Here is a 56,060-nt window from a genome sequence, read left to right on the forward strand (position 1 = left end):
GTACCGCCACGCCCGGTACGCAGGACCCGGGTGCACAGGGTTCCGGTGCCGCCTCCCCGGACGCGACCGCGACACCCGACGCCTCCGCCACCACCGACCCCTCGGCCACCGGCCAGGGCAAGCACCGCGGCGGGCCGGCGCCCGAGAACTCCGCGCCCGTATCGGACAATTCGTCCGGTAGTGGTGAGGGGGAGGAGCGGGAGACGGGTCGTCATGCCTCCCGTGGCGGCGACAAGGGCGGCGAGGCGCCCGCGCCCGGCGACTACACCGTCCGGCCCGGCGACAACCTCTGGCACATCGCCGACGAGGCCGAGGTGCCCGGTGGCTGGCCGGCGCTCTACGAGGCCAACCGCAAGGCCGTGGGCGACGATCCCGACCTCATCAAGCCTGGCCAGAGCCTCGATCTGAGTGAGAAGCAGGCCGTAAACCCGGGTAGTTAGAGGCCTTATGTCCGGTTCTGCGCAAGTGAGACATGAGTCTCTCTGCCCCAACTGGCGTGTCCCTGCCCGATGGTCCCGTTGTGTCCCCTCTGACCTGCGTAAACAACAGTGCAGTGGGGGCAAGTAGGGGTCGAATGTCCCCGATGTGCCTCTTTGAACATCGGGGACACCTGTGATTACGGTCGTCCTCGCTCGCCACCGGTGAGCACCGGAGCCCGTCACGCCGAATCCTGCCGGCGGGTCCCGGGAGCAGTCGTCGCGTAAGCGCCGTAGGCAGGAGCGGGGGACCCAAGGTAAGTGCCGGGCCCGGACGTTGAGAGACGTGTGGGAACGGCTTGGGGTGAAGCCGACGAAACGGAACGACGCAGCGATGCGGCGGTCCGGACCGGAGGCCGGGCGAACTCACAGCCCGAACCCGACAGCTCACCTCGAAGGCGTCGGTGAGGGGATTTCCATGTCGCTTTTCAGCAAGGGCAAGCACCGCCGTTCGTCCAAGGCCACCCGGGTCGTCACTCTCGCGGGTGTCGCCGGCGTCGCGGTCGCCGCTCCGCTGATGGGGGCCTCGTCGGCCTCCGCCGCCTCCGTCGACACCTGGGACGCTGTCGCCCAGTGCGAGTCCGGCGGCAACTGGTCCATCAACACGGGCAACGGCTACTACGGTGGCCTGCAGTTTACCAACTCCTCCTGGGCCGCCGCCGGTGGTACCCAGTACGCGCCGCGCGCCGACCAGGCCACCAAGAGCCAGCAGATCGCGGCGGCCGAGAAGCTGCTCGACATCCAGGGCCCGGGTGCCTGGGCCTGCGCGGGCGCCGGCAACCTCAGCAACGACGGTGTCGACCCGGGCGTCAGCACCGGCTCCGACGACGCCCCGAAGCAGGAGTCCGCTCCCAAGCAGGAGTCGGCTCCCCAGCAGGAGCAGCGCTCCGAGGCGCCCGCCGCCTCCCGCAGCGAGCACCGCTCGGTGCCCAAGGTCGAGTCCAAGGCCGGCGGCCCGATCAAGAAGGGTGACGGCGAGTACAAGGTCAAGTCCGGCGACACCCTCTCGAAGATCGCCGAGGCCAAGCACGTCAAGGGTGGCTGGCAGCACATCGCGGACCTGAATGAGGACGTCGTCTCCGACGCCGACCTCATCTTCCCGGGTCAGCAGCTCCACCTGAGCTGACCCCGCGGGGATCCCGGCGGCCCACCCCCGCCCGGTTCCCGCCCCGTGGGGCGGACGGCCCACCCCCGTCCGCCCCGCACACCGGACCCCGGCCGGGCGCGACTTCCCCCCAGTACGCGCCGGGCCGGGGCCCTTTTGTGTCCACGTCCCCTCATATGTGCAGAGTCCCGTGCGACGCATGGTGACGAGGTCCGTGACACATGGCGACGGCCGTTGGGCTGTTCGTCCTGTATTACAGGCATTCGGGCATCTTTTCGTCCCAGCGGGCGGTCGATCGGCCGGTTGATGCCTCCGGGCCGGTTAGGCTCATGTCGCAAGGCCGAAAGCGACCCTGCACGTGCGCCCGTCCATCGGGCGCGCCCCTCAGCGTCACATCCCATAAGGAGATGCTCGTGCCGTCCATCGACGTCGTCGTAGCCCGGGAAATCCTGGACTCCCGAGGCAACCCCACGGTCGAGGTCGAGGTCGGCCTCGACGACGGCAGCACCGGTCGTGCTGCTGTTCCGTCCGGCGCCTCGACCGGTGCCTTCGAAGCCATCGAGCTTCGTGACGGGGACCCGAACCGTTACATGGGCAAGGGTGTCGAGAAGGCCGTCCTCGCCGTCATCGAGCAGATCGGCCCGGAGCTCGTCGGCTACGACGCGACCGAGCAGCGCCTGATCGACCAGGCGATGTTCGACCTCGACGCCACCGAGAACAAGGGCTCCCTCGGCGCCAACGCCATCCTGGGTGTCTCCCTCGCCGTCGCGCACGCCGCGTCCGAGGCCTCGGACCTGCCGCTGTTCCGCTACCTCGGCGGCCCGAACGCGCACCTGCTGCCCGTCCCGATGATGAACATCCTCAACGGTGGGTCGCACGCCGACTCCAACGTCGACATCCAGGAGTTCATGATCGCTCCGATCGGCGCGGAGTCCTTCTCCGAGGCCCTTCGCTGGGGCGCCGAGGTCTACCACACCCTCAAGAAGGTGCTGAAGACCAAGGGCCTGTCCACCGGCCTGGGCGACGAGGGCGGCTTCGCCCCGAACCTGGAGTCCAACCGCGCCGCGCTCGACCTCATCGTCGAGGCCATCACGCAGGCCGGTTACATCCCCGGCGAGCAGATCGCGCTCGCCCTCGACGTCGCCGCCTCCGAGTTCTACAAGGACGGCAAGTACGAGTTCGAGGGCGCGTCCCGCTCGGCAGCCGAGATGACCGAGTACTACGAGGAGCTCGTCTCGGCGTACCCGATGGTCTCCATCGAGGACCCGCTGTACGAGGACGACTGGGCCGGCTGGCAGGTCCTCACCGAGAAGCTGGGCGCCAAGGTCCAGATCGTCGGCGACGACCTCTTCGTCACCAACCCGGAGCGCCTGGCCCGCGGCATCGAGGAGAACTCCGCGAACGCCCTGCTCGTCAAGGTCAACCAGATCGGCTCGCTCACTGAGACGCTGGACGCCGTCGAGCTGGCCCAGCGCAACGGCTTCAAGTGCATGATGAGCCACCGCAGCGGTGAGACCGAGGACGTCACCATCGCCGACCTCGCGGTCGCGGTGAACTGCGGACAGATCAAGACCGGCGCCCCGGCCCGCTCGGACCGCGTCGCCAAGTACAACCAGCTGCTGCGCATCGAGGAGATCCTCGACGACGCCGCGGTGTACGCCGGCCGCTCGGCGTTCCCCCGCTTCAAGGGCTGATCACCCCCGGGGTCCGCCCAGGACCCTCCCAGGTGCCAGCTTCCGTTCGTCCCCGTACCCGGCCTTGTACCGTGTGCGGGGACGTCGGTGCGTAACGGGGAGGCGGGAGACAGATGGCCGGGAAGGGTGCGGGCAACCGCGACCGGTTCTCCACCACGACCAGGCTGCGGTTGCTCGGCGAGCAGACCGCCGCCCGGGTCTACCGCTCCCAGACCCGCCGCCAGGCCCGCCGCTCCCGGCTCACCGGCCGGGCCGCGCTGCTGGTCCTGGTGGTCTGCACGCTGGTGGTAGCCCTCGCGTACCCGATACGGAGTTACTTCTCGCAGGCCACCGAGATCTCCGACCAGGAGCAGGCCAGGGACCAGGCCGAGCAGCGCGTGGAGCAGCTCCGCGACGCGAAGGCCAGGCTCCAGGACGACGCGTACATCGTGCGGCTGTCCCGCGAGCACCTGCACTACGTGCGGCCGGGCGAGACCGGCTTCACGATGTACGACCCGGACGCGTCCGGCACGGGCCCGCGCGGCGACGGGGACGAGGCGGCCGACCGGCCCTGGTACTCCCAGGTCTGGGGCGGCGTCGACGAGGCCGACCGGCGCGATCCGTAGCAGACGCAGAACACAGCGACACACGACAGAAGGCACGCATGGACACCCCGCCCCCGACCACGCCGCGCACCGAGCCCACCGACAGGGACATCGAGGCGTTCAAGCTCCAGCTCGGCCGACCGCCGCGCGGGCTGCGCGCGATCGCGCACCGCTGCCCGTGCGGCAACCCCGACGTGGTTGAGACGGCCCCGCGGCTGGAGGACGGCACGCCGTTCCCCACGCTCTACTACATGACCTGCCCGCGGGCCACGGGCGCGATCGGCACCCTTGAGGGCTCCGGCCTGATGAAGGAGATGCAGGCACGGCTGGCGGACGACCAGGGACTGGCGGACACCTACCGGGCGGCGCACGAGGACTATCTGAGGCGGCGCGACGAGATCGAGGAGCTGGTGGGCTTCCCGAGCGCGGGCGGGATGCCGGACCGGGTGAAGTGCCTGCACGTGCTGGTGGGGCACTCGCTGGTGGCGGGCCCCGGGGTGAACCCGTTCGGGGACGAGGCACTGGCCCTGCTCCCCGAGTGGTGGGCCAAGGGCCCCTGCGTCACCCCCTGCGCGGACGCGGAGGCGGCCAAGTGACCCGGGTGGCCGCCGTCGACTGCGGTACGAACTCCATCCGTCTGCTGGTCGCGGACGCCGACCCGGCCACCGGCGAGCTGGTGGACCTGGACCGCCGGATGACCGTCGTGCGGTTGGGCCAGGGCGTCGACCGCACCGGCCGGCTGGCCCCCGAGGCGCTGGAGCGCACCTTCGCGGCCTGCCGCGAGTACGCGTCGGTCATCGAGGCGCACGGCGCGCAGAAGATCCGCTTCGTGGCGACCTCGGCCTCCAGGGACGCGGAGAACCGGGACGAGTTCGTCGCCGGGGTGCTGGACATCCTGGGCGTGGAGCCCGAGGTGATCTCCGGCGAGCAGGAGGCGGAGTTCTCCTTCACCGGCGCCACCAAGGAGCTCGCGGGCCGCGGCGAGGACTACCTGGTCGCGGACATCGGCGGCGGCTCCACGGAGCTCGTCGCGGGCCGCGAGGGCGTCCGGGCGGCCCGTTCCGTCGACATCGGCTGCGTACGGCTCACCGAGCGCCACCAGCCGTCGGCCCCGGCGACCCCGGACCAGGTCGCCGCGATCCGCGCGGACATCGAGGCGGCCCTGGACCTGGCCGGGCGGACCGTGCCGCTCGGCGAGGGCACCCTGGTCGGCCTCGCCGGTTCCGTCACCACCGTCGCGGCGATCGCGCTCGGTCTGGACGCGTACGACCCGGCGGCGATCCACCACGCCCGGATCCCGTACGAGAAGGTGCGGGAGGTCACCGCGATGCTGGTGGCGGCCACCCACGACGAGAAGGCCGCGATCCCCGCCATGCACCCGGGCCGGGTGGATGTCATCGTCGCCGGTTCGCTCATCCTGCTCGCTCTCATGGAGCGTGCCGGGGCGGCCGAGGTGGTCGTCTCGGAACACGACATTCTGGACGGGATCGGCTGGAGCATCGCCTGACGGAACACCGTCCGGAACGAACTTCGTGAAGTTCTTCACAAGGAAAAGGGGCCCGATGGGCCCCTTTTTTTCGCCCCGGGGCCGATCGGGCGGTGCGGCGCCGCCGAGTGCGTGCATAACGGACGGTTCCGGGCGCGTTACGGCTGTATGAAACGCGTAAGTGGTCCAGTGGTCGGCAGGGGTCATCGGGCCTGTTGGGAAGGGGTTTTCAACGACCCCCGGCGCCCGGTGGTTCCCCTCTCGCGCCATGACCTCGATCACGCGGGCCGCGGAGTGTAGCAGAGGGTCCCGCAGACCTTGTGAAGGGGCTCACGAGGTACCCCCCTGCCCGGGGTGGATACTCGATTGCATGAGCACCACGGAGCGTCCCAGGATCCTCGTAGTAGGCGGTGGGTACGTAGGCCTGTACGCGGCACGACGCATTCTCAAGAAGATGCGTTATGCGGAAGCGACCGTCACGGTCGTCGACCCGCGCTCGTACATGACCTACCAGCCCTTCCTGCCCGAAGCCGCCGCCGGCAACATCTCGCCGAGGCACGTCGTCGTACCACTGCGACGCGTCCTTCCCAAGGCCGAGGTGCTCACCGGTCGGGTCACCACCATCGATCAGGACCGCAAGGTCGCCACGATCTCGCCGCTCGTCGGCGAGGCCTACGAGCTGCCCTTCGACTACCTGGTCGTCGCGCTCGGCGCGGTCTCCCGCACCTTCCCGATCCCCGGCCTCGCCGAGCAGGGCATCGGCATGAAGGGTGTCGAGGAGGCCATCGGCCTGCGCAACCACGTCATCGAGCAGCTCGACAAGGCCGACTCCACGACCGACGAAGAGGTCCGCCGCAAGGCGCTCACCTTCGTCTTCGTCGGCGGTGGCTTCGCAGGTGCGGAGACCGTCGGTGAGGTCGAGGACATGGCCCGCGACGCGGCCAAGCAGTACAGCAACGTCTCGCGCGACGACATGCGCTTCCTGCTCGTCGACGTCGCCGACAAGATCCTCCCCGAGGTGGGTCCCAAGCTCGGCGAGTACGGCAAGCAGCACCTGGAGAGCCGTGGCGTCGAGGTCTACCTCAAGACCGGCATGGACTCCTGCATCGACGGCCACGTCAAGCTGAACAACGGCCTGGAAGTCGACTCCAACACCATCGTGTGGACCGCCGGCGTCAAGCCGAACCCGGTGCTGGCCCGTTACGGCCTGCCGCTGGGTCCGCGCGGTCACGTCGACGCCGCCGCCACCCTCCAGGTGCAGGGCACCGACTACATCTGGGCCGCGGGCGACAACGCCCAGGTTCCGGACCTGGTCGGCCGCAAGGCCGGCAACCCGAACGCCTGGTGCCCGCCGAACGCCCAGCACGCGCTGCGCCAGGCCAAGGTCCTCGGCGACAACGTGGTCTCCGGCATGCGGGGCTTCCCGCAGAAGGAGTACAGCCACGCGAACAAGGGCGCCGTCGCGGGTCTCGGCCTGCACAAGGGCGTCGCGATGATCGTCATGGGCAAGATGAAGATCAAGCTCAAGGGCCGTCTCGCCTGGTACGCGCACCGCGGTTACCACGGCATGGCGATGCCGACGTTCAACCGGAAGATCCGTGTGCTGGCCGACTGGACGCTGGGGATGTTCCTCAAGCGCGAGGTCGTCTCGCTCGGCGCCATGGAGACTCCCCGCGAGGAGTTCTACGAGGCCGCCAAGCCCGCACCGGCCCCGGTCGACGCGGTGAAGGTGCCCGCCGCTGCCGAGCCGAAGAAGACCGAGGCAAAGGCTTCCTGACGCCTCACCAGCAGGTCGCACGTCCGTGTCCCGAAGGGGCCGCCCGCCATCCGTGGTGCGGGCGGCCCCTTCGTCGTATCCGTACAAACGTAGATGTACTAGCCATTCATTTTGCCTTCTCGTAACGGGAATCCGGGATGCGGCGACCTCGGGGCGGTGTTAATCCCAGTAGTACGTCGAAGAGAGACGACGACACGGAGGTGTGCACCATGGCCGATGCCGCGCTGCGGCTGACCAGACTTGCCGAGGAACTCCTCTCCGCCCCGCTCCCGGTCCGCATCCGCGCCTGGGACGGGAGCGAGGCGGGCCCGCCCGGCGCTCCTGTGCTGGTGATACGCGACCGCCGGGCGCTGCGCAGACTGCTGTGGAAGCCCGGGGAGCTGGGTCTCGCCCGAGCCTGGGTGGCCGGTGAGATCGACGTGGACGGGGACCTGTACGAGGCCCTGGGCGTGCTCGCCGGGCTGATCTGGGAACGGGAGGGCGACGTCAAGGACGCCGTGCACCCGGCCCGCGACCCCAGGCTGCGGGCCGCGGCCCGTGGCCTGCTCAAGCTCGGCGGCCCGTTCCCGCCGCCGCCCCCGCCGCCCGAGGAGCTGCGCCGGCACACCGGACGGCTGCACACCAGGCGCCGGGACAAGGAGTCGATCAGCCACCACTACGACGTGGGCAACGACTTCTACTCGCTGGTGCTCGGCCCCTCCATGGTCTATTCCTGTGCCTATTTCTCCGACCCCGACGCCACCCTGGAAGACGCGCAGCACGACAAGCTCGACCTGATCGCCCGCAAGCTCGACCTGCGGCCGGGACAGCGGCTGCTCGACGTCGGCTGCGGCTGGGGCTCCATGGCCATCCACGCCGCCCGTGCGTACGGCGTCCAGGTGACCGGGGTGACGCTCTCCGTCGAGCAGGCCGCGTTCGCCCGCAAGCGCATCGCCGAGGAGGGCCTCACCGACCGTATCGAGATCCGGGTGCAGGACTACCGCGACGTGCGCGACGGCCCCTACGACGCGATCTCTTCGATCGGCATGGCCGAGCACGTCGGCGATGTCCAGTACGGGGAGTACGCGGCCGACCTGTACGCCCTCCTCAAGCCGGGCGGCAGGCTGCTCAACCATCAGATCGCCCGGCGGCCGGTGCCAGACGAAGGCGCCTACCACGTCGACGAGTTCATCGACTCCTACGTGTTCCCGGACGGCGAACTGGCGCCGGTGGGGCGCACCGTGAGCCTGCTGGAGGAGGCCGGCTTCGAGGTCCGCGACCTGGAGTCGATCCGCGAGCACTACGCCCTGACGCTGCGGCACTGGGTGGCCAACCTGGAGAAGAACCGGGACGCCGCGCTGCGGATGGTCACCCCCGGCCGCGCCCGCGTCTGGCGGCTCTACATGGCGGCCTCCGCGCTCTCCTTCGAACGTAACAAGATCGGCGTCAACCAGGTCCTCGCCGTGCGGCCCGAGGAGCCCGGGGGGTCCGGGCTGCCGCTGCGTGCCCGTGTGTGGGGTGGGGGGAGTGAGTGACTACCTGAGGGAGAAAGTTTGAACGCTCCCCGCGTGACGATACGTTGAGATTTTGCGGAACTCCGTGCCCCGGCCCTTCCTGCCGGGGCACGGAGTTCCGTCACGTACGGACACGTCTAGGAAGAGGGGTAGCGACGTGCAGCACCGCAAGAGCACGCGTACGAGGCGGATGCGGCTGTGGGGGGCGGGGGCGGCGGTCGCCGCACTGACGGTCCCGACCGTGGCCCAGGCGGGCGCCGCGCCGCAGGCGCAGGCGCAGGCGGCGGTGGCGACGACGGCGACGTTCAACGACCCGGCGGGCGACACCGCGGCCCAGAGCCGGATCAGGGACCATGTGAAGGGACTGATCGAGGGGGCGGCTGCGGGCAGCACCATCACCGCGGGCCTCTACTCCTTCACCGACACCCAGGTCTCCGGCGCCCTCGCGGACGCCAAGGCGCGCGGCGTCAACGTCAAGATCGTCATCGACAACGCGTCGACCGGCACCGGCGGCCAGTACGACGCACTGAAGGCCGCCCTCGGCACCGACCAGTCCAAGGGCTCCTTCGTGACCAACTGCGGGGTCAACCGCGGCTGCATCGGCTCGCGCGAGCTGGTGGCGGGCTCGGGCGACGGGTCGATCAACCACAACAAGTTCTGGCTGTTCTCCGAGACCGGCGGCACCAAGAACGTCGTCGTGCAGGCCTCGGCGAACATGACGAGCCTGCAGCGCACCGACCTGTTCAACAACGCGGTCACCATCGTCGACGCCGGTCTCTACGGCGTCTACCAGAACTACTTCGCCGACCTCGCCACCCGCAAGGTCAACAACGACTACTACCAGACGCCTTCGGCGGGCGCGTACAAGACGTACTTCTTCCCGCGCAAGGAGGCCGCGGGCAAGAGCTGGAACAGCGACGCGTCCACCGACACCGTCTCGCTGATCCTCGGCAACGTCGACTGTGCGGCCGGTACCGAGGTGCGGGTGGCCGCGAACCTCTTTTCGCGCCGTGAGGTGGCGAGCAAGCTGGTCTCGATGAAGTCGGCGGGCTGCAAGGTCCTGCTGGCCCAGGACGGCGGCACCTCGATGAGCGCCGACGTCGCGTCGATCCTCTCCGGCAAGCTCACCGAGCGCGTCGAGTGCGAGGAGGCGCGCGCGGGCAAGAACCCGGTCGGGCTGCACTCCAAGTACGTCCTGGTGAACGGCAGTTACGAGGGCAAGACCGGCCGCAAGCTGGTCTTCACCGGCAGCCACAACTACAGCTACGCGGCGCTGCGCGCCAACGACGAGACGCTGCTGAAGATCGACAATGCGGCGCTCTACGACCAGTTCAAGGAGAACCACGCCAAGATCATGAGCTACTGCAAGGGCTCGTGACGCCTCGCGCGGACGCATGACGGCGGCCCCCACGACGCGTGTGCCGCGTCATGGGGGCCGCTGTCGTACGGGCCGCTGTCGTACGGGCGGTGCCGCACGGACCGCTGTCGTACGGGCCGCTCTACTCGGCCTTGATGGCGGAGAGCATGTTCAGCCGGGCCGCGCTGCGGGCCGGCCACATGGCTGCCAGCACACCGACCAGGCCCGCCAGTACCAGGAAGATCCCGATCCGGTCCCACGGGATCACCAGGGCGTAACCGGCGATCTGGTCCTTGACGGTCTGGCCGATGGCCCAGGCCAGGAAGGTGCCGAGGACGACGCCGACCACCGCGCCGAACACCGAGATCACCACGGCCTCCAGCCTGATCATGGTCTTGACCTTGCCGCGCGCCAGGCCGATCGCCCGCAGCATGCCGATCTCCTGCTGGCGCTCGAAGACGGACATCGCCAGGGTGTTGACGACCCCGAGCACCGCGATGACCAGGGCCATGGCCAGCAGGCCGTACATGATGTTGAGCATCTGGTTGACGATGCCGCCGAACTGGTTGCGGATGGCGTCACCGTCCATCACCACGATCGCCGGGTTCTTGCCGAGCGAGTCGATCAGGGACTGCTCGTTGGCCGCGCTCGCGCCGCCGTCCATGGCGACGTACGCCGCGTAGTACAGCGGTTCCTCGGCGTGCGAGCTGAGGATCTTGGTGTCGATCAGGGCGCCCGAGGTGAACTCGTTGTGCCCGTAGATCCCGCCGATGGTGAACGTCTGCTTCTTGCCGTCGTCGAAGGTCAGCGGGACGCGCTGGCCGACCTTGTAGTTGCCGCTCGCCGCGGTCTTCTCGTCCAGCGCGATCTCACCGCGGGCCAGACCGCTCAGCGAGCCCTGGACCACCGGGAGGTTGAGAACCTTCTCGACGTCGCCGGGGGTGACGCCGTTCGCGTTGAAGGAGTCGTTGTCCGAGATCTGGAGGTTGCCGGCCTCGTTCGGCGAGGACGCCGTGACGCCCTTCGCCTTGGCCAGCGCCTCGATGACGGTCCTGTCCATGGCGGAACTGTTCGCCATGGTGACCATGTAGTCGGCCTTGATCACGTCCGTGGTCTGCTTGTCGATGGCCTGGCCCATGGTGACCCCGAGCACGGTCAGACCGGTGACCAGGGTCAGGCCGATCGCCAGCGCGGAGGCGGTGGCACCGGTACGGCGGGGATTGCGGACCGAGTTCAGCCCGGCGAGCTTGCCGGAGACCTTGAACACCCGGTTCAGCAACGGGCGCACCAGTGCGATCACCGGCCGCGACAGCAGCGGGATCAGGATGATGATGCCGATCAGGGCCAGGAAGGCGCCGGCCCCGATGAGCATCCGGCCGGACTCCTTGCCCATGGCCGCGCCGCCGACGACGGTGGCCGCGCCGAGGCCGGTGACGATCGCGCCGATGACGTTCCGTACCACCAGGGACTTCACCGACGGGGTGGCGTGCACGCTGCTCATCGCGGCGACCGGCGGGATCTTCGCGGCCCTGCGGGCGGGCAGCCAGGCGGCGAACATCGTGATCAGCACGCCGACGGCGAGCGAGGCGATCACCGGGCTCGCGCCGACGACCAGCGGCCCCGCCGGAAGCTGGGCGTCCATGGCGTCCATCAGCGGCCCGAGGCCCGAGGCCATGGCGAGGCCGACGGCGAAGCCGATCACCGAGGCGATCAGGCCGACGATGCCGGCCTCGGCCAGGATCGAGCGGGTGATCTGCTTGCGGGAGGCGCCCACCGCGCGCATCAGCGCGAGTTCCTTGGTGCGCTGGGCGACCAGCATGGTGAAGGTGTTGGAGATCAGGAAGACCCCGACGAACAGCGCGATCCCGGCGAACCCGAGCAGGACCTGGGTGAGGCTGCTGGTGGCCTGCGAGACCGTCCGCTCCTCCTCGGCGGCGAGCTGCGCGGCGGTCTCCACCTGCGCGTCCTTGGCGACCAGCGGCACGATGGCCTCACGCATGGCTTCGTGGTCGGCGCCGGGCCCGCCGGTCACGGTGGCCGTGGAGAAGAAGCCGGGCTTCAGGAAGAGTTCCTGGGCGGTCCTGGTGTCGAAGAGCACCAGGCTGCCGCCCGACGCGACCTCGCCCTGCTCGGAGGTGTAGACACCGCTGAGGGTGTACTCCTTCACCGGGCGGTTGGTGGCGATCCGGACCTTGTCGCCGACCTGGTAGCCGCCCTTGTCCGCGGTGTTCCTGTCGAGGGCGACCTCGCCGGGGTTCACCGGGCCGTGGCCGGAGGTGAAGTCGTAGCGCCGGTCCTGCCCGTCCTTGCCCGGGTAGAAGTTGCTGCCGTTGTTGGACCAGCCCTGGGCGATGAGCTTGCCGTTGCGGTCGGCGGCGCCCGCGAAGCCGTCGACCCGGCCGCTCACGCTGTCCGCGCCGGGCACGGCCGCGATCTTGGCCAGCTCGGCCTGGCTGACGCCGGGCCGCTCGGCGCCCTCGTGGCTGCCGTGGTCGGTGATGCCCACGGCCACCTTGTCGAGCCCCTTGCTCGACTGCTGGCGGAAGGCGTTGTGGAGGGTGTCGCTGAAGATCAGGGTGCCGGAGACGAAGGCGACGCCGAGCATCACGGCGAGCACGGTCATCAGCAGCCTGGCCTTGTGCGCGAGCACATTGCGCAGGGCGGTGCGGAACATGAGGGTTACGTCCTGTGGGGTGAGTTCCGGGTTACGGAGACGGAGCGGGCACGAGGCGACGCGGTCGTGCGCGTCGGTGGGCGCGGGCCGGGGGGCCGTGCGGTCATGCACGTCGGCAGCGGCCGAGGCCTTGCGGTCGTGCGCGTCGGCGGCGGCCGGCGCCTTGCGGTCGTGCGCGTCGGTGGCGGCCGGGGCCTTGCGGTCGTGCGCGTCGGCGGGCGGCCGGGGCCGCGCGGTCGTGCGCGCGGGGTGGCGCGTCAGCTCGTGCGGCCCTTGGAGTCGAAGTCCTTCATCCGGTCCAGCACGCCGTCCGCGGTCGGCCGCAGCATCTCGTCGACGATCCGCCCGTCGGCCAGGAAGACCACCCGGTCCGCGTACGAGGCGGCCACCGGGTCGTGCGTCACCATGACGACGGTCTGCCCCAGTTCCCGTACGGAGTTGCGCAGGAAGCCCAGCACCTCGGCGCCGGACCGGGAGTCGAGGTTTCCGGTCGGCTCGTCGCCGAACATGATCTCGGGGCGGCTGGCCAGCGCGCGGGCCACCGCCACGCGCTGCTGCTGGCCGCCGGACAGCTCGGACGGGCGGTGCTTCAGCCGCGCCGAGAGACCCACCATGGAGATGACCTGCTCCAGCCACGCCTGGTCCGGCTTGCGGCCCGCGATGTCCATCGGCAGCGTGATGTTCTCCAGCGCGTTCAGGGTGGGCAGCAGGTTGAACGCCTGGAAGATGAAGCCGATCTTGTCCCGGCGCAACTGGGTGAGCTGCTTGTCCTTCAGCGTCCCGAGCTCGGTCTCGCCGATCCGTACCGATCCGGAGGAGAACGAGTCCAGGCCGGCCACGCAGTGCATCAGCGTCGACTTGCCGGAACCCGAGGGACCCATGATCGCGGTGAACTCGCCCTGCCGGAAGTCGACCGTCACCCGGTCCAGCGCGACGACCTGGGTCTCACCGTGCCCGTAGACCTTGGACAGTTCGGTGGCGCGGGCGGCCACCGCGGTGGCGCGGTGCGTGGACTGCTGCGGGTACGTGGTCACGGTGGAGCTCCTGTCGGGACGCTTGGGGGGACGCTTCTTATCCTCACGTCGCTTTTACGTCCGCGAGTCCCTCCGCGTGGCGGTTCCCGTGACAGCCTCCGGTCTGACCCACGGAGGCTTGCGTCCTCCTTGAGTATGACGGCGACCCTGAGGCGGGAGGGACGGCGTGCCACCCGGGCGCAAGAGGTCGACTTTCCGTCAATCCCGTGCACGCTCCGAAACCGGACGACACGTCTCTGTGCGCGCTACCGCCCGTGCGTACGAGCGGATCGTGGCGCTGACGCCCCATCAAGCGCCCATAAAATAAGACAGCGTTGCTCTGATGTGCCGCTGCCCGGGGGGCCGCTGAGGATAGGCTCTGAGCCATTGTCGCGGCCCCGCGCCTGCCCGGATGGTGGAATGCAGACACGGCGAGCTTAAACCTCGCTGCCCCTCGGGGGCGTACCGGTTCGAGTCCGGTTCCGGGCACATCTCTGTCTCCCGCTGCCGGCCCCCGCAGGGCCCCTGTTTCCCGGGCCCCCGGCCCCTCCGGTGTCGGCCGGTCAGCGGTGGGGAGCGCCCTGGTCGGGGTCGTCGTCGATCGTCTGCCACGTCTTGCCGCGCTGGTGGCCGCCGTCGCCGAACTCGACGTGGTCGGTGTCGATGCGGGAGATCTGCTGTTTGCGGGCGCTGCGGCGGCTTCCGTACGCGAAGGCGCCCACCAGCAGGACGACCAGCACGACGCCGACCGTGATGAGCACGAGCGGGGGACCGCCCTCGACCGCCAGATTCGCTGAAAGGTTCATGGTTTCTGCCTACCCCCGATCTTCGTCATCAGCATTCCCGCGCCCCGCGGAAGCGAAAGCGCGCCCGGCCCGAGCCTGGAGAGGCTCGGGCCGGCGCGCTGTGCGGGAGCGTCGGCGGCGCGGTGCGCCGCGCGGTCGCGGGCCGCGTCAGAAGTAGTGCTTGCGTCCGCCGATCTTGCGTCCGGTCGCGCCGAGGATCCACAGGATGGCGCCGACCACGACGAGCACGCCGCCGATGGTCGTCAGCAGGGACACATGGGCCAGCAGACCGATGAGGAGGAGGATGACACCCAGGACGATCATTTCAAGATCCGATCTTCAAGTCTTTGCGGTGGGTACGGCCGGCGTGTCCGGCCGTGCGACAGCACCTTCGTCTCGTCCGCTGCGCAGCAGGTTTGTCGCTTGTCGTCGTGCGACATCCAGGTGCCCAGCCCCGGGAGCCTGATGCATGCGCATGTCATTTTCTTGATCGGGCCCGGGAAAACCTGGTCGGGCCCGGGAAATCCTGGTCGGCCCCCCCGGGAATACCGCCGCCGCCGCTTCGGCTGACCCCGACGGGGAAAGATCCTCCTCTGGTACAGGGGAAGTTTCTTTGCGACCCCATTACTCTTGACAGCAAGGTCGCACACGGTGGCCATGGAGGAGTGAGATGAGGAGCAGCAACCCGGTCTTCTCGCGACGGGGGTTCAGCCGCGACAACGGCTACGCGGGCTTCAACGCGCAGCAGCCGCAGGCCGGGGGCCCCGCCGTCGGGACCCAGGGCAACCCCTACGCCCAGGGCAATCCGCACGCCCAGGACGCGACGAACCCGTACGCGACCAACCCGTACGCCCAGCAGGACCAGTACGGCGCCCCGGTGGCACCGCCCCGCGGCAGCGTCATGACCATGGACGACGTCGTCTCCCGCACGGCCGTCACGCTCGGCCTGGTGGTCGTGGGCGCGACCGTCGCCTGGGTCACCGACATGGGGCTCGGCCTGGCCATCGGCGCGGCGCTCGTCGCGATGGTGCTCGGCCTGGTCCAGTCCTTCAAGCGGAAGCCCGTTCCCGCGCTGATCCTGGCGTACGCGGGCTTCGAAGGCCTCTTCCTGGGCGCGCTCAGCAACTACGTGAACCAGTGGGTTCCGGGCGCCCCGATGCAGGCGGTGCTGGGCACGATGGCGGTCTTCGCCACCATGCTCGTGCTGTACAAGACCCGCATCGTGCGGGTCACGGCGCGCTTCACGCGCTTCGTGATGATCGCCGCGATCAGTTTCCTGGTGCTCTCCGCCGTGAACCTGCTGTTCATGGTCTTCGGCGGCGGTGACGGCCTCGGCTTCCGCAGCGGCGGCATGGGCATCCTGTTCGGCGTCGTCGGCGTGCTGCTCGGCTCGTTCTTCCTCGCCATGGACTTCAAGCAGGTCGAGGACGGCGTGGCGTACGGCGCCCCGCGCGAGGAGTCGTGGATGGCGGCCTTCGGCCTCACCATGACCCTGGTGTGGATCTACCTGGAGATGCTGCGTCTGGTCGCCATCCTGCAGGGCGACGACTAGCACCGGGGCAGTTACCCGCTCCACGCGACACGAGAACATGAGAAAGGGCCCGCAGACCGTGCGAACGGTCTGCGGGCCCCTTCGCGTGCGGTAGGGGGCGCCGGGGGTCAGAGGAGGTTGCGGGCGGCCCGCCGCAGGTCGTACTCGTGGATGATCGCCTTGGCGTGGCCGTGGGCCAGGTTGTGTTCGCTGCGGAGCCAGCTCACCTTTTCCTCGAAGCGGAAGAGGGAGGGCCCGTCGTCCACGGTGCGCAGCCAGTCGGACACTTCACGACCGGTGCACTGGGGGATTCGGGAGAGCAGGTTGCGATGGGTCTCGTCGGAGAAGACTTGGGACATCGGCGCCTCCGGAGGGCTTTGCGCGGTGCTGGTCCTTCACGTCACCGTGCCTGAGCGCGGGCGTGTTGGCAACAGTCCCGGGCAGGCGCGTAGGGTCGCGATGTGCTGGATACGACACCCCTGCTGACCGCCGTGGAACGGCTCGCCGACCGGCTGCGCTCCACCCCCGAGAGCCGGCTGCGCCATGGCGCGGCGGCCGTGGGCCTCACGCTGGCCAGGGAACTCGCGCTGCGGGCGCAGCTGCTGGAGTTCCCGGGCCGTGAACCGCGGCCGTTGCCGGACGCGGGACTCTTCGCCGTGGCCGATCAACTGGCCGTCGCCGGAAGGGATCTGGCGCTGGTCGTGGGAACGGCCCCGTCCGGCGAACTGGACGAGGCCGTGGCGTTGGTGGAGGCGGCGCAGCAGCAGCTGTAGCCGCCCGCGCGCACCGGCCGCCGTGGCGGCGGCCGTGCGGTACGCGCCTACGCGGGGTACGAGGCGATGACGCGGTCCGCGAGGATGTAGACGTTGTCCTCGCCGCACGAGAACGTCAGTGCGTACGCCCCGGAGATGCCGGAGCCACCGAGCAGCACCGGGGGCTTGCCCTCGCGCAGCGCCTGTGCGAGCTGCTCCGCGGTCTCCCGGTGGCCGGGGGTCATGCACAGCGTCGTACCGTCCACGAAGACGTACACGTCGAGGGTGCCGAGCGGGCCGGGGCGGATGTCGGAGAGCGGGGCGCGGGTGACGGCGAGGCCTTCGAGCCTGGCCATCGTCGCGTCGTGGTCGCCGCGGTCGGTGACCGGCGCGGCGGCGGGCTGCGGCACGAACGGGACGAAGTCGGGGTGCGAGGGGTGCCGGCGGCGGGCCGCCGCCAGTTCGGCGGAGTCCTCGGGCAGCTCGTCCTGTGCCTCGTCGTCCTCGGCCGGGTCGGTGTCCTGGGCGCACTCGGCGAGCCGGGCGTCCATGGCGTCCCGCAGGGCCTGGGCCGCGTACTCGGCCTCGGCCGCCTCTTCCTCCTCCAGGGAGACGTAGAACTCCGACTCCTCACGGCCGTAGGCGCGGGTCGCTTCGAGGAGCGCCTCCAGCTCGCCCTCCTGGAGACCGGTGAAGTCGGCGGGCCTGGGCAGGTAGTACCCGGCGGCCTCCTGCTCGGACGGCGTGAAACCGCCGAGCAGCGGCGGGGCGTCGGCGGCGTCCCTGGCCTCCTGCGCCGCCCAGAAGGCGCGCGCCTCGGCCAGTTCGCGCTCCCGCTCCTCGGCCAGCGCCTCGGTCACGGCGGCCCGTATCTCGGCGGCCGGGGAGAGCGCGCTCTCGCTGCTGCGGGTCTGGTGGGGGAGCGTGGCGAGCGCCGCCTCGGACCGCAGCTCGGCCGCCTGTGCGCGGTCGGCCGCGCGGTCGGCGCGCAGGGCGGCGACCTCGTGGCGGAGGCCGCGGACGGTGTGCAGGGCAGCGCCGCCGACGGCAGCCGTGGCAGCGGTGGCGAGCAGCAGGGCAAGAGACATGGCGCTCACTGACGTACTCCTGAATTCGTTGCGATCCCCTGGACGGTCCGGCCAACTCCTGGTCGGATCCGGCCGAAGTCATCGGTCCCCCGACCGATCCCCCGAACTTCCTACCTCAGCTTCCCGTGTTCGTGCGCTCGCTGTCAGTGCATTTCGTCATGAAATGGACAGGTCTTAGGGCCTGGTCGTTCGTCCTTCAACAGCTGTGACCTGCGGGAATCCTGCTTCCCCAAGAGGTAGGTCACATCCTGGGGGAGATTGGGTTACGACTGGGACGCGTCCTGGTTGACGGGGTGCGCGGGGGGAGTGCGCACCGGTTGCACCCAGATGATTGTGCGCTTCGATCCGGCCACGCGCTCGGTGATCCCGGGGATTCGTGAGCTGTTCCACAAAAGGGGGGTGCGGGGATGCGGACAGGGGCCCGGCCGGTGCGGCCGGGCCCCTCGAAAGCGGGTGTGCGGGTCAGCTGAGGCGCTCGATGACCATGGCCATGCCCTGGCCGCCGCCGACGCACATCGTCTCCAGGCCGAACTGCTTGTCGTGGAACTGGAGGCTGTTGATGAGCGTGCCGGTGATACGGGCGCCGGTCATGCCGAAGGGGTGACCGACCGCGATGGCGCCACCGTTGACGTTGACCTTGTCGAGGTCCAGGCCGAGGTCCTGGTAGGAGGGGATCACCTGGGCGGCGAAGGCCTCGTTGATCTCGGCCAGGTCGATGTCGCCGACGCTCAGCCCGGCCCGCTTCAGCGCCTGCTTGCTGGCCTCCACCGGGCCGTAGCCCATGATCTCGGGGGAGAGGCCGGAGACTCCGGTGGAGACGATGCGGGCGAGCGGGGTCAGGCCCAGCTCCCGCGCCTTGGTGTCGGACATGATCACGAGGGCGGCGGCGCCGTCGTTGAGCGGGCAGCAGTTGCCGGCGGTGACCGAGCCGTCGGGGCGGAAGACGGGCTTCAGGCCCTGCACGCCCTCCAGGGTGACTCCGGCGCGCGGGCCGTCGTCCTGGCTGACGACGGTGCCGTCGGGGGTGGTGACCGGGGTGATCTCGCGCTCCCAGAAACCGTTCTTGATGGCCTGCTCGGCGAGGTTCTGCGAGCGGACCCCGAAGGCGTCCATGTCGGCGCGGGTCACGCCCTTGAGCCGGGCCAGGTTCTCGGCGGTCTGCCCCATCGAGATGTACGCGTCCGGTACGAGGCCGTCCTCGCGGGGGTCGTGCCAGTCGGCGCCCTCCTGCTCGGCGCGGGCCGCGGTACGGGCCTCGGCGTCGGCGAACAGCGGGTTGTGGGTGTCCGGCAGCGAGTCCGAGTTCCCCTTGGCGAACCGGGACACCATCTCCACACCTGCGGACAGGAAGACGTCGCCCTCGCCCGCCTTGATGGCGTGCAGGGCCATGCGGGAGGTCTGCAGGGAGGAGGAGCAGTAGCGGGTGACCGTACAGCCGGGAAGGTAGTCCATCCCCATCTGCACGGCGACGATGCGGCCGAGGTTGTTGCCCTGCTCGCCGCCGGGGAGCCCGCAGCCGAGCATCAGGTCGTCGATGTCCCGCGGGTCCAGCTCGGGGACCTTGGCGAGGGCGGCCTGGATGACGGTCGCGGTGAGGTCGTCGGCGCGGAGGTCCTTGAGGGAGCCCTTGAAGGCGCGGCCGATGGGGGAGCGGGCGGTGGAGACGATCACGGCTTCGGGCATCGGGGCTCCTGGGGGGCGTGGCGAGGGGGTGCGGGGCAAGTGGGCTTTTCTTCTTCGAAGTTACCGGTCCGTACCGGGGGTGGTCACCGGGTGGGTGGTGTGACGCGGGACGCACTTCTAAGCGGTTGCTCAGGGGGGTGGGGGGTCCGGGGGTTCTGGGTGGGCGTGAAGTGGGGGGCGTGGGGGCGCGGGGGTGGGCGGTCGTGGAGGGGGCGCTCCGCGCGAGGGGCCGCCCCCTTGCCCACCCGTTCCGCCCCCAGGGGGCGGCCCCGGTGCCCAAGGGGGCTGGAGGGAGGGGGAGAGGGGTGGCCCCGGTGCCCAAGGGGGCTGGGGGGGAGGGGGAAGGGGCGGCCCCGGTGTCAAGGGGGCTGGGGGGAGGGGGAGAGGGGTGGCCCCGGTGCCCGAGGGGGCTGGGGGGAGGGGGAAGGGGTGGCCCCGGTGCCCGAGGGGGTGGGGTTGTCAGGGTTGGGTTGCGGGGGAGGTCGTTGCCGGGTGTGGGTCCGGGGCTGTTGGGATGCGGCGCCGGCGGCGGTGCTTGAGGAGGGCCCAGGGGGCGCGCGCGCCCGTGACCTCCGTGCCCGCCTGCGCCGCGGCCCGCGTCGCCGCTCGGGCGACCGGCAGCATGTCCTCGTCCCGCGCCCCGTCCAGCCGGTCGGACTCCGGCCAGAGGCCGAGCACCGCGCACAGGGTGGGCAGCACCGCCATGGCAGCCGTGGAGTACCCCTCGGCCGAGGGATGGTAGTTGTCCGGGCCGAACAGCTCGCGCGGATTCGCCTCGAACTCCGGCCCGAGCAGATCGCCCAGCGAGACCGTCCGCCCGCCCTGCTCGACGACCCCGATCGTCTGCGCCGCCGCGAGCTGCCGCGAGACCCTGCGGGCCAGCCACCGCAGCGGCTGGTACACCGGCTCGATCGTGCCCAGGTCGGGGCAGGTGCCGACGACGACCTCCGCGCCTGCCGTGCGCAGCCTCCGTACCGCCGAGGCCAGGTGCCGTACCGACTGGGTGGGGGGCATCCGGTGCGTCACGTCGTTCGCGCCGATCATGATCACGCACACGTCGGGGGGTTGCACGGGGTCCCGGACGAGCAGTGACACCTGCCGTTCCAGGTCGTCGGACATCGCGCCGGGCAGCGCCACGTTGCGCAGCTCCACCGGGCGCTCCGCGACCGCCGCGAGACCGGAGGCCAGCAGGGCCCCGGGGGTGTGCCCGGCCCGCCGCACCCCCTGGCCGGCGGCCGTGGAGTCCCCGAGCACGCCGAGCCGCAGCGGCGGCAGACCGGTCCGGCCGGCGAAGGCGGTGCCGTACAGCCCGTCGGCCGGTGGGGCGATCGGCGCGACCGCGCCGCCCACCGACCGTTTCGCCAGCTGTACCTCCGCGATCACCAGCCCCACCGTCGCGGCCCCGATCAGTCCGATGCCACCACCGCCGTACGCCGCGCCCGCGGCGATTCGCCGTGCCACCCTCGCCCTCGACACAGTCGCAGCCACCTCCTCGAAGAGCCGACCGCACGGACGTCTGCCCGTCCGCCGGTCCGTACATCTGCTAACTGCCCGGTAACAGGTGCTGCTCAATCTCCGCCAATGGTGAATACGGGGGGAGGAAGGGCGGTCTAGTCTGGGCCGCACCATCACGGAGACCCCGGAGAAGACGTGCGATTTCACGACTCGATGATCAGCCTCGTAGGCAACACCCCGCTGGTGAAGCTGAACCGAGTGACCGCAGGCATTCAGGCGACAGTCCTTGCGAAGGTCGAATACTTCAACCCGGGCGGCTCCGTGAAGGACCGGATCGCCGTCCGCATGATCGAGGCCGCCGAGCAGAGCGGCGCGCTGCGCCCCGGCGGCACCATCGTCGAGCCGACCTCGGGAAACACCGGGGTGGGCCTGGCGATCGTGGCCCAGCAGAAGGGTTACAAGTGCATCTTCGTCTGCCCGGACAAGGTGTCCCTCGACAAGATCAACGTGCTGCGGGCGTACGGGGCGGAGGTCGTGGTCTGCCCCACGGCGGTCGACCCGGAGCACCCGGACTCGTACTACAACGTCTCGGACCGGCTGGTCCGTGAGACGCCCGGTGCGTGGAAGCCCGACCAGTACAGCAACCCGAACAACCCGCGCTCGCACTACGAGACCACCGGCCCCGAGCTCTGGGAGCAGACGGACGGGAAAATCACCCATTTCGTCGCGGGCGTCGGCACCGGCGGCACGATCTCCGGCACCGGCCGCTACCTCAAGGAGGCCAGCGCCGGGCAGGTCCAGGTGATCGGCGCCGACCCGGAGGGCTCGGTCTACTCCGGCGGCTCGGGCCGTCCTTACCTCGTCGAGGGCGTCGGTGAGGACTTCTGGCCCAGCGCCTACGACAAGAGCGTCACGGACGAGATCGTCGCGGTCTCCGACAAGGACTCGTTCCAGATGACCCGCCGCCTCGCCAAGGAGGAGGGGCTGCTGGTCGGCGGTTCCTGCGGGATGGCGGTGGTGGCCGCACTGCGGGTGGCGGAACGGCTGGGCCCGGACGACGTCGTGGTCGTGCTGCTGCCGGACAGCGGCCGCGGGTACATGAGCAAGATCTTCAGCGACGAATGGATGGCCGACTACGGCTTCCTGGAGGACGCGGGGCCCTCGGCGCAGGTCGGGGACGTGCTCCGGCACAAGGAGGGCGGCAGCATGCCGCACCTCGTGCACATGCACCCCGAGGAGACCGTCGGCGAGGCGATCGAGGTGCTGCGCGAGTACGGCGTCTCGCAGATGCCGATCGTGAAGCCGGGCGCCGGCCACCCGGACGTGATGGCCGCCGAGGTCATCGGGTCGGTCGTCGAGAGGGAACTGCTCGACGCTCTGTTCGCGCAGCGGGCCTCGCTCGGTGACCCGCTGGACAAGCACATGTCGGCGCCGCTGCCGCAGGTCGGCTCGGGCGAGCCGGTCGAGGACCTGATGAGCGTCCTGGGCGGCAAGGGCGGGGCGGACGCGGCGATCGTGCTGGTCGAGGGCAAACCGACGGGTGTGGTCAGCCGCCAGGACCTGCTCGCGTTCCTCGCGAAGGGCTGACGCCGGGCGCCCGGTGGCTCCTGCGGGTTGCGCGAGCGGCCCGTGGCACCTGTGGGTCGCGCAGACGGTACGAGCACGACATGCCGTCGCAGCACCGGCTTAACACGGCGGGGGCACAGTGGTGGTTGTCGGCGTCACGGACAACCGGAGCGGCTCCCGGGCCTCCGCGGACGTCAGGACACGGACACCGGCCCTGACCCGGACCGTGTCCCAAGCGGGGACCGTCGTCGTCCCGCCCCCCGGGCAACCGGGGGTGCGGCGGTCCCCGCTTCAGTCTTTTCCGGGGCGGGACGCGCTGCGTCGGGGCGGCCAGTTCAGGCCAGGATGGCGGGGGCCGGGGTCAGTCGTCCCAGTCGGAGGAGCGTTTCCCGCGGCCCTGCTCCGGCGCGGGGAGGAGCGGGCCGCCGCGGGTCGAGTACAGCGTGTTGACGCCGACGACGCCCAGCCAGCAGACCACCAGGCCGATCAGTCCGGCGTTCAGCACCGCGATCGCGGAGAGCGGGATCGCCAGGACGAGCGAGATGATCGCCAGCCCGAAGCGCTCGCCGAAGCCACCGTCCCCCGAGGCCTGCCGTGCGGGCCGGGACGCGCCGCGTGCCACCACCATCTGCTGCTCGGCCAGCTGCCGGCGCACCCGCCGGTCGACCGTGGAGTCGAGACGCTGCTCGACCTTCTCCAGGAACGATTCGACCAGGGCCGCCTCGTACTCCGCCCCGAGTTCCCTCCGGGCGTGCACGGTGGCGTCCAGGTCCTTCTGCAGCTCGTGATCACGAGCGCGGCCTGTTGCGTCCATGCTTCGACGTTACGGATTCGGGGCGCCCACGGCAGTGGGGCTAGCCCCCGACTCCTCCTGCGGTCCGCCCCCGGGAACGGGCGCGGAGTTCCGCCGGGCCAGCAGGTGGTACAGCACCGCGGGGACGACGAGTCCGACGATCCAGGAGATGTCCGCGCCGCCCAGCGGGGCGACCAGCGGCCCGGTGTAGAAGTGCGTGACCAGGAAGGGCAGTTGGGCGAGCACGCCGATGCCGTAGACGGTGATCGCGTCCCACCGCCAGGCACCGTAGCGGCCGTGCGGGTCGAAGAGCGCGGGCAGGTCGTAGCGCTCGCGCGAGATCAGGTAGTAGTCCACCAGGTTGATCGCCGACCACGGGGTGAAGAAGGTCAGCAGGAAGAGCAGGAAGTCCTTGAACGAGGTCAGGAAGGTGTCCTTGCCGAGGAGCGCCACCGCGGTCCCGGCGACCATGATGCACGCGATGTACACGGACCTGGCGCGCGGCGAGAGCTCCCGCTGCCCGCGGAAGCCGCTGATGCTCGTCACCATCGACATGAAGCCGCCGTAGGTGTTGAGCACGTTGATCGTGAGCTTGCCGAGGGCGATCACGAAGTAGAGCACCGAGGCGATCAGGCCGGCGCCGCCGAGCCCGACGACGTACGACACCTGGCTCTCCATGAACGCACCGCCCGACGTCGCCGCCACCAGCACGCCGAAGGTCATCGACCACTGCGAGCCGATCCCGGACCCGGCGAGGGTCCACCAGAAGGTGGCCCTGCCGGACGTCGAGCGCGGCAGATAGCGCGAGTAGTCCGCGACGTACGGGCCGAAGGCGAGCTGCCAGGACGCCGCGAGGGAGACCGCGAGGAGGAACATCGGCAGGTCGAAGCCCGAGTCGGTGGACAGGACCGCGCCCAGGTCGATGTCGGCGAGCAGCCGGATGCCCAGATAGACGAAGGCGACGGCGCAGACGGCGCCCGCGACCCGGCCCAGCGCGTGGATGACCTTGTAGCCGACCGCCGCCATCACTGCGGTGATCAGGGCGAACACCACGATCCCTGTGGTGTCGCCGAGGTGGGTGAGCTCACCGACCGCCTGGCCCGCCAGGACACTGCCGCTGGCGAAGAAGCCGACGTACATCAGGATGACCAGTACGAGCGGGACGACCGCCCCCTTGACGCCGAACTGCGCACGGGACTGGATCATTTGGGGGAGCCCGAGCTTCGGGCCCTGCGCCGAGTGCAGTGCCATGACGGCGCCGCCGAGCAGGTTGCCGAGGAGGAGGCCGATGAGCGACCAGAGCGGGCCGCCGCCCAGGACGACGGCGAGGGCGCCGGTGACGACGGCGGTGATCTGGAGGTTCGCCCCGAGCCACAGGGTGAACTGGGAGAAGGCCCTGCCGTGCCGTTCGGAGTCCGGGACGACGTCGATCGAGCGACGCTCGACGAGTGTGTCAGCTGGTGCGCCGGCCATGTGGGTGCCCCTCCCGTGCGGTCTGTATATGGTCATGCAGGCTTCTTGGTGACTGAATAGATGTCAATGGGTTGGCTTGAATTCGCGGAGACGGGGTTGGTCATGGGTGATGCGGGAAGTTCGGCCGCGGCGGCGGGCGGCGGGTCGGCCGCCGCGCGGCTCCAGCAGCTCTTCGAGGGGCGGCGGCTCACCCCGACCCAGCGGCGGATCGCGCACAGCATGGTGCGGCGGGCGGCCGACGTGCCGTTCCTGTCGAGTGTGGAGCTGGCGGAGCTGGCCGGGGTCAGCCAGCCATCGGTGACCCGGTTCGCGGTCGCGCTGGGCTTCGACGGCTATCCCGCGCTGCGCAGGCATCTGCGGGAGGTGGCACCGGCGGTGGACCCGGGGCCCGGAGCATCGGCCTCGTACAACGAGTACCAGCAGGCGGTGCAGGCCGAGATCGAGAACCTGCGGCACCTCGCGGAATTGCTCGCCGACCCGGCGCCGGTCGAACGCGCCGGCCGGCTCCTCGCCGCCTCGCCCGTGCTGCCGGTGCTCGGGCTGCGTGCCGCGTCCTCACAGGCGCGTGGCTTCGCCTACTTCGCGGCGAAGGTGCACCCGGACGTACGGCTGCTCGACGAGGGCGGGTCGATGCTCGCCGACCGGATCGACGCCGCGCGGCGGGCGGGTGCGGACGTGCTGCTGTGCTTCGCGCTGCCGCGCCATCCGCGCGAGGTGGTGGAGGCACTGGCGTACGCGCGCGAGCAGGGGCTGACCGTGGTCACGGTCGCGGACTCCGCGTTCGCCCCGGTCGCGCACCACAGCGATCTGCTGATCCCGGCGGCGGTCGGCACCGGGCTCGCCTTCGACACGGCGTGCGCGCCGATGCTGCTGGGCCGGGTGCTGCTGGAGGCGATGTGCGACGGGCTGCCGCAGGCGCAGGCCCGGCTGGAGGAGTTCGACGTACGGGCGGCCGCGCGGGGGCTGTTCATCGAGTGAGGCGCGTCCCCTCGGGGGTGACGGGGGTGGCGAGGGTGCCGAGGGTGGCGGGAGTGCGGGTGCCGGGTGCCCGCACTCCCGCCGGGTGGCGACTCAGACGTCCAACTCGGCTTCGATCTTCCTGAGTTGGTGGCGGGCCATCGCCAGGTTCGCGCGGCTCTTGTCGAGCGCCAGGTAGAGGAAGAGCCCGTTGGTGCCGCGGCCCTTGAGCAGGCGGATCAGGTGGTACTGGCTGCTGAGCGTGATGAGTATGTCCTCGATCTCGTCACTGAGCCCGAGGTGCTCCATGGTGCGGACCTTGGCGCGCACCACGTCGGTGTTCCCCGCGGCGGCGACCGTGAGGTCGAGTTCCTTGCTGCCGCCCGCGGTGCCCAGCGCCATGCCGCTGGTGTAGTCGACGAGGGCGACTCCGATGGTGCCCTCGATGGTGGACATTGCTTCCTTGAGGGCGGCTTCGGTGTTGGCCATGAGCGGTCGCACTTCCTTCGTGTGGGTCGTGTGGGTCGGGGTGGGTCGATGTTCAGGTGGTCGTGGTGGCGTTCGTCCCGTCGACGAGGGTGCCGATCCGGGCGCCCGCCCTGCGGGCCTCCAGGTGCAGGCGGCCGACGTTGATCCGGTCCTCGGCGAGCAGGGTGAGGACGGCCGAGGTGCCCGCCGCGTAGGTGGCGACGTACCCCCCGTCGCCGCGGACCAGCAGTTCCCTGAAGCCGCCCTGCCCGGTGGCGTCGGTCAGCCGCAGCGAGACTCCGAGGGCGGCGGCCGTGAGCGCGGCGACGCCCTCGGTCTCGACGCCCGGCGCGTCGTCGGCCAGCACCAGGCCGTCCACGCTGGCGGCGAGCGCGCCGGTCAGCTGGGGCAGCCGGGCCCGCAGCCGGTGTATCTCCGCGAGGACCTCGGCGAGCACCAGGGGGTCGGGCGGTCTCGGCTGCGGCATGCTGCTTCCCCTGTCCGTACGCTTCTCGCCCCGTACGACCCGGGTGCGCAGGGCACGTCTCACCATGGGTTCCTCACAGCGCCTCCAGGGCGTCGCGGAGTCTGCGCAGCAGCGCGACGTCCGGGTCCTCCTTCATGTCCGCCACCCACCGGGGCACGGGCGTGGGCGGGGGAGCGGCCGCGGGTGTCGTCACCGCGCCGGCCGCGGCCAGTCGCCGTATGTCGACCAGGGTGTGGAAGGCGGGCCGCCCGAGCGCCCGCGCGATGTCGGCGGGGGTGCGTACCCCGTCGGCCAGGTCGAGCACGTCCTGCTGGCGCCGGGTGACGTGGAGGTCCGTGTCGCCCGGCCCGACAGGGGAGTTGTCCATCTCCGGATGGGGCCACAGCGAGTCGAGCAGCTGCCGGCGGCGCAGGCACTCGCGGGCCACGGTCCGGGCGGGGACGGGGCGTACCGGGCCCATCCAGTGCGCGACCCCGTGCCGGAACCTGGTCGGGCCGCTGCCCGGGGCCAGTGCGAAGTACGCGGCGTCGAACAGGGCGCCCAGGTGGGCGAGTTCGAGCTCGCCGTCCGCGAGGCGCCCGCTGTCCACCAGGAACCGCCCGACCCTGCCCGCGGGGCCCGCCCGGTCGAACGCCTCCTGCCAGCCCTCGCGCGGCAGCCGCCCGTGCAGCAGGACGTCGAGCCCCGGCGCGGCAGGGCTCTCCGCGTGCACGACCTTGCCGTCGGCGAGGTAGAGGGTGCCGTGGTCGCGCAGCAGCGCGCCGGTGGCCCGCTCGTCGGCGAGCCGGGCCAGCATGGGGGAGAGGGCGGTCGACGTCGGTACGGGCGGGAAGACGGTCGCGGAACTCATCCAAGCACCAGCCGTTCGGCGAGGTCGGCGAGCCGGAGCCGGGCGAGCGCGAGGTTGCCCAGTTCCCGGTCGAGCCACAGATGGAGGAAGACGCTGCTGTCGAAGGAGGTCTCCACGTACCGCAGCAGGTGGTAGTCGGTGCGGGTGGTGATAATGACGTCCTCGACGGGCAGCCCCTTGGCGTCGCCGCCGTCGTCGGGGGTGAAGGTGGAGTGCTCGGCGGCCATCCGGGCCAGCTCGGCGGACTCCGCGGCGGCGGTCTCGGTGTCCCCGCCGGGCAGCCGGCCCGCCGTACCGAGCGCGAGCCCACTGGTCCAGTCGACGACGGCGGCCCCGCGTGCGCCGGGCAACTCCATCGCTTCGACCAGGCATGCGTCGATTCCGGACACGCAGAACTCCCCTCCCCCGGGTCCCCACCGGGCCGGCGTGAGGTCATGACACTACGCAACTGTGAGGCTTCGGAGGGGAGTTCTGGCATATTCCAACGGAAGAACCCCCTCCGGACTAACCTGCCCGCGCCGGGGCATCGGGCGGACGCACGGGAGGGGCCTCGGGGGCGTGCGGGGCGGGCTCGGCGGACGCACGGGGTGGGGTCCCGTGGGCGCACGGGACGGACTCGGCGAACGCCCGGGGCGCGCTTCCGTGGACGCACGGGACGGGTGCCCGCGGGCGTGCCGGGCGGGCTCCGCGGGCGCACGGGACGGGCCCCCGGCGGACGCACGGGACCGGGCTCCATGGGCGCCCGGGAAGGGGCTCCGCAGGCGTACGGGCCGGGGGCACGCGGACGCACGGGCCCCCGTGGGCGCACGGGGTGGGCCCCCGCGGCCGGAAGGCGCGCGCCCCGCGGCGGCCGTCCCATCGCCGCGGTGGCCACCCTGCGCCCCGAGCTGGCAACCCCGCGCCCCCGGCGGCCGCCCCGCACCTCGACGGCCCGGCTACCTCGAAACCCCGAAGGCCGACCGCCCGACACCCCGAGGGCCCGGCCCCCCACGCAACCCCGAAGGCCCGCCGCCTCGCGACACCCCGAACGCCCACTCCCCGCCATCGCGGCGGGAAATCGTCGGGAGTGGGTGTTGACTAGTTCTATTCAGAAGCACAGGATGTGAATAACAGCATCATGTCCGCCACGAGGAGGCACCCATGTCAGGACCGCGACCCGTACGAGCCCCGCGCGGTACGGAGCTCAGTGCCCTGGGATGGCAGCAGGAGGCCGCCCTGCGGATGCTGCAGAACAACCTCGACCCCGAGGTCGCCGAGCACCCCGACAAGCTCGTCGTCTACGGCGGTACCGGCAAGGCGGCCCGTGACTGGCGCTCCTTCGACGCCATGGTGCGCACGCTGCGGACGCTCAAGCAGGACGAGACGATGCTCGTCCAGTCCGGCCGCCCGGTCGGCGTCATGCAGACCCACGAGTGGGCGCCGCGGGTGCTCATCGCCAACTCCAACCTGGTCGGCGACTGGGCGAACTGGGAGGAGTTCCGGCGCCTCGAAGCACTCGGGCTCACCATGTACGGCCAGATGACCGCCGGTTCGTGGATCTACATCGGTACTCAGGGAATCCTCCAGGGCACCTACGAGACGTTCGCCGCGGTCGCCGCCAAGCGCTTCGGCGGCACCCTCGCCGGGACCATCACCCTCACCGCGGGGCTCGGCGGCATGGGCGGCGCCCAGCCGCTGGCCGTGACCATGAACGACGGCGTCGCGATCTGCATCGACGTCGACCCGCGCGCCATCGAGCGCCGCATCGAGCACAAGTACCTGGACGTACGGGCCAACTCCCTGGAGCACGCGCTCCAGCTGGCGGTCGAGGCCCGCGACGCCCGCAAGCCGCTCTCCATCGGCCTGCTCGGCAACGCGGCCGAACTGCTCCCGCGGATGCTCGCCGAAGGCGCGCCGATCGACATCGTGACCGACCAGACCTCCGCGCACGACCCGCTCGCCTACCTCCCGCTCGGCGTCGCCTTCGACGACATGGCGTCCTACGCGGCCGAGAAGCCCGCCGACTTCACCCAGCGGGCCCGGGAGTCGATGGCCAAGCACGTCGAGGCCATGGTCGGCTTCATGGACGCCGGGGCCGAGGTCTTCGACTACGGCAACTCGATCCGCGGCGAGGCACAACTCGCCGGTTACGCGCGGGCGTTCGACTTCCCCGGTTTCGTTCCGGCGTACATCCGCCCGCTGTTCTGCGAGGGCAAGGGCCCGTTCCGCTGGGCCGCGCTCTCCGGCGAGGCGTCCGACATCCACAAGACGGACCGCGAGCTGCTCAAGCTCTTCCCGGAGAACGAGTCCCTGCACCGCTGGATCAAGATGGCCGGCGAGCGCGTCCACTTCCAGGGACTGCCCGCCCGCATCTGCTGGCTCGGCCAGGGCGAGCGCGACAAGGCCGGCGAGCTCTTCAACAACATGGTGGCGGACGGCACCCTCGCCGCCCCCCTCGCGATCGGCCGCGACCACCTCGACTGCGGCTCGGTGGCCTCCCCGTACCGCGAGACCGAGGCCATGCTCGACGGCTCCGACGCCATCGCGGACTGGCCGCTGCTCAACGCCATGGTGAACGTCGCCTCCGGCGCCTCCTGGGTCTCCATCCACCACGGCGGCGGCGTCGGCATGGGCCGCTCGATCCACGCGGGCCAGGTCTCGGTGGCCGACGGCACGAAGCTCGCGGGCGAGAAGATCCGCCGGGTGCTCACCAACGACCCCGGCATGGGCGTCATCCGGCACGTCGACGCCGGCTACGACATCGCCGACGAGACCGCGGACGCCCAGGGCGTACGCATCCCGATGAAGGAGGGCGAGGGCGCGTGAGCTCCTCGTTCCACGAGATGTGGGCGGACCTCGCGCCCATCGGCCGGGACAAGAGCACCGGCGGCTACCGCAGGTACGCCTGGACGGCCGCCGACGCCGACTGCCGGGCCTGGTTCCGCGCCCAGGCGCAGGCCCGCGGCCTCAGCTACGAACTGGACCGCAACGGCAACCAGTGGGCCTGGCAGGGCGACCCGCTCGCTGGGGACGCCGTCGTCATCGGCTCCCACCTGGACTCCGTCCCCGACGGCGGCGCCTTCGACGGGCCGCTCGGGGTGGTCTCCTCCTTCGCGGCGCTCGACGAACTCCGCCGCAGGGGAGCGGAGTTCACCAGGCCGGTGGCCGTCACCAACTTCGGTGACGAGGAGGGCGCCCGGTTCGGGCTCGCCTGCGTGGGCTCCCGGCTGGCCGCGGGACAGCTCACCGCCGCCAAGGCGTACGAGCTGCGCGACGGGGACGGAACCAGCCTGCCGCAGGCCATGGAGGCGGCCGGGTACGACCCGGCCGCCATCGGCCCCGACCCCGAGCGCCTGGCCCGCATCGGCGCGTTCGTCGAGCTGCACGTGGAACAGGGCCGCGCCCTGGACCTGAGCGGCGACCCGGTCGGCATCGCCTCCGCGATCTGGCCGCACGGCCGCTGGCGGTACGACTTCCGCGGCGAGGCCAACCACGCGGGCACCACCCGCCTGGTGGACCGCCGCGACCCCATGCTCACGTACGCCGAGACGGTGCTGGCCGCCCGCGCCCAGGCCCAGCTCACCGGCGCGGTGGCGACCTTCGGGAAGATCTCGGTCGAGCCGAACGGCGTCAACGCGATCCCGTCCCTCGTCAGGGGCTGGCTCGACTCGCGCGCCGCCGACCAGGACACCCTGGACGCGGTGATCGCGGGCATCGAGACCGCGGCCAGGGACGCGGCAGGCCGCTCCGGCATCGACCTCACCGTCGTGCGGGAATCGTTCACCCCGGTCGTCGAGTTCGAGCACGCCCTGCGCGACGAACTCGCCAGGCTGCTCGGCGGCGAGGGCGCCCCGCCCGTCCCCGTGCTGGGAACGGGCGCCGGACACGACGCGGGGATCCTCTCCGCGGCGGTGCCGACCGCCATGCTGTTCGTACGCAACCCCACCGGCGTCTCGCACTCCCCGGCGGAGTACGCAGCCGAGGACGACTGCGTGGCCGGGGTGCGCGCGCTCGCCGACGTAACGGAAGGCCTCGCCTGCGCATGACGACCACCTACTGGCTGGAACACGCCTGGCTCGCCACCTACGTCGAGCCGGGCGTGGCGGTGGAAGTGTCCGACGAGGGCCGCGTCACCGCTGTCCGCACCGGGGTCACGGCCTGCCCGCCGGGCGCCGAGGCCCTGCGCGGACTCACCCTCCCCGGCCTCGCCAACGCCCACTCGCACGCCTTCCACCGGGCGCTGCGCTCCACGGTCCAGGTCGGCTCCGGCACCTTCTGGACCTGGCGCGAGGTGATGTACGGGGTGGCCGCGCGGCTGACCCCCGACTCCTACCACGCGCTGGCCCGCGCCGTGTACGCGGAGATGGCGCTCGCCGGGATCACCTCGGTCGGCGAGTTCCACTACGTCCACCACACCCCGGGCGGGGCCCCCTACGCCGACCCCAACGCGATGGGCGAGGCCCTGATCGCCGCGGCGTCCGACGCCGGCATCCGCCTCACCCTGCTCGACACCGCCTACCTCTCCTCGGGCTTCGGCGAGCCGCCCAGCTCGCACCAGCTGCGCTTCTCGGACGGGACGGCCCAGGCCTGGGCGGAACGGGTCTCGTCCCTCAAGGACACCCCCTTCGTACGCCACGGCGCGGCCGTCCACTCCGTGCGCGCGGTGCCCGCCGCCGAACTCGCCACGGTCGCGAAGTGGGCGCAGGACCGCGAGGCACCCCTGCACGTCCACCTCTCCGAGCAGACCGCGGAGAACGAGGCGTGCCTGGCGGCCCACGGCTGCACGCCCACCCAGCTCCTCGCCGACCACGGCGTGCTGGGCCCGCGTACCACCGGTGTCCACAACACCCATCTCACCGCCGCCGACATCGCCCTCATCGGCTCGTCGGGCACCGGCACCTGCATGTGCCCCACCACCGAACGCGACCTCGCCGACGGGATCGGCCCCGCGGTGCCGCTCCAGCAGGCCGGCTCCCCGCTCTGTCTGGGCAGCGACAGCCACGCTGTCATCGACCTCTTCGAAGAGGCACGGGCGATGGAGCTGAACGAACGTCTGCGCTCGCGTACCCGTGGCCACTGGACGGCGGCGGCCCTGCTGCGCGCCGCGTCCGCCGACGGCCACGCGGCGCTGGGCCGGCCCGACGCGGGCACCATCGAGCCGGGCGCCCTCGCCGACTTCACCACCCTCGCCCTGGACACCGTCCGCACGGCCGGCCCCGTCCCCATGCTGGGCGCCGAGACAGCCGTCTTCGCCGCCACGGGCGCGGACGTCCGGCACACCGTCGTCGGCGGCCGTCAGGTGGTCCGCGACGGCGTGCACACGGCGATCCCGGACACCGCGGGGGCCCTCACCGCGGCCATCAGGGCCCTGCACGGCTGACGTCAGGAGTCCGTACCGGGGGCGGGCCCGCCCCCGGCACGGGCACCGCCAACCACAAGGATTCCGCCATGAGCGCCACCACCCCGGCCCCGGCCACCACCACCCTCGTCCGCAACATCGGCAGCCTCGTCACCAACGACCCCGGCCTCGGCGAAGGGCCCCTGGGCCTGATCGAGAACGCCGCCGTCGTCTTCGAGGGCGACCGCGTCGCCTGGGTCGGGCCCACCGCGAACGCACCCGCCGCCGACGCCGGGCACGACGCGCAGGGGCGGGCCGCGATCCCCGGCTTCGTCGACTCGCACTCGCACCTCGTCTTCGGCGGCGACCGCACCCAGGAGTTCAACGCCCGTATGTCGGGCCGCCCCTACGAGGCGGGCGGCATCAGGACCACCGTCGCCGCGACCCGCGCCGCGAGCGACGAGGAACTCTCCGCCAACCTCGCCAGGTACCTGCGCGAGGCACTGCGGCAGGGCACGACCACCTTCGAGACCAAGTCCGGTTACGGGCTGACCGTCGAGGACGAGGCGCGCGCGCTGCGCATCGCGAGCGAGCAGACGTCGGAGGTCACCTACCTCGGTGCGCACATCGTGTCGCCCGAGCACGCCGACGACCCGGCGGGCTACGTCGACCTCGTGACCGGCGAGATGCTCGACGCGTGCGCCCCCCACGCCCGCTGGATCGACGTCTTCTGCGAGAAGGGGGCGTTCGACGGGGACCAGGCGCGGGCGATCCTGACCGCGGGCAAGGCGAAGGGGCTGGTGCCCCGGATCCACGCCAACCAGCTGTCCTACGGGCCGGGCGTCCAGCTCGGCGTGGAGCTCGACGCGGCGAGCGCCGACCACTGCACCCACCTCACCGACGCGGACGTGGACGCGCTCGCGAGCGGCAACACCGTGGCGACGCTGCTGCCGGGCGCGGAGTTCTCCACCCGGGCCCGGTGGCCGGACGCGCGGCGGCTGCTCGACGCCGGGGTGCGCGTGGCGCTGTCGACGGACTGCAACCCGGGTTCCTCGTTCACCTCTTCGATGCCGTTCTGCATCGCCCTCGCCGTACGCGACATGGGGATGACTCCCGACGAGGCGCTCGCGGCGGCGACCGCGGGCGGGGCGCGGGCGCTGCGTCGTACGGACGTCGGCCGGATCGTGGTCGGGGCCCGCGCCGACCTGGCACTTCTCGACGCGCCCAGCCATGTGCACCTCGCCTACCGGCCCGGCGTGCCGCTCGTCTCGGCGGTCTGGCGAAACGGTGTGCTTGCCGTGTGAGGTCCTGGGTAGGCGGACCTTGCACCACCGGCACACAGTGCCCGCACAAAAGAACGTTGGACTGCCCCGGATACGGCCTGGGGCAGCCCAACGTTCGGTTCACAACTCCTCGCGGAGCGGCGGTGACTACTCGACCACGGTCAGGCCCTTGCGGAGCTTGACCAGCGTGCGCGACAGCAGGCGCGAGACGTGCATCTGCGAGATGCCGAGCTCGTCGCCGATCTCCGACTGCGTCATGTTGGCGACGAAACGGAGGGAGAGGATCTGCCGGTCACGGGTGGGAAGCGAAGCGATCAGGGGCTTGAGGGACTCGACGTACTCGATGCCCTCCAGACCGTGGTCCTCGTAACCGATCCGGTCGGCCAGCGCGCCCTCGGAGTCGTCCTCCTCGGGCTGGGCGTCCAGCGAGCTGGCCGTGTAGGCGTTGCTCGCGGCCATCCCCTCGACGACTTCTTCCTTCGTGATGTCCAGGCGTTCGGCCAGCTCCGCCACGGTGGGGGAGCGGTCCAGCTGCTGGGCCAGCTCGTCCCCGGCCTTGGCGAGGTCGAGCCGCAGCTCCTGGAGGCGGCGCGGCACGCGCACCGACCAGGAGGTGTCACGGAAGAAGCGCTTGATCTCGCCGATGATCGTCGGCATGGCGAAGGTGGGGAACTCCACACCCCGGCTGAGCTCGAAGCGGTCGATGGCCTTGATCAGGCCGATGGTGCCCACCTGGATGATGTCCTCCATCGGTTCGCTGCGGGTGCGGAACCGGGAGGCGGCGAACTTGACCAGGGCCAGGTTCAGCTCGACCAGGGTGTTGCGGACGTAGGCGTGTGCGTGGGTTCCCTCTTCGAGGAATTCCAGGCGCTCGAAGAGCGTCTTCGACAGGGCCCTGGCATCCAGCGGCCCCACCTCGTCGTACGGCGGGATCTCGGGAAGGTCGGCGAGGCTCAGGGGCCGCTCCGTGAGCATCTGGCCCGAGGTGGACACGGCGGGCGTGGCAGATGCCACAATGGCCACGGAGCTCGCGCCGCCTCCGGTTCCTGTCTCGATCTGCGGGGGCGGGGGTGTCGACGCCGCGTCCGGTTTGTGGTGAGTACGCGTTTCGTCGAGCCGGGGTGACATGGTCTCCTCCATCGTTCTCGGCATATGGCTGCCGATGCCGATACGTGTTCCTGCGGTGAAGCGGCGCCTCCAAAGCCGGTGGTGGGCGGGTGGTGGCCGGATGTGTCCCTACTAGGCCTACCCGCTGGCAGCGGGCGGTTGCAAGTGCCTTATGTCCGAATAAGCCCAGTTCAGGACGTTGTTCGACTACCCGTGGGTGTGAAGAAGGCGTAGTCTTCTGCTGCTGTCGGGGGCATACCCCGCTGTCTTGATGCGCGGTTAGGGTGCGGCCAGGGCGAAGGCCCGCCGGGCGGGCCGCGCGCAGCTACGAATACTCTGGACCACAGCTTCAAACACGCAGTACGCAGAGCAAGCAGAACAACACGACGGCGAAAAGGGACGGGCATGGACCGCGGGACGGTCGGCAGCGCGAACCGGGGCCGGCTTCAGGTCGAAGTGCGGACCGAGGGCCGGAACGAGATCGTGACGCCGGCGGGTGAGCTGGATCACCACACGGCCGAGCTGCTTCGGGAACCTCTGGAGCAGGCGCTCGACGACGGGCGGACACGGCTCGTGATCGACTGTTCGCTGCTCGAATTCTGTGACTCCACCGGGCTGAACGTGCTGCTCGGGGCCCGGCTGAAGGCCGAGGCCGCAGGCGGCGAGGTACATCTGGCGGGCATGCAGCCCGTGGTGGCCCGCGTGTTCGAGATCACCGGGGCCGAGGCGGTCTTCACCGTCCACGACTCGCTCGACGCCGCCCTCGCGGCCCCCCTGGGCGACTGAACCCCGCCGGCCTCCGCTGCGGACCGCGTGAGACGCGCGGCACGGCTCGTAGCGAATCGTGGGTGTTCTCACGGTTCGGTCGGGCAGGAGGAACCTCAGACCCTGCAAACGACAATTTGGTGAATCGGTGAGGTGAAGCGCTGATGAGCACCACCCGGCAGCATCCGCCGGGCGACCTCGGCCCCGAGCCGGACGGCATCGCCTCCGCCTCCGAAGCGTCGGCCGCGCCCGCGCCCGCCGCGGCTGCCGACACGTCCGGTGAGCCCGATGCGTCCGGTGAGTCCGTGGCGGCCGACGGGCCCGCGGTCGCGCCTGCCTCCGCCGGTTCCCTGGCCGCAGGTACGTCCCGGGCAGCCGTGCCCCCCACCGCCGCCGACGCGTCCTCCGGAGCCCCCCGCAGGCCCGCGGCGGACGTGTCCCCCGAAGTGCCGCACGTGTCCGCCTCCGAAGCGTCCGTGGAGTCGGCCTCGTCGCCCTCCGGGGCGTCCGCCCACCCGGTCCCCGCCGAGGGAACGCAGACCCCGTCAGGTCCCTCCACCCGTATGTCTGCCGCCCAGGTGCGCTCCCTCCCGCTGAACGGGGCCAGTGGCATCGTTCCGCTCGCCCGCGACTTCACCCGGCAGGCGCTGTACGACTGGGGCTGGCTGCCCGCGTCCACCGCCGACCGGCGGGCCGCGGCCGAGGACGTCCTGCTCGTCGTCTCCGAGCTCGTCACCAACGCCTGTCTGCACGCGGAGGGCCCCGAGAGCCTGCGGGTCGCCAGTGACGGCAAGGTGCTCCGTCTTGAGGTCACCGACCGCAGCGGCGGCGAGCCGGCGCCGCGCACCCCGCACCGGGCGGGCCGCCCCGGCGGCCACGGCATGTTCATCGTCCAGCGGCTCTGCCTGGACTGGGGCGTCGCCCGGACGCCCGAGGGCGGCGGACAGAGCGCGGGAAAGACGGTCTGGGCGGAACTGGCCGCCCCTGCCTAGCCGTTGACCGGTCGCCGGCCCGCGAGCCGGCTGGGGGAAGTGTTGTTGGAGAGCACGTCGATACGGCGTGCTCTTTGTCTTCCCCTCCCACGGTCCCCGGCGTACCTTGAGCGCCCAATCTGATGCGCCGTCAGCAATGCGGCGTTCCGGCGTACGAGGGGATCACCAGGTGTCGTACCAGAAGCGGACCCGGCAGCGGACAACTCTCGCACTGGCGGCGGTGACCCTGGGCTCGGTGGTGCTGATCACCGCCCCCGCCGCGCAGGCCGACGTCGTCGACGTCAACTACCGGTGCAAGACCCCGATCGGCGACAAGAGCGCCGTCTCCCCGATCGACATCAAGGCGGTCAAGGGCGGCAGCGGCTACACCCTCACCATGTCCTTCCAGAAGGGCGTCTCCTCCAGCCCCGTCGAACTCGGCAAGGGCGCCATGAAGCCCAGCGCCGTCATCAAGGTGGGCGGTGCGGACGGCGGCACGGTCTCCGTCGCGGGGCCCACCAACTCCGCCGCGATACCCGCGAATTCCCCCATCAAGATCAGTGACCTCTCCGGGACCTACACGCCCGGCAAGAGCGGCAAGGTCACCTTCACCGCCTCCGTCCTGACCATCAAGGCACTGGGCACCACGACGACCTGCACCCCCTCCAACAGCCCCAAACCCTCGCTGGAGCTGGCCGTCCAGGGCGCGGGCGGCAGCGGCGCATCCGGCGGCGCGGCGGACGACGGATCCGGCGGTACGTCCCAGAGCGGGGCGTCCGGCGGCGACGAGCTCCCGAGGACCGGGCCGCTCGACTCCGCCGCGGCCCTCGGCACCCTCGGCGGCACCGTCCTGCTCGCGGGGGCGGCCGGAGTGCTCTGGCTGACCCGGCGCAACCAGCGGTCCGCGAGCTGATCCGGCCGGAGGGAACGTGCGTCGCCAACTCCGCCCGCTCACCGTCCTGTGCGCGACCCTGGGACTTCTGTACGCCGCCGGGCCGCCCGCGTCCTCCGCGGACCGGGCACCGGCCGCCGCCTCCCCGCCGGCCGGGGCCTGGACGGCGGGGCCGGCCGCCGGCGGCGGCAGCAGGCCCGGCGCGTCCGACAGCGGCGGGCGCCCGTACTTCTACCTCCAGGGTGCGCCCGGCACCGTCTTCGAGGACAAGCTGTCCGTCACCAACCCGGCCCGCGCGGCTCGCACCGTGCAGCTGCGGGCCGAGTCCGGCGAGCGGGCGGCGGGCGCCTGGATCGTGCTCGCGCGGAGCGAGGTGAAGGTGCCGCCCCGCACCCGCGCGGACGTGCCCTTCACGGTGACCGTCCCCGCAGGCGCGACGCCGGGCGACCACCCGGGGGCGGTCGTGGCCTCCTCCGCGGACGGGCGCGAGCAGCGCACCGCGGTCCGGCTCAAGGTCAGCGGGCCGACCCTGGCCGCGCTCTCCGTCGAGGAAGTGCGGATCGACGACGGGGTCATCCGGTACGCACTGGTCAACCGCGGCAACACCACGCTCTCCCCGCACGTCGCCGTCCGCGCCCAAGGACTCTTCGGCGAACTGCTGCGGCGCGAGGCGCACCCGGTGGGCGCACTGGCCCCCGGCCGCCGCACCGAACACGCCGAACCCTGGCCCGACACCCCCGCCCTGGACCGGGCCGAGGCCCGGCTCACCGTCACCGCGCAGGGCGGCGTCCGCGAGGAGGGCGCCGCCACGGCGACCTTCGTGACGTGGGGACCCGCGCTCGGCGGAGGGACGTTGGCGCTGGCGACGGGCGCGGGCGCGGTGCTGTGGACCGTACGGCGCAGGAGGAACGCCAGAGGGAACGCACAGGAGGAGCGCGCATGAAGAGGCGACGCGGACGGTACGCCACCACCATCGCTGCGGCCCTGGCGGCCTTCCTGCTCCTGGTGCCGGCCGGTGGCGCGAGCGGCGCCGAGCCGGCGCCGAAACCCCTCGTCACGCTGTCGAAGAAAGAGGCGGGCAAAGGCGGTGAGATCACCGTCAGGGGTTCCGGCTGGCGGCCGGGCGCGCTCCTGATGCTGCTCATCTGCGGCGAGGCGTCACCCGCCGCCGGGGTGCGGGGCGGCACCAACTCCTGTGCCAACGCCGACGGCCGGGCCGTCACCACCGACGCCAAGGGCGCCTTCCGCCGCGTACTCGCGGTCGCCGAGCCGCCCAAGCCGTGCCCGTGTGTCGTGCACGTCGCGACCGTACAGGGTCAACCAGCCGTCGTGGACGCCGAGTTCAAGGTGGCCGGGCATCCCGTCGCGCCACTGCCCGAGCCCGCCCCGGACGCGGGCCGGCTCGCCGTGGTGGACCGTACGGTACGGCTCGACGGTTCCGGGTCGCTGCTGACCTGGTTCGGTTCCCCGCAGGCCCGCAGGGTCGTCGTCGAGTTCGGCAACGTGGGATCGGCGCCGGTCACCGACCCGGTCTTCCAGGTGGGCACCTCGCACGGGGTGTTCGCGCCGCTCTGGGAGGAACGCCAGTGGCGGGGCACGATCGCGCCGGGCAAGCGGGCCGAGGTCGCACTCGACGTGCAGCTGCCGGCGGGCGCGCACGGCGACTACCTGGTCTCGGTGAAGTACGGCTCGAAGCTGATGGCGGCGCAGCCGTGGGGTGTGGACCGGCCGTGGGGCGTGGTCCTGTTCTGGCTGCTGCTGGCGGTCGTGGTCCCGGCGGCGCTGTTCCGGATCGGGATGGCGGTGGTGGACCGGGTGCGGCCGGGCGCGGTGGCGCGCGCGGTGCGCAGGGTGCCCAGGGCCCCCGCCCGCCACCGCACCGCCGCGCGCCCGGCAGGGGCCGGGGGCGCGGAAGGGGACGCTGAGGAACCCGCCCGCCCGGCAGGGCCGCCGGCCACCTCCGCCGGTCCGGCGACGACGACCACCACCGCGGCGCTCCCGTGGTTCACCCCGGACACCGCACCGGGCCCGGCCGCCCCGCACGCACAGGTTTCCGCACCGCACGAAGGCACCACCCGTTCCCAGACCCCCGAAAGGTGACTCGTGAAGACTCAACGGAGGATGAGCGCGGCAGGGATCGCGCTGATGCTCACAGGTGCGGGAGTCGTACTGGCCGCATCTCCCGCGCAGGCCGCCGAGGTCGCCTACAAGACCGAGTGCATCCCGCCGCCCATCTCCGGGCTCCCGGCGGTCCAGGGCACCACCAAGGTGTCCGTCACCGCGCCGGCCACGGCGAAGGTCGGCGACGAGGTCGAGGTGGTCTGGAAGACCGTCGAGGCCGCATCCAAGAATCCCGACGTCCTCGACCTCGACAAGGACACCGTCAAGCCGTCCGGCACCGTCAAGGTCGGCGGGGCGGCCACGGGTGACCTCAAGGTGGAGGGCCCGCGGCAGAATCCGCCCATCCCCAAGAACAGCCCGATGATCCTGCCCGAGATGAAGGGCAAGCTGAAGCTGGAGAAGGCGGGCGACGTCACGCTCACCCCCGGCGCGTACACGATCAACGTCAGCAAGCCACTGTCGACGGACACCAAGTGCACGCCCAAGGAGGAGGTGCAGCCGTCCGCGACGATCAAGGTGACGGACGGCTCGGGCGGCACCACGGGCGGCACGACGGCGGGTGGTACGACCGCGGGTGGCACGACGGCCGGCGGTACGACGGCGGGCGGCACGACGGCCGGCGGCACCACCGCGGGTGGCACGACCGCGGGCGGTACGACCTCGACGGGAGGCTCCGACACCGGCGGCTCCGCCTCGGGGGGTGCCGCCACCGGCGGGTCCGACGCGGGCGGCGCCACCACCGGCGGCGGTGACGGCGGCAAGACGGACTTCCCCGGCAAGGAGGTCTCCGTCGAGTACGCCTGCCAGTCCCCGGGACCGGCGAGCATCAAGACCAAGGTCACCGCGAGCGCCAAGAAGAACGGCGGCAGCTACGACATCACCGTCGTCACCGCCAAGGGCGTCATGGACAGCCCCGCCGCCCTCCCCGCCGGCGCCCTGAAGCCCTCCATGGCACTCACCCTCGGCGGCTCCGACAAGGGCAGCGTCAACGTCACGGGCCCCGGCAACAAGGACCCCCTGGAGCAGGGCAAGCCGGTCGACCTCCCCGACATGACCGGCACCTACAAGCCCGGCGCCAGCGGCAGGACCACCCTGGCCCCCGGCACCCTGAACATCGACGTCACCCTGGGCGGCCAGAAGATCAGCATTCCCTGCACGGTCAAGGGCGCGGCCCCCGTCACCCTCGAACTCGACACCGCGGCCCAGCCGGGCGGCGCGAGCGGCGGCAGTGCGTCCGGCTCGGCGGGCGGCAGCGACACGGGCTCGTCCGGCGGTACAGGCACCGCGGGCACGGCGTCCGGCGGCACGACGGGCGGTGGACTGGCCGACACGGGCGCCGAGGACAGCGGCGCCCTGCGGGCGCTCGCCCTCGTCGCGGGCACCGTCATCCTGCTCGGCGGCGCGGTCTTCACCTTCACCCCGTGGCGACGACTGCGGGGCACCCGCTAGCGACCCCGTAGCACCGGGCACCCGCCGGCGGCCCTGCCCCACCGGACACCCTCTGGCGGACCCGTAACACCGCGCACCCGCCGGCAGCCCCGTACGCCAACGGTCCGTGGCAACGCGAAGGCCCGCCGCACCTCTCGGTGCGGCGGGCCCTCGCCTGTGTCAGAGTCCGTGTCAGACCCGAAGGTGGCGCGTGATCAGTGGATCTCGCCCATCATCGTCTGGACCTTCTTGCGGTACATCCAGACCGCGAAGCCCGCGACCACCGCGAGCGAGGCCTCCGCGGCGATCACGCCGAGCCCGTTCAGGTCCACACCGCCCAGCGAGAGCAGACCGGTGACGCAGTCGCCCGCCGTGACGGCGAGGAACCAGACACCCATCATCTGCGAGGCGTACTTCTGCGGCGCCATCTTGGTGGTGACCGAGAGGCCGACCGGGGAGAGGCACAGCTCACCGATGGTCTGGATCATGTAGATCGAGACCAGCCACATCGGCGAGACCTTGTCGCCGCCGCCCGCCATGTTCATCGGGACGATGAAGACGAAGAACGAGGCGCCGACCAGGACGATGCCCATCGCGAACTTCACGATGGTGTTCGGCTCCTGGTTCTTGCGCGCCAGCCACAGCCACAGCCAGGCGAAGACCGGAGCCAGCGCCATCACGTACAGCGGGTTCAGCGACTGGTACCAGGTGGCCGGGAAGCCCAGTCCGAAGACCGTCGACTCGGTCTTGCTGGAGGCGAACGAGGAGAGCGTCGAGCCGCCCTGGTCGTAGATCATCCAGAAGACGGCGGCGGCGACGAAGAACCAGATGTACGCGCTCATCTTGGACTGCTCGGGGACCGAGAGGTCCTTGTCGCGCTTGATCCTGGCCAGTACGGAGACCGGGATGATCAGGCCCGCGAGGGTGATCGGGACCAGTGCCCAGTTCAGCGTGAAGACGCCGATGGAGACGACGATCGCGTAGAAGACCGCGACGACGACGGCGATGCCGCCGGCCTTCAGCAGCAGGCCCTTGCGCTCCTCGGGGCTCAGCGGGTTCGGGACGACCCTGGACTTCTCGCTCATGCTCTTGCCGCCGAGCAGGAACTGGAGCAGACCCAGACCCATGCCGACCGCGGCGAGGATGAAGCCGAAGTGCCAGTTGACCTTCTCGCCGACCGTACCGACCACGAACGGCGCGATGAACGCACCGAGGTTGATGCCGATGTAGAAGAGCGTGAAGCCGCCGTCACGACGCGGGTCGTTCGGCCCGTCGTAGAGGTGGCCGACCATCGTCGAGATGTTGGCCTTCAGGAGACCCGAGCCGACGGCGACCAGGATCAGACCCGCGAAGAACGAGATCTGACCCGGCAGCGCCAGACAGAGGTGACCCGCCATGATCACGCAGGCCGCCACGGTGACGGTCTTGCGGGCGCCCCATACGCGGTCGCCGAACCAGCCGCCTGGCATGGCCATGAGGTAGACCATCGCCACGTAGACGGAGTAGATGGCGGTGGCCGTGGCCAGCGTCATCGCAAGGCCGCCGCCCTGGCTGCCCGTGGCGGCGTCGGCGCCGCCGGAGACCAGGTAGAGAACCAGAAGTGCGCGCATGCCGTAGTAGGAGAACCGCTCCCACATCTCGGTCATGAACAGTGTGGCCAGTCCGCGGGGGTGGCCGAAGAAGGCCGTGTCCGCGGCTACTGCCCCGGAGGTTTCCTTCGTCAGGCTGGACGCCATGGTCGATCCTTGCTTGCTCGGGACGCGTCCACGTGTGAGTTACGGGTACGCGCCCGGTGGGGGGCAGCCGGCACCGGGAGCGGATTCCGTCCCACCCCCACGCCTGAGGGGGTTCCGCACTCGGGTCGCGAGGCGGAGGGAGCGGAGCGCACCGGGATCCACGCCCCGCGTGCGTCGTCGCACGAAGGGCCCGGCCGATAGGTCATTCACTTCTCAGGAACCGGTTGACACCAGTTCCACACAGAAAAGAGACCTTTGCAGCTCAGTGACTCATTGAGCGCAAAGGTCCCCGTCTAGCGCTAAAGGCGTGCTCGCCACCATACGACACCACACGGCGACATATGGAAGGACTTGAGACATGGATCACAGGTGGCGGTGGAACTAACTTCCCACAATCAAAGGTCCTTCATGGAATCGAGTCATAGACCCGTAGGCACTCTCCGTTCCAGGACGATCACACCCTGGGCACTCGCCACGCCGACTAACATTCCCCCCATGACCCGTGTACTGCTCGCCGAGGACGACGCATCCATTTCGGAGCCGCTGGCCCGCGCACTGCGTCGGGAGGGTTACGAGGTCGAGGTCCGCGAGGACGGGCCGACGGCCCTCGACGCCGGACTCCAGGGGGGCATCGACCTCGTCGTGCTCGACCTGGGGCTGCCCGGCATGGACGGCCTGGAGGTCGCCCGCCGGCTGCGCGCCGACGGCCACACCGTGCCGGTCCTGGTGCTCACCGCCCGCGCCGACGAGGTGGACACCGTCGTCGGGCTCGACGCCGGCGCCGACGACTACGTCACCAAGCCCTTCCGGCTCGCCGAACTCCTCGCCAGGGTCCGGGCCCTGCTGCGGCGCGGCTCGTCCGAGCCCGTCCCGGCGCCCGCCACCCACGGCGTGCGGATCGACGTCGAGTCGCACCGCGCGTGGATGGGCGATGAGGAACTCCAGCTCACTGCGAAGGAGTTCGACCTGCTGCGGGTCCTGGTCCGGGACGCCGGCCGGGTCGTCACCCGCGACCAGCTGATGCGCGAGGTCTGGGACACCACCTGGTGGTCGTCGACGAAGACCCTCGACATGCACATCTCCTGGCTGCGCAAGAAACTCGGCGACGACGCGGCCAACCCGCGCTACATCGCGACCGTACGAGGCGTCGGCTTCCGCTTCGAGAAGAGCTGACCGGCGCAGGCGTCGGCTTCCGCTCCGAGAACAGCTGACCGGCGCAGGCGTCGGCTTCCGCTCCGAGAACAGCTGACCGGCGGTACGTCCCACCCGGGCGGCGTGCATTCTTGAGACATGCGCCGCCGTCTGATCAACTCCACGCTCGCCGTGGTGCTCGTCGTCATCGCCGTCTTCGGGGTCTCCCTCGTCATCGTCGAGACCCGCACCATCAGCAACAGCGCCCAGGAGTCCGTCGACTCCGAGGCGCTGCGGCTGGTCAGCGTCGTCGAGGGGCGGCTCGGCGGCGACGGTGACGTCAGCCGCCAGGTCCTCGCCCAGCAGATCGCAGGCCACAGGTACGCCCGTATCGAGATCCCCGGCCGGCCCGCCATGGAGATCGGCACCCCGCCCGACGGCGGTGTCATCGAGGGCAGGGCCGCCGGTGAGCGCGGTGAGTCCGTCACCGTGCAGGAGTCCCGCTCCACCGTCACCCGCGAGGTCGGCCGCACCCTGCTGATCATCGGGGCGGTGGCGCTGCTGGCCGTCATCGCCGCCGTACTCCTCGCCGTACGGCAGGCCAACCGGCTCGCCTCCCCCCTCACCGACCTCGCCGAGACGGCGGAACGGCTGGGCTCCGGCGACCCGCGCCCGCGCCACAAGCGCTACTCCGTCCCGGAACTCGACCGGGTCGCCGACGTCCTCGACTCCTCCGCCGAACGCATCGCCCGGATGCTCACCGCCGAACGGCGCCTGGCAGCCGACGCCTCGCACCAGCTCCGCACCCCGCTCACCGCGCTCTCCATGCGGCTGGAGGAGATCACGCTCACCGACGAGCTCGACACGGTGAAGGAGGAGGCGACGATCGCCCTCACCCAGGTGGAACGCCTCACCGACGTGGTGGAACGCCTGCTCACCAACTCCCGCGACCCGCGTACCGGCTCCGCCGTCGCCTTCGACCTCGACGAGGTGCTCAAGCAGCAGCTGGAGGAGTGGCGGCCCGCCTACCGCAGCGCCGGGCGGGCGATCGTACGGTCGGGGAAGAAGAACCTCCGCGCCGTCGGCACCCCCGGCGCGGTCGCCCAGGTCCTCGCCGCGCTCATCGAGAACTCCCTGATGCACGGCGGCGGCACCGTCGCACTGCGCTCCCGGGTCACCGGCAACCAGGCCGTCATCGAGATCACCGACGAGGGCCCCGGGGTCCCCCCCGACCTCGGCGCGCGCATCTTCGAGCGGACCATCAGCGGACGCAACTCCACCGGCATCGGCCTCGCCGTGGCCCGCGACCTCGCGGAGGCGGACGGCGGCCGCCTGGAACTCCTCCAGCAGAAGCCCGCTGTCTTCGCCCTCTTCCTCAGCACGGTCGTGCCGGACAGCAGGCAGGACGGGGAGGGCAGCGGCAAGACGATCAGGTGAGGCGCCGGGGGCGGGCCGCGCCCCTACGGTGCGACGGGACTCCGACGGCGCGGCGGTACTTCAGAGCGGGCGCGGTGCGGGCTGCTGCTGCCCGGACTCGGACGAGGCGTCGGCAGCGCCCTCCGCCAGGAACTTCTCCGCCTGCTCGACCGCCTCGCTCGTGGCCTCCGGCTGCGCGGGATGCGTCCGGAACACCCACGTCCGGTAGGACCAGAAGCGGAACAGGGTCGCCACCCCGATCCCGAAGACCTTGAAGAAGTTGCTCTGCAGCGGGCTGTTCCAGCCGAAGCCGTACGTCGCCGCGTAGAGCAGTCCGTTCTCGATGACCGCGCCCACCACGCTGAACAGCAGGAACAACGTCAGTTCCCTGGCCCGGCCACTCTTGTCCCGGTCCCGGTAGGTGAAGTAGCGGAAGCCCACGTAGTTGAAGAGGACCGCGATCACGGTGGCGATCAGACTGGCCCGCACGACCTGGAGGTCGGTGGTGTGCCGCAGCAGGTTGAAGGCGGCCATGTTGACCAGCAGACCCAGGCCGCCGACGGCCCCGAACTTGGCGACCTCGCGTGCGAGCTGCTCCACACGGGTCCGCAACGAGGTGTCGCCAGGCTCGCTCATGATGTCCGTCGGCCCCGTTCGGAAGATGTCGTCAACCCCGCCATGCTAACCATCACCCGCCCGGCCCTGCGCGGAGACGTGCTCCGGCCCAGGGGCGGCCGGGCCGGCCCTTGTGCGTTCGTACGAACGACCACCCGTCCCGGGTGGTGGATGCCTACGGATACCCTGGAAGAGTGACGTTCCCGGTAGTCGGCATGGTCGGTGGCGGTCAACTCGCCCGAATGACCCACGAGGCGGGCATCCCCCTCGGCATCAAGTTCAAGCTCCTCAGCGACACCCCGCAGGACTCGGCAGCCCAGGTGGTGAGCGAGGTCGTCGTCGGCGACTATCGCGACCTGGACACCCTCCGGGCGTTCGCGCGCGGCTGTGACGTGATCACTTTCGATCACGAGCATGTGCCGACCGAACACCTGCGGGCCCTGGAGGCGGACGGCATCCCCGTCCGCCCCGGGCCCGGCGCGCTGGTGCACGCCCACGACAAGGGGGTGATGCGCGCGAAGCTGACGGAGATCGGCGCCCCCTGCCCCCGGCACCGGATCGTCTCCGGCCCGGCCGACGTGACGGCGTTCGCCCAGGAGGGTGAGGGCTACCCCGTCATCCTGAAGACGGTGCGCGGCGGGTACGACGGCAAGGGCGTGTGGTTCGTACGGAGCGAGGCGGACGCGCACGAGCCCCTCCAGGCCGGGGTCCCCGTCCTCGCGGAGGAAAAGGTCGACTTCGTACGCGAGCTGGCCGCCAACATCGTGCGCTCCCCGCACGGGCAGGCCGTCGCGTACCCCGTCGTCGAGTCGCAGCAGGTCGACGGCGTGTGCGACACGGTGATCGCGCCCGCCCCCGGCCTCTCCGAGGCCCTCTCCGGTGCGGCCCAGCAGCTCGCCATCCGCATCGCCGTCGAGCTGGACGTCGTCGGGCACCTCGCCGTCGAACTGTTCGAGACCCACGACGGCCGCATCCTGGTCAACGAGCTGGCCATGCGCCCGCACAACTCCGGCCACTGGACCCAGGACGGCGCGATCACCTCGCAGTTCGCCAACCACGTCCGCGCCGTCCTCGACCTGCCGCTGGGCGACCCCCGCCCGAGGGCGCGCTGGACGGTCATGTGCAACGTGCTGGGCGGTGACTACCCCGACATGTACAAGCCGTACCTGCACGTCATGGCCCGCGACCCGCAGGCGAAGATCCACATGTACGGCAAGGACGTGCGGCCGGGCCGCAAGATCGGCCACGTCAACACCTACGGCGACGACCTCGACGACGTGCTGGACCGCGCCCGTCACGCCGCCGGCTACCTCCGAGGAACGATCACCGAATGACTGCTCCCGCCCCCCTCGTCGGCATCGTCATGGGCTCGGACTCCGACTGGCCCGTCATGGAGGCCGCCGCCACCGCCCTCGCCGAGTTCGAGATCCCCTACGAGGTCGACGTCGTCTCCGCACACCGGATGCCGCACGAGATGATCGCGTACGGGGAGGAAGCGGCAGGCCGCGGTCTCAAGGCGATCATCGCGGGCGCGGGCGGCGCGGCCCACCTGCCCGGCATGCTCGCCTCCGTCACCCCGCTCCCGGTCATCGGCGTCCCCGTGCCCCTGAAGTACCTCGACGGCATGGACTCCCTGCTCTCCATCGTGCAGATGCCGGCCGGAGTCCCCGTCGCCACGGTCTCGATCGGCGGCGCCCGCAACGCGGGCCTCCTCGCGGCCCGCATCCTCGCGGCCCACGACCCCGCCCTCCAGGCCCGGATGCGCGACTTCCAGCAGGAGCTGAACGACCAGGCGAGCGAGAAGGGCAAACGGCTGCGCGCGAAGGCGATGAGCGGCCAGGACTCCTTCGGCTTCGGGAAGTAGGGAACAGCCATGAGCGACCTGACCGCGGCCCACGCACTCCTCGCCGACTTCCCCGTCGTCGACGGCCACAACGACCTTCCCTGGGCGCTGCGCGAGCACGTCCGCTACGACCTGGACCGCCTGGACATCGGCGCCGACCAGCGCGCCCACCTGCACACGGACCTGGCCCGGATGCGCGCGGGCCGGGTCGGCGCCCAGTTCTGGTCGGTGTACGTGCGCACCGACCTCACCGGCGACAGCGCGGTGAGCGCCACCCTCGAACAGATCGACGTCGTCGCCCAGCTGCTGAGCCGCTACCCGGACGACCTGGTCCGCACGCTGACCGCGGACGACATGGAGACGGCCCGCCGGGACGGCCGCATCGCCTCCCTGATGGGCGCCGAGGGCGGCCACTCCATCAACAACTCCCTCGCCACCCTGCGTGCGCTGCACACCCTCGGCGTGCGCTACATGACGCTCACCCACAACGACAACATCGCGTGGGCCGACAGCGCCACCGACTCCCCGGGCGTCGGCGGCCTCTCCGCCTTCGGCCGTGAGGTCGTGCGCGAGATGAACCGCGTCGGCATGCTCGTCGACCTCTCGCACGTCGCCGCGACGACGATGCGCGCGGCCCTGGAGACGACCGAGGCGCCGGTGATCTTCTCCCACTCCTCGGCCCGCGCGGTCTGCGACCACCCGCGCAACATCCCGGACGACGTCCTGGCCGCGCTCCCGGCCAACGGCGGCGTCGCGATGGCCACGTTCGTCCCCAAGTTCATCCTCCCCGAAGCCGTCTCCTGGACGGCCCGCGCGGACGAGAACATGCGCGCCCACGGCCTCCACCACCTGGACACCACGGCCGAGGGCATGAAGGTCCAGCGCGCCTTCGAGGCCGCGCACCCCCGCCCGATGGCCACCGCCGCCACCGTCGCCGACCATCTGGACCACATGCGCGAGGTGGCGGGCGTCGACCACATCGGCATCGGCGGCGACTACGACGGCACGGCGTTCACCCCGGCCGGCCTCGAAGACGTCTCCGGCTACCCGAACCTGATCGCCGAACTGCTCTCCCGCAACTGGTCCACCACCGACCTCGCCAAACTCACCTGGCAGAACGCGGTCCGCGTCCTGCGCGACGCCGAATCCGTCGCCCGCGACATCCAGCCCCGCCGCACCCCGTCGAACGCGACGCTGGAGCAGCTGGACGGCTGAGGGGCCGGGGGCAAGCAGAAGGGGGCGTCCGGCCGGACGCCCCCTTCTGCACATCTCGTGACTACTTCGGCAAGTTCCGTGCCATCACGATGCGCTGAACCTGATTGGTTCCTTCGTAGATTTGTGTGATCTTGGCGTCCCGCATCATCCGCTCCACCGGGTAGTCCCGCGTGTAGCCGTAGCCGCCGAGCAGCTGGATCGCGTCCAGGGTGATCTCCATGGCGGCGTCCGACGCGTAGCACTTGGCGGCGGCGCCGAAGAAGGTCAGGTCCTCCTTGTCGGCGCCGGCCGAGACGCGTTCGGACCTGGCGGCGGCCGAGTAGGTGAGCTGGCGGGCCGCCTCCAGCTTCATCGCCATGTCGGCCAGCATGAACTGCACGCCCTGGAAGTCGCCGATCGGCTTGCCGAACTGCTTGCGCTCCTGGACGTAGCCCTTGGCGTGGTCCAGGGCGCCCTGGGCGATGCCGACGGCCTGGGCCGCGATGGTGACGCGGGTGTGGTCCAGGGTCTTCATCGCGGTGGCGAAGCCCGTGCCCTCCTCGCCGATCATGCGGTCGGCCGGGATGCGGACGTTGTCGAGGTAGACCTCACGGGTCGGCGAGCCCTTGATGCCGAGCTTCTTCTCCGGTGCGCCGAAGGAGACGCCCTCGTCGGACTTCTCCACGACGAAGGCCGAGATGCCCTTGGAGCGCTTCTCCGGGTCGGTGACGGCCATGACCGTGTAGTACTCGGACTCGCCCGCGTTGGTGATCCAGCGCTTCACGCCGTTGAGCACCCAGAAGTCGCCGTCGCGGACCGCGCGCGTCTTCATGCCCGCGGCGTCCGAGCCCGCCTCCGGCTCGGAGAGGCAGTACGAGAACATCGCGTCGCCCTTGGCCAGGGGGGCGAGGTACTTCTTCTTCAGGTCCTCGGAGCCGGAGAGGATGACCGGCAGCGAGCCCAGCTTGTTGACGGCGGGGATGAGCGAGGAGGACGCGCAGACGCGGGCCACCTCCTCGATCACGATGACCGTGGCGAGCGCGTCGGCGCCCGCACCGCCGAACTCCTCCGGGACGTGCACCGCGTGCAGGTCGGATGCGACGAGTGCGTCCAGCGCCTCACGGGGGAAGCGGGCGTTCTCGTCGACGTCGGCCGCGTGCGGGGCGATCTTCGCCTCGGCGAGCGCGCGCACCGTGTCGCGGAGCATGTCGTGCTCTTCGGACGTCCGGTACAGGTCGAAATCGGGCGAACCTGCCAAGGTTTCTCACTCCCCAAGGTGCTGACTGTGCAGTGCCGGCCGGTGTCGGCCGGGATGCTAACTACCGTTAAGTAACCCTGATTTTAGGTGGTGCGGACCGTCCTGGATACGTGAGTTTGCCGACAGGTTCCCGACCCCGCACCGAGGCTCCCCCCAACGGGTCCCGGATATGCTCGGGCGCGTTGTCCCGCCCGTACCGCTAGGAGCACCGCATGGCCCTCAGGATCACCGTGATCGGCACCGGCTACCTCGGCGCCACACACGCCGCGGCCATGGCGGAGCTCGGGTTCGAGGTGCTCGGGCTCGACGTCGTGCCCGAGAAGATCGAGATGCTGTCGGCCGGGCGCGTTCCGATGTACGAGCCGGGGCTTGAGGAACTCCTGCACAAGCACGTGGAGGGGCTGCCGGGGTCCACCGGGCGGCTGCGCTTCTCCATGGACTTCCAGGAGGCCGGGCAGTTCGGGGACGTCCACTTCGTCTGCGTGAACACCCCGCAGAAGCACGGCGAGTACGCCTGCGACATGAGCTACGTGAACAGTGCCTTCGCCTCCCTCGCCCCGCACCTGAAGAGCGACGCGCTGGTCGTCGGCAAGTCCACCGTGCCCGTCGGGTCGGCCGCGCGGCTGAAGCAGCTGCTCGCCGACGAGGCGCCCGAGGGTGTCGAGCTGGCCTGGAACCCGGAGTTCCTGCGCGAGGGCTTCGCCGTGCAGGACACCCTGCACCCGGACCGGATCGTCGCCGGTGTGGAGAGCGAGCGCGCCGAGAAGATCCTGCGCGAGGTGTACGCGACGCCGCTCGCCGAGGGCTCGCCCTTCGTCGTCACGGACTTCCCCACCGCGGAGCTGGTGAAGACCGCCGCGAACTCCTTCCTCGCCACGAAGATCTCGTTCATCAACGCCATGGCCGAGGTCTGCGAGGCCGCCGACGGTGACGTGGCGAAGCTGGCCGAGGCGATCGGCCACGACGAGCGCATCGGGAAGAAGTTCCTGCGGGCCGGGATCGGCTTCGGCGGCGGCTGCCTGCCCAAGGACATCCGCGCGTTCATGGCGCGCGCCGGCGAGCTGGGCGCCGACCAGGCCCTCACCTTCCTGCGCGAGGTCGACTCGATCAACATGCGGCGCCGCGGGCACATGGTCGAACTGGCCAGGGAGGCGCTGGGCGACGTCGGCTTCCTGGGCAAGCGGGTCGCCGTGCTCGGCGCCACCTTCAAGCCCGACTCGGACGACGTACGGGACTCACCCGCGCTGAACGTCGCCGGACAGATCCACCTCCAGGGCGGTCAGGTCACCGTGTACGACCCCAAGGGCATGGACAACGCCCGCCGGGTCTTCCCCACCCTCGGCTACGCCGACTCCGCGCTGGACGCGGTGCGCGGCGCCGATGTCGTCCTGCACCTCACCGAGTGGCGCGAGTTCCGCGAGCTGGACCCGGCGGAGCTGGGCGGGGCCGTCGCGCACCGGCTGATCCTGGACGGCCGCAACGCCCTGGACCCGGCGAAGTGGCGCGAGGCCGGCTGGACCTTCCGTGCCATGGGCCGCCCGAAGGCCTGAGGTGCTCCAGGTGTCCGGGGTGCCGGACACGGTCCCCCCGGGCGCGGCCCTCGTCATCGCCGTCCTGCTCGGCCTGACCGGGCTCGGCCTGGTCGTCGTCGGCCGGATCGGCGCCACGGGGTTGCTGCGCCGTAACGCTCTCGTCGGTATCCGCACCGCACGCTCCACGGCGAGCGACGAGGCGTGGCGGAGCGTGCACCGCACGGCCGCGCCCTGGCTCTACGCGGCCGGGGCCGTGCCGCTGGCCGCAGCCGTGGCGATGCCCTTCATCGGGCACCCGGCCGTCCTCGTCGGCGTGGCGCTGGGCTCGCTCGCCCTGCTGCTGGTGCTGCTCGCCCTCGGGGTGCGGCGGGCGACACGGGCACTGCCGCCCCCGGGCCTCCCGGGCCTCCCCGACGCGACGGGCGGGACGACCTAGCGGGACCTAACAGTCCAGGTCCTCCCGGCGCGCTGTCGAAGGGCTGCGGCGCTGCTGTGCCGAGCGGGCGGTGAGTTCCACGTCGCGCAGCACCCGTTGGAGGTTGCCCCAGGTGAGCCGGGCCAGCTCGGCCTCGGGCCAGCCGCGGTCCAGGAGTTCGGCGATCAGGTACGGGTAACCGGCCGTGTCCCGCAGCGCGCCCTGGTGGTCGTCGCCGGTGTCGTACGAACCCGACAGGCCGACGCAGCCGGGGCCGGCCAAGGCGCGGACGTGGTCCAGGTGGTCGGCGACGTCGCCCAGCTCGGGGCCCGTGCGGTCCGCGGCGAACGGCACCATGCACAGTCCGCCGTTCTCCCGCAGCGCGGCCAGTACGTCGTCGGGGGCGTTGCCCGGATGACCGGTGCGGGCGAGCGCGCCGGAACGGCTGAGGATCACCGGGGCCCGGGAGACGGTCAGGACCGCGCGCATCGTCTCGGCCGGTGCTCCGCTGAGGTCGGCGAGCAGACCGAGGCGGTTCATCTCGCGTACGACCTCCTGGCCGAAGCGGGTCAGACCGGTGGGCGGCGCCCAGCCCGCACCGGTGAGGGTGAGGCTGCGGACACCGAGCGCGTACAGGGCCCGCAGTGTGCCCAGGGAGTCGCCGATCGCGGCGGCGTCGGCGGGACCGAGCAGCGAGGCGATGCGGCCGCAGGCGCGGGCGTGGCCCACCTCGCCCGAGCTCAGCGCGAGGCGCAGGGCCTGCGGATAGCCGGCGACCATCGCGCGGACGTGGTCGATCTGCTCCAGGCTGGCGACCACCGCGCAGCTGCCCTCGGTGGTGTGCAGGGACCAGAACTGCGCGCCGACACCGCCGGCACGCAGCCGCGGGATGTCGGTGTCCAGGGTGCTCTCGCCGAGCTCTATGTCCGACCACGGCGCGGAGCGCAGCGCCCGCGCCAGCTCGTTGTAACCGTCCGCGACGGGGTGTTCGGCGAGCAGCGCACGGGCCCTCGGGAGGGTGTCCTCCGCGGGGGCGACCGACGGAGGCTCGGTCGGCACGGGAGGGAACGCAGGCCGGGCTGCGGGAGGGGTGGTCGACGAGGGCGCGGCCGAGGCAGGGGTGGTGGGCGCGGTCCGGTCCGAGGGAGGTGTGCTCGGCACGGTCCGGTGCGAGGGAGGGGTGGTCGGCACGGGAGGGACTGACGCTGGGGTGTCCGCCGCTGGGTTGACCGCTGGGGTGTCCGCCGCTGGGTTGACCGCTGGGGTGTCCGCCGCCGGGTTGGCCGTCGGGGTGTCCGCCGCCGGGTTGGCCGCCAGGGCGTCCGGCGCGGGAGTGACCGTCGGGGCATCCGCCGACGGCGTGCCGTCGTGGCCCGCGTGGCCGTCGTCGAGTGGCTCCGGCGCGGGCGGCTCCGTATCGAGTCGGCCCGTCGCGGGGGCGGTCCGAGGGTCGTCCTCCTGCAGTGCCATGACGGGGCTCCGGTTCTGCGACGGCAGTACGGCCACCGTGGCACGGGAGCGCCGGGGGTTCGCGGCGGGTGTGGCGTTCGGGGGTACGGGGGCGGGGGCGGCGCGCGCGGAAGGTGCGCGTACCGCGGGGTGAAGGTGCGCGTACCGCGGTGCGCGTACCGCGGGGTGAAGGTGCGCGTACCGCGGGGAGAGGGGCTGCGGCCCCGCGACCCCGTCCCCTTCCCGCCCCGTCCGCTCCCTCAGCGGTCCGAGCTGACCGTGACCTTCTCGTCGTTCTTGATCTGCTTGACCAGCTCGTCGACCTTCGACTTGTCCCAGACCAGGTTGCCGCCGCGGCTCCCCGAGATCGGCATGTTCATCGACTTGCCCTCGCCGCCGCTGATGCCCTTCATCGCGAAGAACATCTCGGCCAGGTCGAACAGCCCCATGTCCTTGTCGACGACCAGGGTGTCCAGACCCGCGCCCAGCGTCGGGTACAGCGAGAACGGGTTGAGGATCGTGCCCGGCGTCGCCGCCTGGCTCGCCAGTGCTGACAGGAACTTCTGCTGGTTCTTGGTGCGGTCCAGGTCCGAGCCGGCGAAGGCGTACCTGGTACGGACGAAGGCCAGCGCCTGCGATCCGTTGAGGGTCTGCTTGCCCGCCTGGAAGTCCGCGCCGGACTTCTTGTCCTTGAACGCCTTGGGGATGTCCAGCTCGACGCCGCCCAGCGCGTCCACGATGTTGGCGAAGCCCGCGAAACCGATCTCCGCGTAGTGGTCGATGCGCAGGCCGGTGTTGTGCTCGACGGTACGCACCAGGAGCTGGGGACCGTCCTCCGCGTAGGCGGCATTCAACTTCACTCTGCGGCCCTGGCCTTCGCGGCGCTTTCCGGACTCCGAACCGACGAAGGTCGGGATCTCCACGTCCGAGTCACGGGGCAGCGAGACCATCGTGTTCCCGCTGCCGCACGCCGCCAGGATCATCATCGAGTCGGTGCGCTTGCCCTCGGCGGAGCCGGTGTGCAGCTGCTTCTTCTGTTCGGCGGTCATGCCCTCGCGGCTGTCGGAGCCGACCACCAGGTAGGTCGTGCAGTCGCCCTCCTCGGGGCGGTCGATGACCTTGGAGAGGTCGACCTCGCGGCGCACCTTGGAGTCGGCCCAGAAGTAGGTGCCGACCGACGTGACGACGAGGACCGAGACGACGGTGATCGCGCCGATCTTGATCCGGCGTCCCCAGTTCGGTGCGGGGCGCGGGCCGCGGGGGCCGGTCGGCCCGCCGGGGCCGCCCTGGCCGCCGCCACGGCCGCCGCCGTAGACCTGGCCGGTGTTGTAGCCGTCGCCCCGGCCGCCGCCCTGGCTCGGCACCTGACTTCCGTCGTACGAGCCGTACCCGTCGTGGCCCGGGGACTGCTGCGGCGGAACGCCGGGCCGCGGCGGTGCGTCGCGGCGCCGGTTCGCAGGCCGGGGGGCCTGGCCGCGCTGCACATGGCGCATCACCTGGGGGCCTTCGGGCTGCGCTCCCGCGCTGCCGCGGCCGTACCGGTCGCCCCGGTCGTCGTCTCGTGCACTGGGCCAGTCGCTCATGACCTCAGTGTGCGGGCAGGGGGCGGCAGGCTCACAGGGCGGGTGGGAAATCGGGGCAGGGCTGTTGCCAAGCTGATGCAATGGGCACCGGCATAAGGTGGAGCGTATGACAGATCAGGCCCGCACCCCGGAAGACCCCATTCCGGGCAAGCCCACCTCCGCTTCCCGCACCACGCTCAGCCACATCATGACCGCCGCGGAAACGAATCTTCTCGGTACGGTGCACGGCGGCGTGATCATGAAGTTGGTGGACGACGCGGCGGGCGCGGTCGCCGGACGGCACTCCGGCGGGCCCGCTGTCACGGCGTCGATGGACGAGATGGTGTTCCTGGAGCCGGTGCAGGTCGGTGACCTCGTCCATGTGAAGGCGCAGTGCAACTGGACCGGCCGCTCCTCCATGGAGATCGGCGTACGGGTGCTGGCCGAGCGGTGGAACGAGTCGACCCCCGCCCAGCAG

The 56,060-nt window shown here is 71.2% G+C and carries 51 protein-coding genes, 1 tRNA gene and 1 riboswitch (2 of these 53 only partly in view); of the genes, 32 read left to right on the plus strand and 20 right to left on the minus strand.

The window, feature by feature from the left end:
• From ACIQM4_RS15225 to ACIQM4_RS15265, 9 genes are all read left to right on the plus strand, one after another.
• Positions 1–440, plus strand: partial view of a transglycosylase family protein gene (locus tag ACIQM4_RS15225; RefSeq protein ID WP_401591219.1) — the final stretch only. Its footprint begins 679 nt before the window's first position; 440 of the gene's 1,119 nt are visible here — the last part of the coding sequence; its start codon lies beyond the left edge, outside the window; the stop codon is at positions 438–440.
• A 255-nt stretch (positions 441–695) separates the two neighbouring features.
• Positions 696–892: riboswitch (cyclic di-AMP (ydaO/yuaA leader) on the plus strand.
• A gap of 2 nt (positions 893–894) precedes the next feature.
• Positions 895–1,602 (plus strand): transglycosylase family protein, encoded by a 708-nt coding sequence (locus ACIQM4_RS15230; protein WP_401591222.1) that lies wholly within the window; start codon positions 895–897, stop codon positions 1,600–1,602.
• Between the two features lie 386 nt (positions 1,603–1,988).
• On the plus strand, positions 1,989–3,275 hold the full coding sequence (gene eno, locus ACIQM4_RS15235; RefSeq protein WP_401591225.1) for a phosphopyruvate hydratase: 1,287 nt from the start codon (positions 1,989–1,991) through the stop codon (positions 3,273–3,275).
• 113 nt (positions 3,276–3,388) lie between these two features.
• Positions 3,389–3,880 (plus strand): septum formation initiator family protein, encoded by a 492-nt coding sequence (locus ACIQM4_RS15240; protein WP_401591228.1) that lies wholly within the window; start codon positions 3,389–3,391, stop codon positions 3,878–3,880.
• Between the two features lie 38 nt (positions 3,881–3,918).
• A complete protein-coding gene (locus tag ACIQM4_RS15245) occupies positions 3,919–4,455 on the plus strand; it encodes a DUF501 domain-containing protein (RefSeq protein ID WP_401591231.1) in 537 nt (178 codons plus the stop codon).
• Positions 4,452–5,366: an exopolyphosphatase gene (locus ACIQM4_RS15250; protein ID WP_401591234.1), complete on the plus strand. Its 915-nt coding sequence runs from the start codon at positions 4,452–4,454 to the stop codon at positions 5,364–5,366. Before ACIQM4_RS15245 ends, ACIQM4_RS15250 begins: the two co-directional genes overlap by 4 nt.
• Positions 5,367–5,715: 349 nt before the next feature.
• Positions 5,716–7,122 carry an NAD(P)/FAD-dependent oxidoreductase gene (locus tag ACIQM4_RS15255; RefSeq protein WP_401591236.1) on the plus strand — a complete coding sequence of 469 codons (1,407 nt, stop codon included), beginning with the start codon at positions 5,716–5,718 and terminating at the stop codon, positions 7,120–7,122.
• 209 nt (positions 7,123–7,331) lie between these two features.
• On the plus strand, positions 7,332–8,636 hold the full coding sequence (locus ACIQM4_RS15260; RefSeq protein WP_401591239.1) for a class I SAM-dependent methyltransferase: 1,305 nt from the start codon (positions 7,332–7,334) through the stop codon (positions 8,634–8,636).
• 136 nt (positions 8,637–8,772) lie between these two features.
• Complete coding sequence (locus ACIQM4_RS15265; RefSeq protein WP_401591242.1) at positions 8,773–9,993, plus strand: phospholipase D-like domain-containing protein; 1,221 nt, start codon at positions 8,773–8,775, stop codon at positions 9,991–9,993.
• 121 nt (positions 9,994–10,114) lie between these two features.
• On the opposite strand, the gene ACIQM4_RS15270 is transcribed toward ACIQM4_RS15265, so the two are convergent.
• Positions 10,115–12,646 carry an ABC transporter permease gene (locus ACIQM4_RS15270; protein ID WP_401591245.1) on the minus strand — a complete coding sequence of 844 codons (2,532 nt, stop codon included), beginning with the start codon at positions 12,644–12,646 and terminating at the stop codon, positions 10,115–10,117.
• Between the two features lie 257 nt (positions 12,647–12,903).
• Positions 12,904–13,680 carry an ABC transporter ATP-binding protein gene (locus ACIQM4_RS15275; protein WP_401591247.1) on the minus strand — a complete coding sequence of 259 codons (777 nt, stop codon included), beginning with the start codon at positions 13,678–13,680 and terminating at the stop codon, positions 12,904–12,906.
• 385 nt (positions 13,681–14,065) lie between these two features.
• Here ACIQM4_RS15275 and ACIQM4_RS15280 point away from each other — a divergent pair.
• Positions 14,066–14,148: transfer RNA gene (locus ACIQM4_RS15280), tRNA-Leu, on the plus strand.
• A 74-nt stretch (positions 14,149–14,222) separates the two neighbouring features.
• Here the strand turns inward: ACIQM4_RS15280 and ACIQM4_RS15285 are convergent.
• The gene (locus tag ACIQM4_RS15285; protein ID WP_401591250.1) at positions 14,223–14,465 is read right to left on the minus strand and encodes a hypothetical protein; all 243 of its coding nucleotides are present in this window, start codon (positions 14,463–14,465) and stop codon (positions 14,223–14,225) included.
• Between the two features lie 147 nt (positions 14,466–14,612).
• Complete coding sequence (locus ACIQM4_RS15290) at positions 14,613–14,768, minus strand: hypothetical protein (RefSeq protein WP_401591252.1); 156 nt, start codon at positions 14,766–14,768, stop codon at positions 14,613–14,615.
• Between the two features lie 346 nt (positions 14,769–15,114).
• Here ACIQM4_RS15290 and ACIQM4_RS15295 point away from each other — a divergent pair, with 346 nt between their 5' ends.
• Entirely contained in the window at positions 15,115–15,996 is an 882-nt protein-coding gene (locus ACIQM4_RS15295) for a Bax inhibitor-1/YccA family protein (protein ID WP_401591254.1), read from the plus strand.
• A 107-nt stretch (positions 15,997–16,103) separates the two neighbouring features.
• Here the strand turns inward: ACIQM4_RS15295 and ACIQM4_RS15300 are convergent, their stop codons facing one another.
• On the minus strand, positions 16,104–16,334 hold the full coding sequence (locus ACIQM4_RS15300) for a DUF4287 domain-containing protein (protein ID WP_401591256.1): 231 nt from the start codon (positions 16,332–16,334) through the stop codon (positions 16,104–16,106).
• A 102-nt stretch (positions 16,335–16,436) separates the two neighbouring features.
• On the opposite strand from ACIQM4_RS15300, the gene ACIQM4_RS15305 reads away from it, so the two are divergent.
• A complete protein-coding gene (locus ACIQM4_RS15305) occupies positions 16,437–16,748 on the plus strand; it encodes a hypothetical protein (protein WP_401591259.1) in 312 nt (103 codons plus the stop codon).
• A gap of 47 nt (positions 16,749–16,795) precedes the next feature.
• On the opposite strand, the gene ACIQM4_RS15310 is transcribed toward ACIQM4_RS15305, so the two are convergent.
• The 3 genes from ACIQM4_RS15310 to ACIQM4_RS15320 form a co-directional block, all read right to left on the minus strand.
• Positions 16,796–17,815, minus strand: a complete 1,020-nt coding sequence (locus ACIQM4_RS15310; RefSeq protein ID WP_401591443.1) for a hypothetical protein — start codon at positions 17,813–17,815, stop codon at positions 16,796–16,798.
• A gap of 462 nt (positions 17,816–18,277) precedes the next feature.
• Complete coding sequence (locus tag ACIQM4_RS15315; protein WP_401591262.1) at positions 18,278–19,498, minus strand: acetyl-CoA C-acetyltransferase; 1,221 nt, start codon at positions 19,496–19,498, stop codon at positions 18,278–18,280.
• Between the two features lie 459 nt (positions 19,499–19,957).
• Positions 19,958–20,959, minus strand: a complete 1,002-nt coding sequence (locus ACIQM4_RS15320) for an SGNH/GDSL hydrolase family protein (protein ID WP_401591264.1) — start codon at positions 20,957–20,959, stop codon at positions 19,958–19,960.
• Positions 20,960–21,148: 189 nt separating this feature from the next.
• Here ACIQM4_RS15320 and ACIQM4_RS15325 point away from each other — a divergent pair, with 189 nt between their 5' ends.
• Positions 21,149–22,540 (plus strand): cystathionine beta-synthase, encoded by a 1,392-nt coding sequence (locus ACIQM4_RS15325; protein ID WP_401591267.1) that lies wholly within the window; start codon positions 21,149–21,151, stop codon positions 22,538–22,540.
• Positions 22,541–22,880: 340 nt separating this feature from the next.
• Here the strand turns inward: ACIQM4_RS15325 and ACIQM4_RS15330 are convergent, their stop codons facing one another.
• Both ACIQM4_RS15330 and ACIQM4_RS15335 read right to left on the minus strand, forming a co-directional pair.
• Positions 22,881–23,333 carry a hypothetical protein gene (locus tag ACIQM4_RS15330; protein WP_401591270.1) on the minus strand — a complete coding sequence of 151 codons (453 nt, stop codon included), beginning with the start codon at positions 23,331–23,333 and terminating at the stop codon, positions 22,881–22,883.
• A 9-nt stretch (positions 23,334–23,342) separates the two neighbouring features.
• On the minus strand, positions 23,343–24,821 hold the full coding sequence (locus ACIQM4_RS15335; RefSeq protein ID WP_401591272.1) for a purine-cytosine permease family protein: 1,479 nt from the start codon (positions 24,819–24,821) through the stop codon (positions 23,343–23,345).
• 66 nt (positions 24,822–24,887) lie between these two features.
• On the opposite strand from ACIQM4_RS15335, the gene ACIQM4_RS15340 reads away from it, so the two are divergent.
• Complete coding sequence (locus ACIQM4_RS15340) at positions 24,888–25,763, plus strand: MurR/RpiR family transcriptional regulator (protein WP_401591275.1); 876 nt, start codon at positions 24,888–24,890, stop codon at positions 25,761–25,763.
• 93 nt (positions 25,764–25,856) lie between these two features.
• Here ACIQM4_RS15340 and ACIQM4_RS15345 read toward each other — a convergent pair whose 3' ends face one another.
• From ACIQM4_RS15345 to ACIQM4_RS15360, 4 genes are all read right to left on the minus strand, one after another.
• Positions 25,857–26,231, minus strand: a complete 375-nt coding sequence (locus ACIQM4_RS15345) for a hypothetical protein (RefSeq protein WP_401591277.1) — start codon at positions 26,229–26,231, stop codon at positions 25,857–25,859.
• 52 nt (positions 26,232–26,283) lie between these two features.
• Positions 26,284–26,697: a roadblock/LC7 domain-containing protein gene (locus tag ACIQM4_RS15350; RefSeq protein ID WP_401591445.1), complete on the minus strand. Its 414-nt coding sequence runs from the start codon at positions 26,695–26,697 to the stop codon at positions 26,284–26,286.
• Positions 26,698–26,770: 73 nt separating this feature from the next.
• Entirely contained in the window at positions 26,771–27,547 is a 777-nt protein-coding gene (locus ACIQM4_RS15355) for a transcriptional regulator (RefSeq protein WP_401591280.1), read from the minus strand.
• Positions 27,544–27,936, minus strand: coding sequence for a hypothetical protein (locus tag ACIQM4_RS15360; RefSeq protein ID WP_401591283.1), 393 nt, complete (start codon positions 27,934–27,936; stop codon positions 27,544–27,546). Before ACIQM4_RS15360 ends, ACIQM4_RS15355 begins: the two co-directional genes overlap by 4 nt.
• Positions 27,937–28,687: 751 nt before the next feature.
• On the opposite strand from ACIQM4_RS15360, the gene hutU reads away from it, so the two are divergent.
• From hutU to hutI, 4 genes are all read left to right on the plus strand, one after another.
• Positions 28,688–30,352, plus strand: coding sequence for a urocanate hydratase (gene hutU / locus ACIQM4_RS15365; RefSeq protein ID WP_401591286.1), 1,665 nt, complete (start codon positions 28,688–28,690; stop codon positions 30,350–30,352).
• A gap of 17 nt (positions 30,353–30,369) precedes the next feature.
• Positions 30,370–31,572 carry an allantoate amidohydrolase gene (locus ACIQM4_RS15370; protein WP_401591447.1) on the plus strand — a complete coding sequence of 401 codons (1,203 nt, stop codon included), beginning with the start codon at positions 30,370–30,372 and terminating at the stop codon, positions 31,570–31,572.
• A complete protein-coding gene (locus ACIQM4_RS15375) occupies positions 31,569–32,906 on the plus strand; it encodes a formimidoylglutamate deiminase (RefSeq protein WP_401591288.1) in 1,338 nt (445 codons plus the stop codon). The genes ACIQM4_RS15370 and ACIQM4_RS15375 overlap by 4 nt, the downstream gene beginning before the upstream one ends.
• Before the next feature lie 68 nt (positions 32,907–32,974).
• On the plus strand, positions 32,975–34,168 hold the full coding sequence (gene hutI, locus ACIQM4_RS15380; protein ID WP_401591291.1) for an imidazolonepropionase: 1,194 nt from the start codon (positions 32,975–32,977) through the stop codon (positions 34,166–34,168).
• A 126-nt stretch (positions 34,169–34,294) separates the two neighbouring features.
• Here the strand turns inward: hutI and ACIQM4_RS15385 are convergent, their stop codons facing one another.
• Positions 34,295–35,122, minus strand: a complete 828-nt coding sequence (locus tag ACIQM4_RS15385) for an RNA polymerase sigma factor SigF (protein WP_401591449.1) — start codon at positions 35,120–35,122, stop codon at positions 34,295–34,297.
• A 537-nt stretch (positions 35,123–35,659) separates the two neighbouring features.
• Here ACIQM4_RS15385 and ACIQM4_RS15390 point away from each other — a divergent pair.
• The 6 genes from ACIQM4_RS15390 to ACIQM4_RS15415 all read left to right on the plus strand — a co-directional run bounded on the left by ACIQM4_RS15390 (position 35,660) and on the right by ACIQM4_RS15415 (position 41,452).
• Positions 35,660–36,040, plus strand: a complete 381-nt coding sequence (locus ACIQM4_RS15390; protein WP_401591294.1) for an STAS domain-containing protein — start codon at positions 35,660–35,662, stop codon at positions 36,038–36,040.
• 455 nt (positions 36,041–36,495) lie between these two features.
• Positions 36,496–37,011 (plus strand): ATP-binding protein, encoded by a 516-nt coding sequence (locus ACIQM4_RS15395; RefSeq protein ID WP_401591451.1) that lies wholly within the window; start codon positions 36,496–36,498, stop codon positions 37,009–37,011.
• A gap of 136 nt (positions 37,012–37,147) precedes the next feature.
• Entirely contained in the window at positions 37,148–37,903 is a 756-nt protein-coding gene (locus ACIQM4_RS15400) for a peptidase (protein WP_401591297.1), read from the plus strand.
• Between the two features lie 16 nt (positions 37,904–37,919).
• Complete coding sequence (locus ACIQM4_RS15405) at positions 37,920–38,825, plus strand: hypothetical protein (protein ID WP_401591300.1); 906 nt, start codon at positions 37,920–37,922, stop codon at positions 38,823–38,825.
• A complete protein-coding gene (locus ACIQM4_RS15410) occupies positions 38,822–39,982 on the plus strand; it encodes a hypothetical protein (RefSeq protein WP_401591302.1) in 1,161 nt (386 codons plus the stop codon). The genes ACIQM4_RS15405 and ACIQM4_RS15410 overlap by 4 nt, the downstream gene beginning before the upstream one ends.
• 21 nt (positions 39,983–40,003) lie before the next feature.
• Positions 40,004–41,452 carry a hypothetical protein gene (locus ACIQM4_RS15415; protein WP_401591305.1) on the plus strand — a complete coding sequence of 483 codons (1,449 nt, stop codon included), beginning with the start codon at positions 40,004–40,006 and terminating at the stop codon, positions 41,450–41,452.
• Between the two features lie 194 nt (positions 41,453–41,646).
• Here the strand turns inward: ACIQM4_RS15415 and ACIQM4_RS15420 are convergent, their stop codons facing one another.
• Entirely contained in the window at positions 41,647–43,167 is a 1,521-nt protein-coding gene (locus tag ACIQM4_RS15420) for a peptide MFS transporter (protein WP_401591308.1), read from the minus strand.
• A 495-nt stretch (positions 43,168–43,662) separates the two neighbouring features.
• Between ACIQM4_RS15420 and ACIQM4_RS15425 the strand changes: the two genes are divergently transcribed.
• Together ACIQM4_RS15425 and ACIQM4_RS15430 are read left to right on the plus strand one after the other, a co-directional pair.
• Positions 43,663–44,340, plus strand: a complete 678-nt coding sequence (locus tag ACIQM4_RS15425; protein WP_401591311.1) for a response regulator transcription factor — start codon at positions 43,663–43,665, stop codon at positions 44,338–44,340.
• Positions 44,341–44,457: 117 nt separating this feature from the next.
• Positions 44,458–45,735: an ATP-binding protein gene (locus ACIQM4_RS15430; RefSeq protein ID WP_401591314.1), complete on the plus strand. Its 1,278-nt coding sequence runs from the start codon at positions 44,458–44,460 to the stop codon at positions 45,733–45,735.
• Positions 45,736–45,795: 60 nt separating this feature from the next.
• On the opposite strand, the gene ACIQM4_RS15435 is transcribed toward ACIQM4_RS15430, so the two are convergent.
• A complete protein-coding gene (locus ACIQM4_RS15435; protein WP_401591317.1) occupies positions 45,796–46,350 on the minus strand; it encodes a GtrA family protein in 555 nt (184 codons plus the stop codon).
• A 194-nt stretch (positions 46,351–46,544) separates the two neighbouring features.
• On the opposite strand from ACIQM4_RS15435, the gene ACIQM4_RS15440 reads away from it, so the two are divergent.
• From ACIQM4_RS15440 to ACIQM4_RS15450, 3 genes are read left to right on the plus strand one after another with little or no spacing between them, the layout of a single operon-like run.
• Complete coding sequence (locus ACIQM4_RS15440) at positions 46,545–47,663, plus strand: 5-(carboxyamino)imidazole ribonucleotide synthase (protein WP_401591453.1); 1,119 nt, start codon at positions 46,545–46,547, stop codon at positions 47,661–47,663.
• The gene (gene purE, locus ACIQM4_RS15445) at positions 47,660–48,193 is read left to right on the plus strand and encodes a 5-(carboxyamino)imidazole ribonucleotide mutase (RefSeq protein WP_401591318.1); all 534 of its coding nucleotides are present in this window, start codon (positions 47,660–47,662) and stop codon (positions 48,191–48,193) included. The genes ACIQM4_RS15440 and purE overlap by 4 nt, the downstream gene beginning before the upstream one ends.
• A gap of 9 nt (positions 48,194–48,202) precedes the next feature.
• Positions 48,203–49,387 (plus strand): dipeptidase, encoded by a 1,185-nt coding sequence (locus ACIQM4_RS15450; RefSeq protein WP_401591321.1) that lies wholly within the window; start codon positions 48,203–48,205, stop codon positions 49,385–49,387.
• A 61-nt stretch (positions 49,388–49,448) separates the two neighbouring features.
• On the opposite strand, the gene ACIQM4_RS15455 is transcribed toward ACIQM4_RS15450, so the two are convergent.
• On the minus strand, positions 49,449–50,624 hold the full coding sequence (locus ACIQM4_RS15455; RefSeq protein ID WP_401591323.1) for an acyl-CoA dehydrogenase: 1,176 nt from the start codon (positions 50,622–50,624) through the stop codon (positions 49,449–49,451).
• A 212-nt stretch (positions 50,625–50,836) separates the two neighbouring features.
• On the opposite strand from ACIQM4_RS15455, the gene ACIQM4_RS15460 reads away from it, so the two are divergent.
• Positions 50,837–52,174 (plus strand): UDP-glucose dehydrogenase family protein, encoded by a 1,338-nt coding sequence (locus tag ACIQM4_RS15460; RefSeq protein ID WP_401591326.1) that lies wholly within the window; start codon positions 50,837–50,839, stop codon positions 52,172–52,174.
• Positions 52,175–52,193: 19 nt separating this feature from the next.
• A complete protein-coding gene (locus ACIQM4_RS15465; protein ID WP_401591328.1) occupies positions 52,194–52,592 on the plus strand; it encodes an SdpI family protein in 399 nt (132 codons plus the stop codon).
• Between the two features lie 6 nt (positions 52,593–52,598).
• Here ACIQM4_RS15465 and ACIQM4_RS15470 read toward each other — a convergent pair whose 3' ends face one another.
• Positions 52,599–53,630 (minus strand): dipeptidase, encoded by a 1,032-nt coding sequence (locus ACIQM4_RS15470; protein ID WP_401591330.1) that lies wholly within the window; start codon positions 53,628–53,630, stop codon positions 52,599–52,601.
• Positions 53,631–54,280: 650 nt separating this feature from the next.
• Positions 54,281–55,603, minus strand: a complete 1,323-nt coding sequence (locus ACIQM4_RS15475) for an LCP family protein (protein WP_401591332.1) — start codon at positions 55,601–55,603, stop codon at positions 54,281–54,283.
• Between the two features lie 106 nt (positions 55,604–55,709).
• Here ACIQM4_RS15475 and ACIQM4_RS15480 point away from each other — a divergent pair, with 106 nt between their 5' ends.
• A protein-coding gene (locus ACIQM4_RS15480) for an acyl-CoA thioesterase (protein ID WP_401591335.1) crosses the window boundary here: on the plus strand, positions 55,710–56,060 show its 5' portion. Its footprint extends 198 nt past the window's final position; the window shows 351 of its 549 coding nt (coding positions 1–351); it begins with the start codon at positions 55,710–55,712; its stop codon lies off the right edge, out of view.

Origin of the sequence: Streptomyces sp. NPDC091272, assembly GCF_044757485.1 — a bacterium.
GTDB lineage: Bacteria > Actinomycetota > Actinomycetes > Streptomycetales > Streptomycetaceae > Streptomyces.

Bases quoted from the DNA above. Each gene is read 5' to 3' on its own strand.
- ACIQM4_RS15230 (WP_401591222.1), top strand. From the start codon at position 895: ATGTCGCTTTTCAGCAAGGGCAAGCACCGCCGTTCGTCCAAGGCCACC.
- eno (WP_401591225.1), top strand. From the start codon at position 1,989: ATGCTCGTGCCGTCCATCGACGTCGTCGTAGCCCGGGAAATCCTGGAC.
- ACIQM4_RS15240 (WP_401591228.1), top strand. From the start codon at position 3,389: ATGGCCGGGAAGGGTGCGGGCAACCGCGACCGGTTCTCCACCACGACC.
- ACIQM4_RS15245 (WP_401591231.1), top strand. From the start codon at position 3,919: ATGGACACCCCGCCCCCGACCACGCCGCGCACCGAGCCCACCGACAGG.
- ACIQM4_RS15255 (WP_401591236.1), top strand. From the start codon at position 5,716: ATGAGCACCACGGAGCGTCCCAGGATCCTCGTAGTAGGCGGTGGGTAC.
- ACIQM4_RS15260 (WP_401591239.1), top strand. From the start codon at position 7,332: ATGGCCGATGCCGCGCTGCGGCTGACCAGACTTGCCGAGGAACTCCTC.
- ACIQM4_RS15270 (WP_401591245.1), bottom strand. From the start codon at position 12,646: ATGTTCCGCACCGCCCTGCGCAATGTGCTCGCGCACAAGGCCAGGCTG.
- ACIQM4_RS15285 (WP_401591250.1), bottom strand. From the start codon at position 14,465: ATGAACCTTTCAGCGAATCTGGCGGTCGAGGGCGGTCCCCCGCTCGTG.
- ACIQM4_RS15290 (WP_401591252.1), bottom strand. From the start codon at position 14,768: ATGATCGTCCTGGGTGTCATCCTCCTCCTCATCGGTCTGCTGGCCCAT.
- ACIQM4_RS15295 (WP_401591254.1), top strand. From the start codon at position 15,115: ATGAGGAGCAGCAACCCGGTCTTCTCGCGACGGGGGTTCAGCCGCGAC.
- ACIQM4_RS15300 (WP_401591256.1), bottom strand. From the start codon at position 16,334: ATGTCCCAAGTCTTCTCCGACGAGACCCATCGCAACCTGCTCTCCCGA.
- ACIQM4_RS15310 (WP_401591443.1), bottom strand. From the start codon at position 17,815: ATGTCTCTTGCCCTGCTGCTCGCCACCGCTGCCACGGCTGCCGTCGGC.
- ACIQM4_RS15315 (WP_401591262.1), bottom strand. From the start codon at position 19,498: ATGCCCGAAGCCGTGATCGTCTCCACCGCCCGCTCCCCCATCGGCCGC.
- ACIQM4_RS15330 (WP_401591270.1), bottom strand. From the start codon at position 23,333: ATGGACGCAACAGGCCGCGCTCGTGATCACGAGCTGCAGAAGGACCTG.
- ACIQM4_RS15335 (WP_401591272.1), bottom strand. From the start codon at position 24,821: ATGACCATATACAGACCGCACGGGAGGGGCACCCACATGGCCGGCGCA.
- ACIQM4_RS15340 (WP_401591275.1), top strand. From the start codon at position 24,888: ATGGGTGATGCGGGAAGTTCGGCCGCGGCGGCGGGCGGCGGGTCGGCC.
- ACIQM4_RS15345 (WP_401591277.1), bottom strand. From the start codon at position 26,231: ATGGCCAACACCGAAGCCGCCCTCAAGGAAGCAATGTCCACCATCGAG.
- ACIQM4_RS15350 (WP_401591445.1), bottom strand. From the start codon at position 26,697: ATGCCGCAGCCGAGACCGCCCGACCCCCTGGTGCTCGCCGAGGTCCTC.
- ACIQM4_RS15355 (WP_401591280.1), bottom strand. From the start codon at position 27,547: ATGAGTTCCGCGACCGTCTTCCCGCCCGTACCGACGTCGACCGCCCTC.
- hutU (WP_401591286.1), top strand. From the start codon at position 28,688: ATGTCAGGACCGCGACCCGTACGAGCCCCGCGCGGTACGGAGCTCAGT.
- ACIQM4_RS15370 (WP_401591447.1), top strand. From the start codon at position 30,370: ATGTGGGCGGACCTCGCGCCCATCGGCCGGGACAAGAGCACCGGCGGC.
- ACIQM4_RS15375 (WP_401591288.1), top strand. From the start codon at position 31,569: ATGACGACCACCTACTGGCTGGAACACGCCTGGCTCGCCACCTACGTC.
- hutI (WP_401591291.1), top strand. From the start codon at position 32,975: ATGAGCGCCACCACCCCGGCCCCGGCCACCACCACCCTCGTCCGCAAC.
- ACIQM4_RS15385 (WP_401591449.1), bottom strand. From the start codon at position 35,122: ATGCTCACGGAGCGGCCCCTGAGCCTCGCCGACCTTCCCGAGATCCCG.
- ACIQM4_RS15390 (WP_401591294.1), top strand. From the start codon at position 35,660: ATGGACCGCGGGACGGTCGGCAGCGCGAACCGGGGCCGGCTTCAGGTC.
- ACIQM4_RS15400 (WP_401591297.1), top strand. From the start codon at position 37,148: ATGCGGCGTTCCGGCGTACGAGGGGATCACCAGGTGTCGTACCAGAAG.
- ACIQM4_RS15410 (WP_401591302.1), top strand. From the start codon at position 38,822: ATGAAGAGGCGACGCGGACGGTACGCCACCACCATCGCTGCGGCCCTG.
- ACIQM4_RS15415 (WP_401591305.1), top strand. From the start codon at position 40,004: ATGAGCGCGGCAGGGATCGCGCTGATGCTCACAGGTGCGGGAGTCGTA.
- ACIQM4_RS15420 (WP_401591308.1), bottom strand. From the start codon at position 43,167: ATGGCGTCCAGCCTGACGAAGGAAACCTCCGGGGCAGTAGCCGCGGAC.
- ACIQM4_RS15425 (WP_401591311.1), top strand. From the start codon at position 43,663: ATGACCCGTGTACTGCTCGCCGAGGACGACGCATCCATTTCGGAGCCG.
- ACIQM4_RS15430 (WP_401591314.1), top strand. From the start codon at position 44,458: ATGCGCCGCCGTCTGATCAACTCCACGCTCGCCGTGGTGCTCGTCGTC.
- ACIQM4_RS15435 (WP_401591317.1), bottom strand. From the start codon at position 46,350: ATGAGCGAGCCTGGCGACACCTCGTTGCGGACCCGTGTGGAGCAGCTC.
- ACIQM4_RS15440 (WP_401591453.1), top strand. From the start codon at position 46,545: ATGGTCGGTGGCGGTCAACTCGCCCGAATGACCCACGAGGCGGGCATC.
- purE (WP_401591318.1), top strand. From the start codon at position 47,660: ATGACTGCTCCCGCCCCCCTCGTCGGCATCGTCATGGGCTCGGACTCC.
- ACIQM4_RS15450 (WP_401591321.1), top strand. From the start codon at position 48,203: ATGAGCGACCTGACCGCGGCCCACGCACTCCTCGCCGACTTCCCCGTC.
- ACIQM4_RS15460 (WP_401591326.1), top strand. From the start codon at position 50,837: ATGGCCCTCAGGATCACCGTGATCGGCACCGGCTACCTCGGCGCCACA.
- ACIQM4_RS15475 (WP_401591332.1), bottom strand. From the start codon at position 55,603: ATGAGCGACTGGCCCAGTGCACGAGACGACGACCGGGGCGACCGGTAC.